At 43.9% G+C, this 43,973-nt stretch carries 39 protein-coding genes, 1 other RNA gene and 1 pseudogene (1 of these 41 only partly in view); 17 read left to right on the top strand and 24 right to left on the bottom strand.

Annotated features, from left to right (window positions below; genetic code table 11):
* Positions 1 to 149: 149 nt before the first annotated feature.
* Positions 150 to 683, bottom strand: coding sequence for a DUF3332 domain-containing protein (locus tag NX845_RS18820; protein ID WP_102482338.1), 534 nt, complete (start codon positions 681 to 683; stop codon positions 150 to 152).
* Positions 684 to 947: 264 nt separating this feature from the next.
* The gene (gene purL / locus NX845_RS18815) at positions 948 to 4,889 is read right to left on the bottom strand and encodes a phosphoribosylformylglycinamidine synthase (protein WP_102449391.1); all 3,942 of its coding nucleotides are present in this window, start codon (positions 4,887 to 4,889) and stop codon (positions 948 to 950) included.
* Positions 4,890 to 5,218: 329 nt separating this feature from the next.
* Between purL and mltF the strand changes: the two genes are divergently transcribed.
* Complete coding sequence (gene mltF, locus NX845_RS18810; RefSeq protein ID WP_102445250.1) at positions 5,219 to 6,787, top strand: membrane-bound lytic murein transglycosylase MltF; 1,569 nt, start codon at positions 5,219 to 5,221, stop codon at positions 6,785 to 6,787.
* A 318-nt stretch (positions 6,788 to 7,105) separates the two neighbouring features.
* Positions 7,106 to 7,240 carry a hypothetical protein gene (locus NX845_RS18805; protein WP_004735176.1) on the top strand — a complete coding sequence of 45 codons (135 nt, stop codon included), beginning with the start codon at positions 7,106 to 7,108 and terminating at the stop codon, positions 7,238 to 7,240.
* A 58-nt stretch (positions 7,241 to 7,298) separates the two neighbouring features.
* Here NX845_RS18805 and tadA read toward each other — a convergent pair whose 3' ends face one another.
* The 7 genes from tadA to NX845_RS18770 all read right to left on the bottom strand — a co-directional run bounded on the left by tadA (position 7,299) and on the right by NX845_RS18770 (position 14,128).
* Positions 7,299 to 7,955 (bottom strand): tRNA adenosine(34) deaminase TadA, encoded by a 657-nt coding sequence (gene tadA, locus NX845_RS18800; protein WP_102445249.1) that lies wholly within the window; start codon positions 7,953 to 7,955, stop codon positions 7,299 to 7,301.
* Between the two features lie 81 nt (positions 7,956 to 8,036).
* The gene (locus NX845_RS18795; RefSeq protein ID WP_260257069.1) at positions 8,037 to 9,326 is read right to left on the bottom strand and encodes a hemolysin family protein; all 1,290 of its coding nucleotides are present in this window, start codon (positions 9,324 to 9,326) and stop codon (positions 8,037 to 8,039) included.
* Positions 9,327 to 9,555: 229 nt separating this feature from the next.
* Positions 9,556 to 11,118: an AbgT family transporter gene (locus tag NX845_RS18790; RefSeq protein ID WP_054542738.1), complete on the bottom strand. Its 1,563-nt coding sequence runs from the start codon at positions 11,116 to 11,118 to the stop codon at positions 9,556 to 9,558.
* Positions 11,119 to 11,415: 297 nt separating this feature from the next.
* The gene (locus NX845_RS18785) at positions 11,416 to 11,826 is read right to left on the bottom strand and encodes a prepilin-type N-terminal cleavage/methylation domain-containing protein (protein WP_017087723.1); all 411 of its coding nucleotides are present in this window, start codon (positions 11,824 to 11,826) and stop codon (positions 11,416 to 11,418) included.
* Entirely contained in the window at positions 11,816 to 13,051 is a 1,236-nt protein-coding gene (locus tag NX845_RS18780; RefSeq protein WP_017087724.1) for a hypothetical protein, read from the bottom strand. The genes NX845_RS18785 and NX845_RS18780 overlap by 11 nt, the downstream gene beginning before the upstream one ends.
* Entirely contained in the window at positions 13,048 to 13,650 is a 603-nt protein-coding gene (locus tag NX845_RS18775; RefSeq protein WP_017087725.1) for a PilW family protein, read from the bottom strand. Before NX845_RS18775 ends, NX845_RS18780 begins: the two co-directional genes overlap by 4 nt.
* On the bottom strand, positions 13,628 to 14,128 hold the full coding sequence (locus NX845_RS18770; protein WP_017087726.1) for a GspH/FimT family pseudopilin: 501 nt from the start codon (positions 14,126 to 14,128) through the stop codon (positions 13,628 to 13,630). The genes NX845_RS18775 and NX845_RS18770 overlap by 23 nt, the downstream gene beginning before the upstream one ends.
* 102 nt (positions 14,129 to 14,230) lie before the next feature.
* Between NX845_RS18770 and NX845_RS18765 the strand changes: the two genes are divergently transcribed.
* A complete protein-coding gene (locus tag NX845_RS18765) occupies positions 14,231 to 14,662 on the top strand; it encodes a type IV pilin protein (RefSeq protein WP_311319418.1) in 432 nt (143 codons plus the stop codon).
* A 136-nt stretch (positions 14,663 to 14,798) separates the two neighbouring features.
* On the opposite strand, the gene dnaJ is transcribed toward NX845_RS18765, so the two are convergent.
* From dnaJ to grpE, 5 genes are all read right to left on the bottom strand, one after another.
* Positions 14,799 to 15,947, bottom strand: coding sequence for a molecular chaperone DnaJ (dnaJ, locus tag NX845_RS18760; RefSeq protein WP_017079898.1), 1,149 nt, complete (start codon positions 15,945 to 15,947; stop codon positions 14,799 to 14,801).
* 305 nt (positions 15,948 to 16,252) lie between these two features.
* A complete protein-coding gene (gene dnaK / locus NX845_RS18755; RefSeq protein WP_004735165.1) occupies positions 16,253 to 18,166 on the bottom strand; it encodes a molecular chaperone DnaK in 1,914 nt (637 codons plus the stop codon).
* 390 nt (positions 18,167 to 18,556) lie between these two features.
* Positions 18,557 to 19,594: a polysaccharide lyase family 7 protein gene (locus NX845_RS18750; RefSeq protein WP_017091481.1), complete on the bottom strand. Its 1,038-nt coding sequence runs from the start codon at positions 19,592 to 19,594 to the stop codon at positions 18,557 to 18,559.
* Positions 19,595 to 19,849: 255 nt separating this feature from the next.
* The gene (locus NX845_RS18745; RefSeq protein WP_004735163.1) at positions 19,850 to 21,124 is read right to left on the bottom strand and encodes a dicarboxylate/amino acid:cation symporter; all 1,275 of its coding nucleotides are present in this window, start codon (positions 21,122 to 21,124) and stop codon (positions 19,850 to 19,852) included.
* 392 nt (positions 21,125 to 21,516) lie between these two features.
* Complete coding sequence (grpE, locus tag NX845_RS18740) at positions 21,517 to 22,098, bottom strand: nucleotide exchange factor GrpE (RefSeq protein WP_017059864.1); 582 nt, start codon at positions 22,096 to 22,098, stop codon at positions 21,517 to 21,519.
* Between the two features lie 143 nt (positions 22,099 to 22,241).
* On the opposite strand from grpE, the gene nadK reads away from it, so the two are divergent.
* From nadK to bamE, 3 genes are all read left to right on the top strand, one after another.
* Positions 22,242 to 23,126, top strand: coding sequence for an NAD(+) kinase (gene nadK / locus NX845_RS18735; protein WP_004735161.1), 885 nt, complete (start codon positions 22,242 to 22,244; stop codon positions 23,124 to 23,126).
* Positions 23,127 to 23,420: 294 nt separating this feature from the next.
* Positions 23,421 to 25,085, top strand: coding sequence for a DNA repair protein RecN (recN, locus tag NX845_RS18730; protein WP_065682545.1), 1,665 nt, complete (start codon positions 23,421 to 23,423; stop codon positions 25,083 to 25,085).
* 167 nt (positions 25,086 to 25,252) lie between these two features.
* Complete coding sequence (gene bamE, locus NX845_RS18725; protein WP_004735159.1) at positions 25,253 to 25,612, top strand: outer membrane protein assembly factor BamE; 360 nt, start codon at positions 25,253 to 25,255, stop codon at positions 25,610 to 25,612.
* A gap of 216 nt (positions 25,613 to 25,828) precedes the next feature.
* Here the strand turns inward: bamE and NX845_RS18720 are convergent, their stop codons facing one another.
* On the bottom strand, positions 25,829 to 26,146 hold the full coding sequence (locus NX845_RS18720) for an RnfH family protein (protein WP_065682677.1): 318 nt from the start codon (positions 26,144 to 26,146) through the stop codon (positions 25,829 to 25,831).
* A gap of 3 nt (positions 26,147 to 26,149) precedes the next feature.
* Positions 26,150 to 26,578, bottom strand: coding sequence for an SRPBCC family protein (locus NX845_RS18715; protein WP_004735157.1), 429 nt, complete (start codon positions 26,576 to 26,578; stop codon positions 26,150 to 26,152).
* 119 nt (positions 26,579 to 26,697) lie between these two features.
* Between NX845_RS18715 and smpB the strand changes: the two genes are divergently transcribed.
* Together smpB and ssrA are read left to right on the top strand one after the other, a co-directional pair.
* Positions 26,698 to 27,183: an SsrA-binding protein SmpB gene (gene smpB, locus NX845_RS18710; RefSeq protein ID WP_004735156.1), complete on the top strand. Its 486-nt coding sequence runs from the start codon at positions 26,698 to 26,700 to the stop codon at positions 27,181 to 27,183.
* A 66-nt stretch (positions 27,184 to 27,249) separates the two neighbouring features.
* Positions 27,250 to 27,616: a transfer-messenger RNA gene (gene ssrA, locus NX845_RS18705) on the top strand.
* Positions 27,617 to 27,703: 87 nt separating this feature from the next.
* Here ssrA and NX845_RS18700 read toward each other — a convergent pair.
* Complete coding sequence (locus tag NX845_RS18700) at positions 27,704 to 27,967, bottom strand: M48 family metallopeptidase (RefSeq protein ID WP_229649987.1); 264 nt, start codon at positions 27,965 to 27,967, stop codon at positions 27,704 to 27,706.
* 40 nt (positions 27,968 to 28,007) lie between these two features.
* Positions 28,008 to 28,196 carry a YgjP-like metallopeptidase domain-containing protein gene (locus tag NX845_RS18695; protein WP_244343926.1) on the bottom strand — a complete coding sequence of 63 codons (189 nt, stop codon included), beginning with the start codon at positions 28,194 to 28,196 and terminating at the stop codon, positions 28,008 to 28,010.
* Positions 28,197 to 28,492: 296 nt separating this feature from the next.
* Here NX845_RS18695 and NX845_RS18690 point away from each other — a divergent pair, with 296 nt between their 5' ends.
* The 5 genes from NX845_RS18690 to NX845_RS18670 all read left to right on the top strand — a co-directional run bounded on the left by NX845_RS18690 (position 28,493) and on the right by NX845_RS18670 (position 30,618).
* Positions 28,493 to 28,966 (top strand): hypothetical protein, encoded by a 474-nt coding sequence (locus tag NX845_RS18690; RefSeq protein ID WP_102501608.1) that lies wholly within the window; start codon positions 28,493 to 28,495, stop codon positions 28,964 to 28,966.
* Positions 28,956 to 29,288 carry a hypothetical protein gene (locus NX845_RS18685; protein ID WP_054542203.1) on the top strand — a complete coding sequence of 111 codons (333 nt, stop codon included), beginning with the start codon at positions 28,956 to 28,958 and terminating at the stop codon, positions 29,286 to 29,288. The genes NX845_RS18690 and NX845_RS18685 overlap by 11 nt, the downstream gene beginning before the upstream one ends.
* Complete coding sequence (locus NX845_RS18680) at positions 29,278 to 29,979, top strand: hypothetical protein (protein WP_065682675.1); 702 nt, start codon at positions 29,278 to 29,280, stop codon at positions 29,977 to 29,979. The genes NX845_RS18685 and NX845_RS18680 overlap by 11 nt, the downstream gene beginning before the upstream one ends.
* 356 nt (positions 29,980 to 30,335) lie before the next feature.
* Positions 30,336 to 30,479, top strand: coding sequence for a hypothetical protein (locus tag NX845_RS18675; protein WP_165689831.1), 144 nt, complete (start codon positions 30,336 to 30,338; stop codon positions 30,477 to 30,479).
* 1 nt (position 30,480) lies between these two features.
* A complete protein-coding gene (locus NX845_RS18670; RefSeq protein WP_165689832.1) occupies positions 30,481 to 30,618 on the top strand; it encodes a hypothetical protein in 138 nt (45 codons plus the stop codon).
* A gap of 155 nt (positions 30,619 to 30,773) precedes the next feature.
* Here NX845_RS18670 and NX845_RS18665 read toward each other — a convergent pair whose 3' ends face one another.
* The 4 genes from NX845_RS18665 to NX845_RS18650 form a co-directional block, all read right to left on the bottom strand.
* Positions 30,774 to 32,654, bottom strand: a complete 1,881-nt coding sequence (locus NX845_RS18665; protein WP_065682673.1) for a RimK/LysX family protein — start codon at positions 32,652 to 32,654, stop codon at positions 30,774 to 30,776.
* Between the two features lie 305 nt (positions 32,655 to 32,959).
* Positions 32,960 to 33,769, bottom strand: a complete 810-nt coding sequence (locus NX845_RS18660; protein ID WP_017079893.1) for a M15 family metallopeptidase — start codon at positions 33,767 to 33,769, stop codon at positions 32,960 to 32,962.
* A gap of 82 nt (positions 33,770 to 33,851) precedes the next feature.
* Positions 33,852 to 34,580 (bottom strand): DUF429 domain-containing protein, encoded by a 729-nt coding sequence (locus NX845_RS18655; RefSeq protein ID WP_065682671.1) that lies wholly within the window; start codon positions 34,578 to 34,580, stop codon positions 33,852 to 33,854.
* A 58-nt stretch (positions 34,581 to 34,638) separates the two neighbouring features.
* On the bottom strand, positions 34,639 to 36,351 hold the full coding sequence (locus NX845_RS18650; RefSeq protein ID WP_151408800.1) for a bifunctional 2-polyprenyl-6-hydroxyphenol methylase/3-demethylubiquinol 3-O-methyltransferase UbiG: 1,713 nt from the start codon (positions 36,349 to 36,351) through the stop codon (positions 34,639 to 34,641).
* A gap of 269 nt (positions 36,352 to 36,620) precedes the next feature.
* On the opposite strand from NX845_RS18650, the gene NX845_RS18645 reads away from it, so the two are divergent.
* The 4 genes from NX845_RS18645 (at position 36,621) to NX845_RS18630 (ending at position 42,076) form a co-directional block, all read left to right on the top strand.
* Positions 36,621 to 37,559 (top strand): hypothetical protein, encoded by a 939-nt coding sequence (locus NX845_RS18645; RefSeq protein WP_260257067.1) that lies wholly within the window; start codon positions 36,621 to 36,623, stop codon positions 37,557 to 37,559.
* A 197-nt stretch (positions 37,560 to 37,756) separates the two neighbouring features.
* The gene (locus NX845_RS18640; protein WP_260257066.1) at positions 37,757 to 38,524 is read left to right on the top strand and encodes a 1-acylglycerol-3-phosphate O-acyltransferase; all 768 of its coding nucleotides are present in this window, start codon (positions 37,757 to 37,759) and stop codon (positions 38,522 to 38,524) included.
* A gap of 177 nt (positions 38,525 to 38,701) precedes the next feature.
* The gene (locus NX845_RS18635; RefSeq protein WP_065682667.1) at positions 38,702 to 40,072 is read left to right on the top strand and encodes an MBL fold metallo-hydrolase; all 1,371 of its coding nucleotides are present in this window, start codon (positions 38,702 to 38,704) and stop codon (positions 40,070 to 40,072) included.
* A gap of 456 nt (positions 40,073 to 40,528) precedes the next feature.
* Positions 40,529 to 42,076, top strand: coding sequence for a sodium:alanine symporter family protein (locus NX845_RS18630; protein WP_017084421.1), 1,548 nt, complete (start codon positions 40,529 to 40,531; stop codon positions 42,074 to 42,076).
* 145 nt (positions 42,077 to 42,221) lie between these two features.
* Here the strand turns inward: NX845_RS18630 and NX845_RS18625 are convergent, their stop codons facing one another.
* Both NX845_RS18625 and NX845_RS18620 read right to left on the bottom strand, forming a co-directional pair.
* Complete coding sequence (locus tag NX845_RS18625; RefSeq protein WP_017106470.1) at positions 42,222 to 42,815, bottom strand: acetate uptake transporter; 594 nt, start codon at positions 42,813 to 42,815, stop codon at positions 42,222 to 42,224.
* A gap of 640 nt (positions 42,816 to 43,455) precedes the next feature.
* Positions 43,456 to 43,973 (bottom strand): annotated as a pseudogene (locus NX845_RS18620) (Na+/H+ antiporter NhaC family protein); it runs 1,032 nt beyond the window's last position.

Raw genomic sequence — 43,973 nt, 5'->3', positions numbered from 1 at the left:
GACGTGCCATCTAAGTATTGCTTAGCAATGATACATTTTAGCTCTCGGCTATATTTGGACATAAAAAGACCCCCAATAATTGGTGTCCAACTATTGGGGGTCAGTTCAAAACTTTCGGCTTTTCTTTTATCTATATCAAACTGAAAGCGTTACGCTTTCTCGGCTGCTAACTGCTCAAGAGCTTGAATCGAAGTCTCTGAAACCAATGTTCCATCCATGTAGTAACTGACCTTGTCACCATCACGAACCCCCGTCAGAACAGCCTTCTCGCCATCGTTATAGGTGATGTCCATTTGAATGGTGTTCTCATCGATCTGTTGCATCTCACCCCATTCAATATGGCGATTATTGAACCCAAGTGGTGCATCTTTCAGTGAATCGTCAAGGCTATCGTTCACATCAATCATAGTATCGACTTTACTATCGAAGATATGAGGCGCGCCAGTCAGTGGGTTTTTCCCTGCCCAGAATTCGATCGAGTTAAATACGATGTAATCGGCTGCGAATGTTAAAGCGTAAACTGGAGCAAGCAAGAAGTTGACCCCTGCACGAGCGTAACGGTTATCTACAACCTCGACGTTGAACTTCATTAATTTCCCAGTAACGGCGTTACTACCGACACACCCAGCTAACGACATGACAATCGCTGCCACTGCAACTGCTTTTGTAATTGTTGTTTTCATAGGTCCCTCTTATGCCACGATGATTGATTCAGTTTTTGAACGGCCAAATTGAATTGTTCTTGTATGAATACAAGAAATGATGGCCTAACAAATTGATTCCATAACATTTAGCGTAGTGGAGATTTTTAGAACAGCAAACTGCAAACCTAATTTGTTTCGCTCTGGTTCCTGAAGAGTTGCCAATAAAAAAGCGCAGACCTTTCGATCTGCGCTTTTCGTTTTTGCTTAACCTAGCCTAGATTAATGCGGCCTGTAAGAAAGTGATTAACCCACATTCTTACGTGCGTTTTGGAACATGCGCATCCAAGCGCCGTTCTCGCCCCAACCTTCTGGAGACCAAGAGTTTGCAACCGTGCGGAATACACGCTCTGGGTGCGGCATCATGATAGTCACGCGGCCATCGGTCGTTGTTAGACCTGTGATAGCGTTTGGCGAACCGTTCGGGTTATTCGGGTATTGCTGCGTTTGGTTACCGTTGTTATCAACGTAACGTAGAGCAACCGTACCTGAGTGTTCAATCGCGTTTAGGTGGTCGTTATCACGTACTTCTACGCGGCCTTCACCGTGAGAAACAGCGATTGGCATACGAGAACCTTCCATGCCGTTGAAGAATACAGAATCAGACTTCTGAACCTCAACTAGGCTGAAACGAGCTTCAAAACGCTCAGATTCGTTGCGAACGAAACGTGGCCAGTATTCTGCACCTGGGATAAGTTCACGTAGGTTCGACAACATCTGACAACCGTTACACACACCTAGAGAGAAAGTATCTTCGCGCTTGAAGAAGTTTTCAAATTGGTCGCGAGTAGAATCGTTAAACAGAACCGATTTAGCCCAACCTTCACCAGCGCCCAATACATCACCGTAAGAGAAGCCACCACAAGCCACAAGGCCGTTGTACTCTTCTAGAACCGCTTGACCCGTTAGGATATCGCTCATGTGAATATCTGTAGCTTCGAAGCCTGCACGGTCAAATGCAGCTGCCATTTCAACGTGAGAGTTAACACCTTGCTCACGTAGAATTGCCATCTTAGGTTTAGCACCTAGGTTAATATAAGGCGCTGCAATATCTTCGTTTACATCAAAGCTTAGGCTAACGTTTAGACCAGGGTCTGAGTTGTCTTTCTTCGCTTCATGTTCTTGATCTGCACAGATTGGGTTATCACGTAGACCTTGCATCTTGTGCGTCGTCTCAGCCCAGATAGTACGTAGTTCAGTACGGTTACGCTGGATTACAACGTCTGCGCCTGACTTAATCACGACTTCATCTGATGCTTCCCCTTCACCAACAACGCTACCAATTACGTGTGAACACGCTTCTAGGCCATTGGCTGCAAGAGTAGAAAGAACTGCGTCTAGGTCGTCGTTACGAACTTGGATTACCGCACCTAGCTCTTCGTTGAAGAGTGCTGCTAGCGTATCTTCGCTATTCTCTGATGCAGATAAAAGCGCTGCAATATCAGCATTAACACCACAGTGACCTGCGAACGCCATTTCAGCTAGCGTTACGAATAGACCACCATCGCCTTTATCGTGGTAAGCGACAACTTGGTCGTTCGCTACAAGTGCTTGAACGCCTTCGTAGAAACCTTTTAGTTGCGCTGCGTTGTCTACGTCTGCTGGCTTATCACCAAGCTGCTTGTAAACTTGTGCAAGTGCTGTAGCACCCATACGGTTTTTGCCGTTACCTAGGTCGATAAGAACCAGTGAAGTGTTGCCTAGTCCTTCAAGGTTATCAGGGGTGCGCAATTGAGGAGTGATTGTCTTGCGAACATCTTCAACACGTGCAAACGCAGTGATAACAAGAGACAGCGGAGACGTTACTTCTTTCTGCTCGCCATTCTCTTCCCACTTAGTCTTCATCGACATTGAGTCTTTGCCCACTGGGATAGTTAGACCCAGAGCTGGACACAGCTCTTCACCTACGGCTTTAACCGCTTCGTAAAGGCCTGCATCTTCACCAGGGTGACCCGCTGGAGACATCCAGTTAGCTGACAATTTAATGTGTTTGATATCGCCGATGTTGGTCGCTGCGATATTAGTAATTGCTTCACCAACCGCTAAGCGAGCCGACGCGCCGAAGTCTAGAAGTGCAACTGGCGTGCGCTCACCAAGAGACATTGCCTCACCGTGGTAAGAGTCGTAACTTGCAGCTGTTACTGCGCAGTTAGCAACAGGAACCTGCCATGGGCCAACCATTTGGTCACGAGCCACAAGGCCTGTTACCGAGCGGTCACCGATAGTGATAAGGAATGTTTTTTCTGCCACTGTTGGTAGGCGAAGAATACGGTCAACCGCTTCGTTTAGTTCGATACCAGAACGGTCAATCGCAGGATTGTTTGCTTTTAGCGTCTTCGCGTCACGGTGCATCTTAGGCGTTTTACCTAATAGGATGTCCATCGGCATGTCGATTGGCGTATTGTCGAAGTGTGAATCTTCTAATTTAAGATCACGTTCTTCTGTTGCTTTACCAACAATCGCGAATGGAGCGCGTTCACGCTTACAAATCGCTTCAAATGTCGCTAAGTCTTTATCAGCAACCGCCATTACGTAACGCTCTTGAGATTCGTTACACCAGATCTCAAGTGGGCTCATGCCCGGCTCATCGTTTGGCACGTCACGTAAGTTAAAGATACCGCCACGCTCGCCGTCGTCGACTAACTCAGGAAGTGCATTCGAGATACCGCCCGCGCCCACATCGTGGATAAATGCGATTGGGTTCGCATCACCAAGCTGCCAACAACGGTCGATAACTTCCTGACAACGACGTTCCATTTCTGGGTTTTCACGTTGTACAGAAGCAAAATCTAAGTCTTCAGAAGAAGAACCAGAATCCATTGAAGATGCAGCACCGCCACCAAGGCCGATATTCATTGCTGGACCGCCAAGAACGATTAGGCTTGCACCTACTGGGATCTCTTTCTTCTGAACATGATCATCACGAATGTTACCTAGACCACCAGCCAGCATGATTGGTTTGTGGTAACCACGTACTTCTTCACCTGCGTGAGAGTTTACTTTCTCTTCGTAAGTACGGAAGTAACCCAATAGGTTTGGACGACCAAATTCGTTGTTGAATGCTGCGCCACCAAGAGGACCTTCAAGCATGATATCCAAAGCAGTAACGATACGGCTTGGCTTACCAAAGTCTGTTTCCCAAGGTTGAACGAAGTTCGGAATTTTCAGGTTAGATACAGAGAAAGCAACCAGACCCGCTTTTGGCTTACCGCCAATACCTGTCGCGCCTTCATCGCGGATTTCACCGCCTGAACCTGTCGATGCGCCCGGCCATGGAGAGATTGCCGTTGGGTGGTTGTGCGTTTCAACTTTCATCAAGATGTGTGTTTTTTCTTGGTGGTAGTTGTACTGGCGAGTTTCTGGATCTGGGAAGAAACGACCCACTTCAGAACCTGTCATTACCGCTGCGTTATCTTTATAAGCAGACAGAACGTGCTCTGGTGTCGTTTCAAAGGTGTTCTTAATCATCTTGAACAATGATTTTTCTTGCTTAACGCCATCGATAGTCCAATCAGCGTTAAAGATCTTGTGACGACAGTGCTCTGAGTTCGCTTGTGCAAACATCATTAGCTCGATGTCAGTCGGGTTACGACCTAGCTTCTCAGTGAAGCTTTCAAGAAGGTAATCAATTTCGTCTTCTGCAAGTGCTAGACCTAGGGTAACGTTTGCTTTTTCAAGCGCTTTACGTCCACCAGTTAGTAGGTCAACTTCCGCATAAGGAGCAGGCTCAGCAACAGTGAACAGTGCCGCCGCTGATTCGAAGTCAGTGAAAACCACTTCCATCATACGGTCGTGCAGAATGGCCTTCAGCTCAACAAGTTGAAGCTCAGAAAGTTCAGAAGAGGTTTCAATGTAGAAAGCAGTACCGCGCTCTAGACGTGACACTTTAGCCAGTCCGCAGTTGTGTGCGATATCTGTTGATTTTGAAGACCAAGGCGAGATAGTGCCCGGGCGTGGCGTTGCAAGCAGCAGTAAACCTTCAGGTTCATGCTCTTCAATCGTTGGACCGTAAGTCAGTAGCTTTTCTAGCTTCTCAACTTCAGACTCATCTAGGTCTGCCGTTAGATCAGCAAAGTGGGCAAACTCAGCGTAAATACCTGTTACAGGTAAGCTTAATTCACGACAAAGCTCTAAAAGCTTGTTAACACGAAACTCAGATAGAGCTGGGGAGCCACGCAAAATTCTCATGTGCTTACGTCTCTTATGCAGTTGATTAAGGTAGTATTGGAATAAATTCAGTGGGTTATAGGAACAACCTAACTGTTTTCTTCGAAGCTATTCCCGAAGGTTGCCAAACCTATGCCGATTCCACCTCTTCAATGCGAGCGCATTATAAAGCATTTCTTTTTGTGACGTAACACCAAAAGCAACCGTTTGCGTTATTTTTTTTATCTTTCTGTGTAAATGGTACTTTTGCTGCATTTATCACCACTTTTACAACTGTTTAAATAAACCTGCTTTGCCAGCCTTGCGGGGTTTGGTATAAAGGGGCTTCCACTTTTCGAGATTTCATTTTGATGCCTAAATTTACGCTCATCTTTTCGTCTAAGTTCCTTCTGCTCGCTATTGCCCTTTTTGGGTTGGCTGGATGCCAGATTGAATCTGAACCTAAAAGTGTCCTTGAGCAGATACGAGAGCGTGGCGTTCTTCGTGTCGGCACCCTGAATAACCAACTCTCTTATTACATCGGTCCAGATGGTCCTGCTGGCTTGGACTACGAGTTAGCTCGCGAGTTTGCAGAAGAGCTTGGTGTAAAGCTTGAGGTTAAACCTGCTTACCGTCTATCCGGCCTATTTCCTGCGTTAAAGAAAGGCGAGATCGATCTTATCGCAACGGGGTTAACACAAAACAGCAACCTGACACGTGCCTATCGCGCTGCGCCCGCTTATTATTATGTAAGCCAGCAAGTCGTGTACAAAAAAGGCCAGTGGCGCCCAAGAAACCTTGAGCAACTGATCAAGTTCGAGAATGAGCGTCAGGCTGATTTCGTAAAAGCACAAACTGAATCAGAAGAGATAGCGACTACTGACACATTGACGCCATCTTTGGTTGTAGTGAAAGACTCACACTTTGAGCCAACATTAAAACAGCTGCAAAACACACACGATGACTTTATCTACGATGCGATCGGCAATGCTGATATCAACGACTTGCTAAAAGAAGTCTCTACAGGGGAACGCTTGTTTACTGTGGCGGATTCGATTGAGCTGTCACTCGCACAGCGTTTGTACCCAGACGTCGCTTTGGCTTTTGAACTTACAGAAGACCAACCGATCTCTTGGTATTTACAGAAGTCTGAAGATGAAAGCCTTTATGCGCTGCTGATTGAGTTTTTCGGTAACCTAAAGCAGTCTGGTGAGCTCGCTTCACTGGAAGAGAAATATATTGGCCATATCGGCACCTTCGATTATGTCGATACTCGTGCCTTTATCCGCGCATTGGATAGCAAGCTGCCAAAATGGTCTCCACTGTTTCAGAAATATTCGCAAGAATTTGATTGGCGCTTGATTGCTGCTTTGGCATACCAAGAGTCACACTGGAATCCTGTCGCACGCTCTCCAACCGGTGTTCGAGGCATGATGATGTTAACGCTACCAACTGCGAAGAGCGTTGGTGTGACCAATCGTCTTGACCCGAAACAGTCGGTACAAGGTGGTGTTGAATACTTACGTCGTATCGTGAATCGAGTTCCCGACTCTATTACTCAACATGAAAAGATCTGGTTTGCCCTCGCATCATATAACGTAGGTTACGGTCACATGATGGATGCACGTCGCTTAACCAAAGCACAAGGCGGTGATCCTGACGCTTGGGGTGATGTGAAAGACAGGCTTCCTCTGCTAAGACAGAAGAAGTACTACAGCAAAACTCGTTACGGTTATGCGCGTGGTGATGAAGCAAGGAATTACGTTGAGAACATTCGCCGTTATTACCAAAGCATTATTGGCCATGTGAATAAGCGTAATAAAGAGGAAGAAGCGAGCCTTGAAGGGTTGGTGGTTATCCCACCTTTAGAGACCTCGGGCGCTGAATCGACAATCAGTGCGGCTGAATCCGCTGTCGATGAAGCTGAGTCTTCCAAATAAATAAAAAAGAGCAATGCTATATAGCGTTGCTCTTTTTTTTATACATGAGCCACTGGTTCGTATTGGCTAGTTCGCATTGAGAAACTAAACCAGCAAAGTGACCGTTAAATTTGAGGTGTCATATTGCAGTAACAATCGAACTTTATAACGTCACACCATAAGCGACATCATGCTCGGTTGGATTCAGATACTAACCATTGCAAGAGTGGTTCAGAAAGCTAACGCTAAGTTCGCGACAGAGCTCATAAACAAATAACCACTATAATTAAAACTGAAGTCATAATTACAAAGCCAGACGACAAATAGGAAATCGTTGAAATGATGAAGAGTAAACTGAAATCGAAGCGCCTTGATAAGACCGTTGCTGCAAACCGTCGTAAGCGTATGCTTTCAAATAATAAGAAAAAGATCATTTGGCGCAACCGTGCTTTCATGCAGATACTTTCTGAGTAAATATACCGAGTAAGTTTTCTGCGGCACTCTTGCGATAGAGAGTGCCGAAAGCTTGCTGTTATTTTTTGTTACAGACCTTGTTTTTGTTACTGACCTTGTTCTTGTTACTGACCTTATTCTTATTACTTGCCTTGTCAGATTCTAAACACTGCTCTTCCAACAGACGGTCTTGCTTTCGTTTTTCTTTTATCTCTTTTCTACGACGCTTGAAAAACGCTTGCAGTTGCTCACGGCACTCTTGCTCTAACAAACCATTTTCCACGTCTGCATAGTGGTATGAGGCTTGGCTTTCAAAGAGATTTAACACCGTACCTGCTGCACCCGCTTTTAAGTCAGGGGCACCAAACACAATGCGCTTTACTCGGCTGTGTAACAAGGCACCTGCACACATTGGGCAAGGCTCAAGCGTGACGTATAAAGTGGTATCGAGTAAGCGATAGTTTTCTAAAGCTTGTCCAGCTTTACGCAAGGTTTCGATTTCTGCGTGTGCCGTGGCATCGTGGCTTCCAATCGAACGGTTCCATCCTTCAGAAATAATCTCCCCCTCTTTTACCAACACGGCACCAACGGGAACCTCTCCCTCTTTCTCTGCTTGCTTAGCAACCTCGATGGCGCGTCGCATGAAGATTTCATCTTGAGGGGTGAATTGATGGTCTGACAAAGGGAACTCCAGAAAACAAAGGATAAGAACAAAAAAAGGTATGCGGAGAAGCATACCTAATCTTAGTGATTATGAACAATAAAGAGATATTGAACAACAAGCGCAGGCTTGTTCGTTAAATATCTAGCGACTTATCTAACTAACAGCATCGCCTAGCTCATTGACTATTTCTGTCGCTTTCACACTCACAATACGGTTGTTCTCGACCGAGATAATTTCAAACTGCCATTGCTGACACTGAACGACTTCTCCCGTATCGGGTAAACGCCCGATTAACCAAGTCACAAGGCCATTCAATGTTTGGAAGCCTTCGCTTTCCCCTTCTAACTCTGACAGCTCTAAGCGGTTCTTGAGCTCACTGATAGGGATTAATCCATCCACCAGCAACCCGTCTTCCACTTGCTCTGTCCAGAGGTCATTGGGGTTATTGGATAACTCACCTGCAATCGCTTCGAGAATATCGTAATGAGTCACAAGGCCTTGCACATCGCCATACTCGTCAACAATGAATGCCATCTCGGTACCCGACTCTTTAAAGTAGCCAAGTAGCCGCAGTGCCTTCATCGATTCTGGAACATAGATCGGCGACTTAGACAGCCCCATGATCACTTGAATACTTAAATTGCCCGCCTGATTCAGCAAGGCTTTGGACGACACCGTACCGACCACTTTATTGAGATGATCTTGGCATAATGGAAATACACTGTGCTTTGAAGAGCGCAGTTTCTTAAATATCTGCTCTACAGGTTGCTCAATATCTAGAAAGTCGACGTCTCGGCGTGGCGTCATCAAAGAGCTCACAAGGCGATCATCAAGCTGTAAGATATTGCGAATCATCTCTTGCTCGCCACGCTCTATCACTCCAGATTCTGAGCCCTCTTTCACCAATGCATGGATATCGTCTTCAGTGACACTATCTTCTTCACCGCCGCGCCCCATTAACTTGAGAATACCTTCGGTTGATGCAGACAACGCAAACACAAACGGCGTCGCGATTTTAGATAACCAGAAGATTGGCAGCGCGACTAACACAGCAATGTTTTCAGCTTGGGATTGAGCAAAACGCTTTGGCACTAGCTCACCCACAACGATGGCGAAATAAGTAATACCCACCACCACAACCGCAGTAGACAAGATATTTGCTTGTGTTGGGTCTAATCCCCACAGTTCAAGTTGAACGGCCAGTGGAGCCGATAGCGTCGCCTCACCCACAATACCGCTGAGTAGGCCGATTACCGTGATACCGATTTGGATTGTTGAGAGGAAGCGGGTTGGGTTTTCTTTGAGCTCAAGAGCAATCTGAGCGGAGCGATGTTTTTCGGCTAAGCGTTTCAGCCGACTATTTTTTGCTGCTACCAATGCAATTTCTGACATGGCAAACAGACCATTTAAAACAATTAACCCTACTAAAAGCAGAATCTTCATGTGGTTTGGATTTCCTAATTTTACCGGCCAACAATTAGCCGTGATCCGGAGTATAAGCTGAGTGCCTTTATTTTGAATATAAAAAGTTTTGGATATAAAAAGTCTTGGCTATAAAAATCTTGGATAAAAAAACGGAAAAAGATGGCGAAAAAAAGCCCGCACATTTCGGTGCGGGCTTCGATGATTTTATCTTACTGACTTTTGCTTTTATTACTTAGCTTTACTTATCTTACATTGTGTAAGTGTAAGGAGCTTGGATACCTAGTGGGATACCAAGAGCCCAGTAACCTAGCAAGAAGATAGACCAACCGATTAGCATCGCAATCGAGAACGGCATCATTAGAGAAGCTAGAGTACCGATACCTGTCGACTTAACGTAGCGCTGACAGTAAACAACAACCAGTGGGAAGAACACCATTAGTGGAGAGATGATGTTAGACACTGAGTCACCTACACGGTAAGCCGCTTGAGATAGTTCAGGAGAGATACCCACAACCATTAGCATTGGAACTAGGATTGGACCGATAAGAGCCCACTTAGCTGAAGCCGAACCTACAAGCAGGTTAACTGAAGCCGTTAGTAAAATCATACCAACAACCGTTGCTTCACCAGGAAGGTCCATCGCTTTCAGGCCTTCAGCACCGTAAAGCGCCAGCATAGTACCGATGTTTGATTGAGCAAATGCAGATAAGAACTGAGCACAGAAGAACGACATTACAATGTATGCGCCCATCGTTGCCATTGTCTCAGACATCGCTTTGATAACATCGTTACTATTCTTGAATGTACCCGCTACACGGCCGTAGACGATACCCGGAATAATAAACAGAATGAAGATCAGAGGAACGATAGACTTCATTACTGGTGCTGAGAACGCCGTTAGCTCACCTTCAGGCGAACGAAGTGCTGAGTTTTCAGGAACCAAAGCTGCGATAAGCAGACCAATACCTGCAACCATTGCCCAACCAGCGAATTTGAATGCTTTAGATTCAATCGCTGTGAACGTACCTAGATCAGGTGCTTGTTCAGCATCTTCATCTACTGGAGTTTTTGCAAGACGAGGTTCAATGATCTTCTCTGTCACGTACCAACCGATACCAACAATGAGAACTGAAGACAAACCAGTAAAGAAAATGTTCGCTAGAGGGTTAACCACGTATGCAGGGTCAAGAACGTTTGCCGCTGTTTGAGTGAAGCCTGCTAGTAGCGGGTCAATACCTGAAGGAATGAAGTTCGCTGAGAAACCACCTGATACACCAGCAAACGCTGCTGCAATACCCGCTAGAGGGTGACGACCCGCTGCGTGGAAGATGATACCGCCAAGAGGGATTACTAGAACGTAACCTGCATCTGCTGCTGTGTGAGACACGATAGCAACAAGGATTAGCATAGGCGTTAATAGCTTAGCTGGCGTAAAGTTCAGCATCTTCTTAAGGCCAGTCGTAATGAAGCCTGAAGAGTCAGCAACGCCAACACCTAGCATAGCAACAAGTACGATGCCTAGCGGTGCGAAGCCTGTGAACGTGGTAACCATATTCGCTAGGAAGCTAGCAAGCGCTTCACCAGTTAATAGGTTGTTTACTTCTAGAGCAGCACCCGTTTGAGGGTTGATTAGGTCGAATGAAAGATTCGATAAAAGTGCAGATGCTACCCATACGATAACTAGAGCCCAGAAGAACAGAATTGCAGGGTCTGGAATTTTGTTGCCGGCGCGTTCAATGAAGTTTAGAAAGCGGTCCATCCCACTGATCTTCTCAGTCGATGGTGCTTTTTTTACAGCTTGGTTACTCATTGTAACTCCATATGTGATGTTGTTTGTTTAGGCCTAATAAAAGTTTTGACCATGGCCTATTGGTACAGCACATATTCTATTAAAGTCGCTGTTAAAAAGCACAAGGTTCCACATCATTTTCCATAAATGGAGACATATTTTGCAAAAATACTGTACAACAGCAACAATATAAAAACACAAAAAACACCATTCCATATACAGAGTTTTAACTGGCACGTAAACAATGTCCGAGGAGTGAAAACTATCAGTAAAGGGGATGCCTAGGCCTTGGCATGCAGTAAACGTTTGCTTAATAGATCAATCAAACTCACTGTATTTGGAAATCATAGTATGTAATTCGATAACTCGATTACTACCAAACCGGTCTTCCCATGAGCTTGTTATCTGAACGGTCTTCAGCGCTCCAGATAAACTGTTCGTCACTGTCCAATTAAGTTGATATTTAACATGCGAATGATCCATACCATCAACAATATCCGTAGCAAAATCCGCAGGCGTTATACTCGATAAAGCGGCAGATGCACCACGAGTTCTAAACCATTCCAGCTTATTTTCAGCCAAATGCAGAGCTTCTACACTATGAATAGCAAAGTCAGATTTTTGCTCAACATACGTTTGTAATTTAATTAGCCCTAGAGAACCAACACCGATCAACAAAAACGAAATAAGCACTTCAATTAGGCTAAAACCTTTCTGTTTACAAATCATTCCATGAACCTTTTTGCCATTGAATTTGCGTAAATTCTTTTCTTGAATTATCGACCACATCTTTATTAAATCTAAAATCCAGTGAATCAAAGAACACAGCGGCTTGGTTCGGTGCATCAAAGTACTGTCCGCCAGATACCGTAAATGCACCGTGTTGATAGTAAGAGGTGATAGTTCGGTAGCTTTCTTCAATAACACTCGGGACATGATTCAGATGATTATTGGCATCATAAGACACCCAATCGGCAGGGGTAGGTGAATAATCAACATTAAGGTGAAATAGTACACCTTTAAGATGATTTGAAGTCGCCCCTGTAGAAGGTTTTCCCATAACAGACATCAGCCCATCATGAATTAAAATTGTAACTCCATTAGTTGAGGCTGTAGCATCAACTAAATCATTGTATTGCGCTTTAGTGATTTCACAGCCTCCTTCAACCCATAAATGATGATTGCCTGCATTAATCAGTGTTGCCAGAACTTGCCCACAATTAGCTAGTATTTTGGGTGTCCCACTCCCATTAATCACCGAAAATGTCCCTTCATCTCTTATATCGTTATGCTTTTCAACTGGAACACCGAAAAAAGACTCAAAAGGTTGTACGCTTGAATCTAAGACAAAATCATTGCCATCCCCATTGGACAAATGATCATTACCTGTAACATTAGAGCAATCAGCTCCTGATGGATTTTGAAAACCGGCATATGGAGGTACACCATGTACCACCCCTTTATTATCCATAGATGAATAGTGATAGCGGCTACGATATCGAAGCGCAACACACTCCCAACCATCACTACTTAAAACACCAGGATCTGGTGTTGAAAATGTGGTACTTGAATGAAAATAAACATCGGCACTCGACTGTATAGCACCAGAACTTAGTGAACCTCCAAATACGATATTTTTCTTCAAATGAGAATGCCCACTCGCAGACGATATTTGATAACCTGTTAGAATTGCATTGAAAACAGGGGTGACTTGATTCTTCATTGAGCACACTGTAATTGTAGGAGGAAGATTCCCTTCATTTTTAAACTGAGTGAAACCACACTCTAGACCACCTTCAGCCTCCCATTGCTGCTTGCGCGCTTCGACCTCATTTTGAGATCTTTTTATTTGATAAAAAACTGAACGATAACTACCAAAAGTCAACATTAACGCCGTAACTAGTAATACACTTGTTGTAAGTAAAACAACCGCACCTTGTTGATTTTTATTCATCGCCAATTCCTATTTTTTACAATCACACTTGATGAATAATTAACGGACGTATCTCCTACTAATTCAGCAGAAATCGTAATAGTTGCCATGCCTGAACTAACACCTTGAGCTTCAATACTTGATTGATTGACATTGAAATCAATCACTCGTATTTGATTCGGCTCAAAAATTGAAGAACATCCACTAGTAGCCGCTGATACCGTTTTTACGATACTGGAGGGACTATCACAAACTTTGACTAAGCCGGAATCAAATACAAAAGCAACATTTCGAATCTCTGATTGATGAGCATATGCAAATGCGACAATTTTGGAATCTGGCGAGATATATAAGGTATTTGTGGCTCCTGATAATTTTAGAGACACACCTGTCCCTCCATCGTAGCCTGCTCGCTGGATATCCTCTTTAAAGTATTGAAGAGTGCCTGAAACTTGTTGTAATAATAGTAATTCTTTACTTCTCTCGGATGCGATGTTTTGTCCCGATATAAATACCGACCCCACACTTCCAATAACTACAATTCCCAAAATAGAAGAGATCATTAATTCGACTAATGTTGCACCGAATTGCTGCCTCTTAAGTGCAGGTCTGATAACCATAAAAGTCTCCTCCCACACCACAGATTCTCATTCTTCCAGAAGTACTATATGTTATAAGCTTTAAAGGCTTAGAGTTCATATCAAATAAGAGATTCCCATCTTTGGCTTTACCGTTTACTCCACTAAATTTAATTTGTTCAGAACTGTAGTTAACGGTGAAATCTATGTTTCGAAATGAAACTCCTTCCATTGTAAGGATTGCCGTACCGGTATTCGGAACATCGAATTCAGTCAATTCAATTTTCCAATCACCGGTGTCATTTGAGTTACCATTCATTAGAAAATGAGCCCAAAGATCGGTATTTCTCATAACTGCCTCAGATTTCGCCTGCATCATAAAACCATTCAGCTCGGTAGCTAGCCGTTGCATTTTCACTGTTTCCGAGACCGAACTAAAGCTTGGAGCTGCAACAGCCAATAATATAGAGAGCACTGATATGGTTATGAGTAGCTCTAAGAAGGTAAACCCGCGAGTCATTTCCCAATTTCCTATGTAATACCGCTCGTAACCGTATTTAATCTTGCGCCGATGCTACCACCGGAGAAAAATAGGCAGAGATATTAAAGGAAACTACTCGCGATGATTCGAAGAAATATATGCAACAACAACAACTTAGGCATTAGAGGGATGACATTGATCGAATTATTGATCGCTGTCGCCATCGTGGGGATACTCGGCGCCATTGCCTATCCAAGTTATACAAACCATGTAATCAAAGCGCATCGAGTCACAGCGATAGCTGATATGACAAAGATACAATTGGAAATAGAGACGCTGTACACGGGGAACTATGCATCCGCAGCGGAGAATATTATTTCCGGAGGGACATGTTTGTTTTGCGATACCGACACCAGCCGATACACGTTAGCGATTTCGGCGAGTAGTACAACCTATGCCATTCAAGCGGAACCACTTTCACAGCAAGTGAATGATGGATGTTTAAATTCAATTACCGATATATTGGAATTACACCACTCGGGTGTTTCAGAGCCAGAAGCGTGTTGGAAGTAACAAGAGCAACCACCAAAGGGCTCGATAATCTATCTGAGAAATCTAGACTCTTTATTCTCTGAGCTTCTTTCTTTGATCTACAGATACAAAAAAGCCTGCACACTGGCAGGCTTTAAAAGTTTCAAATCACTATCAATTACTTAGTTAGGTCATCGAAGAAGTTTTTCACGCCGCTGAAGAAACCTTCAGACTTTGGCTTGTGCTTGCTTGCCGCTTCACCACAACATGTTTCTTCGAATTCACGCAGTAGTTCTTTTTGACGAGAGCTTAGCTTAACCGGTGTTTCAACCACTAGTTTAACGATTAGGTCACCCACACCGCCGCCACGAACGCCTTTCACGCCTTTGCCACGCATACGGAACATACGGCCCGTTTGTGTTTCTTCTGGCACTTTAAGGTTTACACGACCATCTAGTGTTGGAACTTCAACTTCACCGCCTAAAGCAGCCATAGAGAAGCTTACTGGCACTTCACAGTAAAGGTTGTTGCCGTCACGCTCAAAGATGTTGTGCTCTTTTACGTGTACTTGTACGTACAAGTCGCCAGCTGGAGCGCCATGCTCCCCTGCTTCGCCTTCGCCAGATAGACGAATGCGATCACCAGTATCAACACCTGCTGGGATCTTAACGTTAAGCGTTTTCGTTTTCTGTTTACGACCTTGGCCATGACATGAGTTACATGGGTCTTTGATGATCTTGCCTTTACCGTTACAAGTAGGACAAGTCTGTTGAACCGCAAAGAAACCTTGGCGCATTTGTACCTGGCCGTGGCCATGACAAGTACCACACGTTTGTGCAGAAGAACCCGCTTTCGCGCCGCTACCGTCACAAATATCACACTCTACAAGAGTTGGTACTTCGATTTCTTTAGATACACCACGAACGGCTTCTTCTAGAGAAAGCTCCATGTTGTAACGCAAATCAGAACCACGTTGTGCGCGCGCTTGACCACCACCGCGACGACCGCCGCCAAAGATATCGCCAAACACATCACCGAAGATATCGCCGAAGTCACCTTGGCCACCGCCGCCGTAACCGCCGCCGCCACCCATGCCACCTTGTTCAAAAGCTGCGTGGCCGTATTGGTCGTAAGCTGCTTTCTTTTGAGAATCGGTTAAGATCTCGTACGCTACTTTTACTTCTTTAAATTTGTCTGCTGCGCTGTCATCACCCTGATTACGGTCCGGGTGGAATTTCATCGCTAAGCGTTTGTACGCTTTTTTAATATCGCGCTCTGATGCATCGCGGCTTACGCCTAATACTTCGTAAAAATCACGTTTTGACATGTTCTAGGTCACCAAATAATTGCTACTACCGAATGATCACTTCAGTAGTCTATGTATCAATCTAGATAAAAGTTCTGTCGGCTGAAACGCCGAATAAAGCTATTATCTAGATCGACAAGTCTAAATACAAATTTACGGGCGTGAGAGTTACCTCTGACGCCCGTATCTTTAGAAATCGAAAAACGACTTTTTCTAAGCTAAAACACGTTAGTTCAAGGAGAAGGCACGGACTTTCTTAGCCAATAAAGAGGCAAGTGTAAGTGAGTACCTTCGACGCAGAAATCACGTGTTATAGCGACGAAAAATTATTTTTTGTCTTCTTTAACTTCTTCAAACTCTGCATCAACAACGTCGTCATCTTGCTTAGGTTGTTCACCAGCGTCAGCACCAGCTTGTTCAGCTTGAGCTTTCTGTTGAGCAATTTCCATTAGCTTTTGAGCTGCTTGCATAAGTTCTTGAACTTTAGCGTCGATAGCTTCTTTGTCGTCACCAGACTTAACTGATTCTAGAGCTTCGATAGCTGCTTCGATTTTAGCTTTCTCGTCTGCAGGTAGAGCTTCACCAGCTTCTTCTACTTGCTTCTTAGTGCCGTGAATCATTTGGTCAGCTTGGTTACGTGCAGTTACTAGCTCTTCGAACTTCTTGTCAGCTTCTTTGTTAGCTTCTGCTTCTTGAACCATTGCTTCGATCTCTTCCTCAGACAAACCGCCTGATGCTTGGATAGTGATCTTCTGCTCTTTACCTGTCGCTTTATCTTTAGCAGATACGTTCAGGATACCATCAGCATCTAGGTCGAATGTTACTTCAACTTGTGGCATGCCACGTGGTGCTGGTTGGATACCTTCTAGGTTGAACTGACCAAGAGACTTGTTGTAAGTCGCTTGCTTACGCTCACCTTGAAGAACGTGGATAGTTACTGCGCTTTGGTTGTCTTCAGCTGTAGAGAACACTTGATCCGCTTTAGTAGGGATAGTTGTGTTTTTCTCGATAAGCTTAGTCATTACGCCACCCATCGTTTCGATACCGAAAGATAGAGGAGTAACGTCTAGAAGAAGAACGTCTTTAACTTCACCAGCTAGTACACCACCTTGAACAGCAGCACCCATTGCAACAGCTTCGTCAGGGTTCACGTCTTTACGTGGCTCTTTACCGAAGAACTCAGTTACTTTAGCTTGAACCATAGGCATACGAGTCTGACCACCAACTAGGATAACGTCAGTGATTTCGCCTACAGATAGATCAGCATCTGCTAGAGCAACTTTTAATGGCTCAAGAGAACGTTGAACTAGGTCTTCAACTAGAGACTCAAGCTTCGCACGAGTCACTTTGATGTTCATGTGCTTAGGACCAGTCGCATCAGCAGTAACGTAAGGTAGGTTTACGTCAGTTTGAGTAGTAGAAGAAAGCTCGATTTTCGCTTTTTCTGCTGCTTCTTTAACACGCTGCATTGCTAGTGGATCAGATTTAAGGTTGATACCTTGCTCTTTCTTGAACTCATCTACTAGGTAGTTGATCATGCGGTTATCGAAATCTTCACCACCAAGGTGAGTGTCACCGTTAGTTGAAAGAACTTCGAAAGTTTTCTCGCCTTCTACTTCATCGATTTCGATGATAGAGATATCGAATGTACCACCACCAAGGTCGTATACAGCGATAGTGCGATCACCACCTTGCTTGTCTAGGCCGTAAGCCAGAGCAGCAGCAGTAGGTTCGTTGATGATACGTTTAACATCTAGACCAGCGATACGGCCAGCATCTTTCGTTGCTTGACGTTGAGCATCGTTGAAGTAAGCAGGAACAGTTACAACTGCGCCAGTTACTTCTTCGCCTAGGAAGTCTTCAGCTGTTTTCTTCATTTTCTTAAGAACTTCAGCAGATACTTGAGGAGCAGCCATTTTTTGGCCTTGCGCTTCAACCCATGCATCACCGTTATCAGCTTTAACAATGTTAAAAGGCATGATTTCGATATCGCGTTGAACTTCTTCATCTTCAAAACGACGACCGATTAGACGCTTAATCGCGTATAGCGTGTTTTGAGGGTTAGTAACTGCTTGACGTTTCGCAGGTTGACCAACTAGCGTCTCGCCTTCAGTGTATGCGATTACCGATGCTGTTGTGCGTTCGCCTTCAGCATTTTCTAATACGCGTGGTTTGTCACCGTCAAGAACAGCAACACAAGAGTTAGTAGTACCTAAATCAATACCAATGATTCGACCCATCAGGCTTTCTCCGAATAAATTCTATTTAGTTTTTTGCTATACCCACTATGTGGGGGGTAGTAATCAGGGATTCAACCCTAATACACAAAATTTAAATGCAAATGTATTTTGCTTTCGTATGCACCATAGATAAGGGCTGCAAACTAATTTTCAAGGGAAATAGGTAAAAAAAATCTGTTTTTCCCCCTATCTTTCTACTTAAAGGTAAAAAGTGGCTTACCCCTTACTGCTTAAGGCTCGAAAGTTGACATATTCACGCGTTCATCTTCATAAATAAAATGTCTCCCTATTCTATCTCGCATAAAAAAAGACCTTCATATGGAAGGTCTTTTTTCAACTAACAGCGAGTCGAACCGTTATTGATTCGGCACTATTTTTGATTCAGCAATATTATTGATTAAGAACTAACTGGTAGAAGCTTGCTTGGGTGTAGTCACCCGCTTCCATACCACGCCACTCACAGGCAGAACTCGACTTCTTAGTATTACACTGGTTATACGCACCCGCTTTGAAGTACATCCAGTCTTGACCGTAACCAAGATCGATATCGTGTCCCTGATATTTACCCTTTGCCAAGTCAACATCATAGGTCTTCACAACAGGTTCGGCTGAGTTTGGATTTTTAGTAAAGGTTAAGTGCATGATGTTATCTTTGATATTCACATCATATGAGAACACTTCACCTAGCTTGATACCATCAGTAGGATCCGAGCTGCCTTTTTTCAGATTGTATTGGCCAAATACATCATGGCGAATGTCTTTACGAAGCTTCTTACCATTTTCATCCTTCGCATTTTTCATCTCTGTCGGCGGATTTAATTCATAGTTCCACGTTAACGAACCATGCTCATGCTCTGGCAATTTGCGGTAAACAATTTTCAGAGGTTCATTATCCGACCCATGGATTTGACCAATAACCACAGAGAATGCACCGGTTTTCTTATAGTTACCGCTGGTGCTCACCTGATCAACAGAAAGTGTTGCCGTCATCTGCCCACCGATAGAGCCAAACTCTTCCGCGTTCTTATGGCTTGAAATCGCGAAGTTGTTGCTCGGCGCAGAGTAGCTATCCGCTAGCATCGCTCTTAGCTCACTACGCGTGTTTTTACTGTTTGGCGTCGTTGGAGCTGTATTCGGAGCCACAAACACCATCGCACCAGACTCGGCATCCGTGTAGAACCATTTAGGGTGAACGTAAGGCGTGTCTACATTCGACAGTTCCTTTTTACCAATCTCCAACGTTTTACCTTTTCTAGACCCTTCAGTCGTCAGCTCCGGTAAGTTAATTTTCCATTTAGATAAATCGAAGTTTTGTGCTGGTGCTTTTGCAGGGTCAAGATTGAACTGTTGACCAATATCGTGATTAGAAGCAAGAGCGGGAGCGGCTAAAAGGCTGGCAGTCAGTAGACTAAGGTAAGACAGCTTCATTATTGGGTTTCCTTTATGTCGTCATAATGTAGGTTGCCAGAACAATAAAATAATATTGTATTATTATATGTGATCTATATTAAAGATTGAAAACTGATGGCCAATTCGGCACGAGTAAAAAGAAAAAATGAGACTTAACACCAATCAAAGATATTTTTAGCCAAGTTATCAGATAGCCCAAAGCACTTATCATCAGAAACAAAAAGCCCCGCTCTCATTGAGCGGGGCTTCTAATTATCAAATCTTAATTAAGAATTATGCTTCTGCTTTCTTTAGCTCAGCTTCTTCGTTAGCTTCAACGCCGATTTCGTTTTCAGATTTCGCTACGATAGTGTTAACCGCAGTATCACCAACAACGTTAGAAGAAGTACAGAACATGTCACAGATACGGTCAACAGCAGCAACAATCGCTAGACCTTCTGGTGGCAAACCTAGTTGGTGCAATAGAACACCGACCATAACCACACCACCACCAGGAACACCACCAGCACCGATAGACAGTAGCAAGATAGTTAGACCTAGAGTAAAGATATCAGCAGTGTTGATTGGCTGACCGAATGCGTTTGCTACGAACATAGTTGCTAGTGCGATGTAGATAGATACACCAGACATGTTCATTGTTGCACCTAGTGGTACACCGAAACCTGCCACTGACTTAGATACGTTCAGTTTGTCCGTCAGAGTACGCATTGTTACTGGAATCGTCGCGTTCGAACTTGCAGTCGATAGTGAGAAAAGGATTTGCTCACGAGTTGCACGTAGGAACTGCTTTGGAGAAATACCAGTGAATGAACCAACCATCATTGGGTAGAAGAAGAAGATCCAGAACACAAGCATTGCCACAACAAGCGCGACATAGCCAGCAACTGACATTAGCGTGTTTGCATCAAGTGTTGCACCTAATTGAATCATCAGAGCAAATACACCGTATGGCGCAAGGCTCATTACTAGGCCGATAAGCTTCATCATGATTTCGTTAGCCATCTTGAATGTCTTGATAGCTGGGCCACCACGAGAATCAAGAGCTTGGATAGCAAGACCAGTCAGAATAGCCATGAAGATGATTTGCAGCATGTCGCCACTTGCAAATGCTTCTACAGGGTTGCTAGGAACGATATTAACAACAAGAGAGAAGATATCTGGCGTTTCAGTTGTTGTAAGCGCAATTGTCTCAGAAACTGTACCCGCTAGATTCGCACCAGCACCCGGTTGGAAAATAAGACCAATCGTTAGAGCAGCTGAAATCGCGATGATGGTGTTAATAATGTAAAGACCAAAGGTTTTACCACCAAGACGACCGAATGAACGAATATCTTTTAGCTCAACGATACCGCAAACAATAGATACGTATACAAGAGGTACTACAAGCAACTTGATAAGTGATACGAACATACCACCAGCACCTTCAGCAGCGCCGAGTAGGTACGTATCAAAAATAGCAATGCCGCTGAATAGGTACTGAATAGCAGTACCAATAATAAGGCCGGCAAACAAGCCTACAAAAATCTTACTTGAGAGCGATTTATCCATCGTTCTTCTCCAGTTTGTTGTGTTTAAAAATTGTACTTTTATAGTTATATATGCGACCCAAATCGCTATATTGCAGTGGATTTTACATACAAAGGTAACAATTAAAAGCATTTATTTACAAAAACATTACAAGTGTGACATCAAAACATTTCTTCATTAACAACCAGTTTCATAATATAAAACTCTAAATCACTGTTCTGGATAAAATAAAAAGAACGACATTCTTAATGCGATTTTGGTGACTATTCACGTGGACTCTCAAGTTACAGGCATAAAAAAAGAGAGGCATATGCCTCTCTTTTCATTTCACGTTAACCAGTGAATTGTTTTGTCGCCGCTATTGTCTTACTTCACAACTGTAATAATCGACTGCTTAGCAAGCGGCTACTCAATTACTTAGCAACCATTACCATTGCAGGGCGAATAACACGGCCGTTAAGCTCGTAGCCTTTCTGCATAACAAACATCACAGTGTTTGACTCGTGGTCTGGGCTTTCTTGAATCGACATTGCTTGGTGGAATTCAGGGTTGAATGCTTCACCTTCAGGGTTGATCTCTGTAAGACCAAATTTAGCCACTGTATCTACGAACGTTTTGTGAGTTAGCTCAACACCTTCAAGAATCGGCTTAACCGCTTCGTTCTCAGCATCTGCAGCTTGTACTGCACGCTCTAGGTTATCGATAACAGGTAGTAGGCCTTCAGCGAATTTGTTTAGCGCGTATTTACGTGCTTTATCCACTTCTTGCTCAGTACGACGACGCATATTCTCAACTTCAGCCTTTGCGCGAAGAACAGAATCTTGCTGCTCTTTCACTTTAGACTCACTAGAAAGCAGTGCGGCTTCTAGTTGAGCAATTTTTGATTCCTGCTCATCAGCCGCGTCTTCATTCAGTTCAGCTTCTTCAACTTTCTCAGCTTCAGCAATGATCTGATCTAGCTCTTCTTCGGTTACTTTGTTTTCTTCGTTGCTCATGATATCTCCAGAATTCGTTTTCAATGCCAGTGACAGGCGTGTTTGCGCCTCAAATTGATATAAAACACTCGCATAGACGTTCAACTTGCCTTTATTATGGGGATGAAGAATTTTGATTCAAGCCTAATTCGTTTGGAAACGTTATGAAAAAGCCATTTGAAGTCATCGCAATTATTGGTAAACCTCGAGATCAGCAAGCAATTCAGACTCATAGAGAGCTCTATCAGTGGTTAAGTACTGAGGGTTATCAAGTGTTTGTTGATGATAGGCTCTCCAGCATTTTGGACGATATCCCACAAGAACATTTTTCTAGCCTGATTGAATTGGGTAAACGTGCCGATCTCGCAATTGTTGTGGGTGGTGATGGAAATATGCTCGGTGCCGCTAGAATCTTGTCACGTTTCGACATTTCAGTGATAGGTGTTAACCGAGGTAATCTTGGTTTCCTAACCGATCTCAACCCTGAAAACTTCCAGAGCGCGCTGACTGATGTGCTTAAGGGAGAGTTCATGGAAGAAGAGCGCTTCTTACTTGAAACTGAAATTCATCGTCACGGCCAGATAAAAAGCCACAATGCAGCCCTTAATGAGGCTGTACTACACCCCGGCCAAGTCGCGCACATGATCGAGTTCGAAGTGTATATCGATGACAGCTTCGCCTTCTCACAGCGCTCTGATGGCTTGATCGTCTCAACACCGACAGGTTCTACCGCTTATTCGCTTTCTGGCGGCGGCCCTATCCTGTCATCAAGCCTAAATGCTATCTCACTAGTGCCAATGTTCCCGCACACCCTTTCAAGCCGCCCACTGGTGGTGGATGGCAAGCGTCGAATCAAGCTTATCGTATCGCCTGATAACCGCGGTACACAGGAAGTCAGCTGCGATGGCCAAATCTCGCTACCGGTTTCTCCTGGCGACGAGATCCATATTTACCAAAGCCCGAATGTGCTAAAGCTGATCCACCCTAAAGACTACAACTACTACCATGTTCTACGTAACAAACTAGGCTGGTCGAGTAAGCTGTTCTAAAAGAATAAACGCTCCAGTGGTAACCGAAAACTTGAAAGGCTGACGACATTCGTCAGCCTTTTTTATTGCCGATTAAAAGCCCACCGCCTCTACCTTTACGCCAATCCACCACATCGTCATTCCCAAGAGGGAGGAACGACTGAGTTGGGAATCTATAGCGGTTTCAGTGATCTACAGACAACCTCAATTCTGAGATCGGTCACAAAAAATTTTCACCTGTCGACTTTACTGTATAAAGAAACAGTATATACTGAGCTTATATACAGTATTGTTCAGTTATACAGGTAAATAAAAATGCTGGCTCATCTAAGTGTTAATAATTTCGCTATTGTTAAGTCTTTACAGCTAGAACTCTCTAAAGGCATGACAACAATCACCGGAGAAACTGGTGCGGGTAAATCTATCGCTATCGATGCTTTAGGCTTATGTCTTGGGGGAAGATCCGATGCAGGAATGGTTCGACAAGGTGAAGAAAAAACCGAAGTCAGTGCCGCTTTTTTACTTGAGAACAATCTGCACGCTACTCGCTGGTTAGAAGACAACGAATTGCTTGATGGCAGTGAGTGCATCCTGCGCAGAACCATCTCAAAAGAAGGTCGTTCTCGTGCATTCATCAACGGTAGTCCTGTCCCTCTTTCGCAATTGAAATCACTTGGACAACTGCTGATCAACATCCATGGTCAACACGCGCATCACCAGTTGATGAAAAGCGATTACCAAATGGCGATGCTTGATCAATACGCAGGCCACTTGAACCTGTTGAAATCGACACGTAACGCTTACCAAGCCTGGCGACAAGCCGATAACCACTTAAAAGAGTTACGTGAAAATAGCCAGCAAAACCAAGCTCAAAAACAACTTCTTGAATACCAAATCAAAGAGTTAAATGAGCTGTCTATTGGGGAGGAAGAATATGAAGACCTCGAACAAGAGCATAAGCGCCTCTCCAATAGCGGAGAATTGGCCACAACCTGTCAGCAAGCTATCGAGCTTATTTATGAAGGCGAAGAAGTTAATGCGCTTGGTATTCTGCAATCGGCCAATAACTCCCTGATTCAGTTAGCTGAGCTTGATGAAAGATTGGCTGAATTGCCGAGCTTACTGTCTGAAGCCATTATTCAGATTGAAGAGACCAATAACGAATTAAGAACCTACCTAGACAGCATTGATGTCGATCCGGGTCGTATGGCTTACGTTGAAGAGCGTTTCTCTAAAGTGATGTCGATGTCTCGTAAGCACCACGTGTTACCAGAAGAGCTTTATAAGCACCATCAAGACTTATTACAACAAGTTGAAGCGCTTGATTGCTCGGATGAAAAACTCGAAGACTTAGCAAACGAGGTAGAAAACCAATACCAATCGTTCGTTGCCAAGTCAGAGAAGCTTCATAAATCTCGAACTCGTTATGCAAAAGAGCTCAACAAACTGATCACGCAAAGCATGCACGAACTGAGCATGGAAAAAGCGCAGTTTGCCATTGAAGTGAACAACACAAACACACACCCTTCTCCATTGGGTATGGATAACGTGACCTTCATTGTTTCGACCAACCCAGGCCAACCAATGCAGCCAATTGCTAAAGTGGCCTCTGGTGGTGAGTTATCACGAATCTCACTGGCGATTCAGGTGATCACAGCGCAAAAAGTGGATACACCAAGCCTGATTTTCGATGAAGTCGATGTGGGTATCAGTGGACCAACGGCTGCGGTTGTCGGAAAAATGCTACGTAAGCTGGGCGAATCTACGCAGGTAATGTGTGTGACTCACTTACCTCAAGTTGCCGGTTGCGGTCACCAACAGCTGTTTGTTGCGAAGAACACAAAATCAGGTAAAACCGAGACTCAAATGCACACGCTTGATGAACAACAACGCGTTTCAGAGCTTGCTCGACTGCTTGGTGGCAGCCAAATTACCGAATCGACACTGGCCAATGCAAAAGAGTTATTAATCGCAGCTTAGGTTACATATTCGGCAACTTTCTGATAATTTACCGAAAATTCTTGGCAATTTTGCAACTTAATTCAAAATTGCCAGTCATAACAAGCTCAAAGCGCAAGGAGCTTTTTACTTCTTGCTGGAGCTTGTTTATTATCAGGCAGTATTTTAGCGAAGAAAGATCTCAAACTATGCGAATTAAAAAGTGGTTAGTTGCAGTTCCACTTGCACTAACAATGTTGACCGGTTGCTCTCTACTAGAGAAGTTGGTTTATCGAATTGACATCAATCAGGGTAACTATGTTGAACAAGAAGCTGTCGATCAGCTCAAGTTTGGCATGACAAAAACACAAGTTCGTTACGTTATGGGCTCACCAATGCTTATCGAAAACGGCTACCCAGATACGTGGTATTACATTTATCACCACCAAAAAGGCCATGAAGACCCTATTCAGAAAAACCTAGTCGTTAACTTTGATGCCACAGGCACTCTAGTAACGATCAACGGTGATTTTGAAGCCAGTGATGAGTTCTTCGAAAGCCTTCGCTAGCTTTCAACCAACAAAGCTTTCCAGTCAACAAAGCTCTTAGCCGATAAAGCTATCAGTCGACAAAGCTATCGGTCGACAAAGCAAGAATCGCAAAAGCCTGCTAACACGAGCAGGCTTTTTAATATCTGCTAACAAATTAGCTGCGTTGTCTAACTAACAGGCACAAAAAAGCTCGCCAATATAGCGAGCTCTCTTCTTAGTCGAATTTGTTTAGCATTACGATTTAGCCGCTGCTGCTTTCGCTTTCGCTTGCTCAGCACGCTTACGACGAATCTCTTTTGGATCGGCTAACAGTGCACGGTAGATTTCGATACGATCTTTATCACGAACCGTCGCATCTAGCTTAACGTTACGGCTGAATACGCCAACCTTGTTTTTCGCTAAGTCGATTTCTGGATACAGTTCCAAAACACCAGACTGCGCAATAATCTCTTCCACAGTCGCGTTTTTGTTCACCACCAAGGTAAACACACGCTGCTCGTGCGGAAGCGCAAACACAACCTCTACGTGGATCATATCCGATTCAATAGTCATGGCTTAATAAACCTGTTTCGCGCGTTGAGTAAAAGCACTGACCATATTGCTCGTCAGCTCATTGAAAACCTTACCAAATGCCATTTCAATCATTCGGCTAGAGAATTCAAACTCCAACTTAAGCTCAACCTTACACGCTTGCTCATCGAGCGGAGTAAAATACCAACCACCCTGCAGTTTTTTGAATGGGCCATCCACCAGCTCCATCAAGATCTCAGCACCATCTGCTAAGCGGTTCGATGTGGTAAATGTTTTGCTGATACCAGCTTTAGAGACATCAACCGAAGCCACCATAGTTGAATCTGAAGATTCGATCACACGTGAACCAGAACACCCTGGCAAAAACTCGTGATAACGAGCAACATCATTGACCAAGCTGAACATCTGGTCGGCACTAAACGACACTAATGCTGAACGAGTAACCTTTGGCATATAGACTCCTGTTAAAGACAGCGTTACATTAACACAAACTGCAATTTTAATTGTATTGGGCCAGAGCGCAAATAAAAAGGATTCCCCAACTAGGGTGCAATCCGTATAATGAGGCCATTATGGCAAAGAATAAATCAAAATCAAAAGCCGGTAGTAATACCATTGCGCTTAATAAGAAAGCTCGCCACGAATATTTCATCGATGATGAGATAGAAGCGGGGCTTGAGCTACAAGGCTGGGAAGTAAAATCCCTACGTGAAGGCAAAACCAATATCGCAGAAAGCTACGTCTACATCCGAGACGGCGAAGCATTCATCAGTGGTATGACGATCACTCCGCTCACTCAGGCGAGTACTCATATCGTGGCGAACCCAACACGTATCCGTAAACTACTTATGTCGAGAAAAGAGCTCGATAACCTTATCGGTCGTATTAACCGTGAAGGCATGACACTTGTCGCAACCGCGCTTTACTGGTCTCGCTCTTGGGCGAAGATTAAAGTTGGCGTAGCGAAAGGTAAAAAGCTGCACGATAAACGTACTGATATGAAAGAAAAAGATTGGGCGAGAGATAAAGCACGAATTATGAAGAGTAATTTGCGTTAATTTTAAGCACTTAAACGCACAGTGCTAGACAGGCAATGCTTTTCTGGTACTATGCAAATAACACTTGGGGCTGATTTAGGATTCGACAGGAATTTTGAAGTCTGAGGTGCATGCCGTGGGGCGGTTGGCCACGTTAAAAGCCGCAAAAAAATAGTCGCAAACGACGAAAACTACGCACTAGCAGCTTAATAACCTGCTCAGAGCTCTCTTACCCTAGCTTCCGCTCGTAAGACGGGGACCAATAAGAGATCAAACCCAAACTAGCTAGCGCGGATTCTCCCACCTGAGAGGAAAAGCGCGAATAACAATTCAGGTTAGCCTTTAACTAGCGTGTCGGTTCGCAGGTTGCTGGTGAAATTAAAGATCGACTAAGCATGTAGTACCAATGATGAATGATTTTTGGACGCGGGTTCAACTCCCGCCAGCTCCACCAAACGTTTGGAAAGGGCCAACTCGAAAGAGTTGGCCCTTTTTTTATGTCTCATTTGAGGATGTCTTTTTACATTAGTGAACGTACGCACTATATGATTAGATTTTGTGCATTTCCTCTAAGCCACTCTTTATGCTCTTTATAGTCGGGCATGACTCGTTCAACTTCTTTCCAGAACTGTGGCGAATGGTCATGGTGGATTAGATGACAAAGCTCATGCACCACTACGTAATCAACAACCCTGTTGGGAGCCATGACAATCACCCAGTTAAATTCTAAATCACCGTAAGGGGTACAACTGCCCCATCTACTCTTAAACTCTTTAGTACGAACAACTCCCGTTTCAACGCCCACCAACGATTCGTAACGCCTTACCTTCTCTCGAATCTTCTTATCAGCATGGCTGCTTATACCAATTCGTTAAAGCTCGGCGAATATAGTGCGTTTGTGTGGATGGGTCGGGAACGGTGACCGTAAAACGTCCATTAAGTAGTTTTGTAGGCTTTAAGTCGCCTTTTAGCACTTTTAAGCGATAATTCCGCCCTAAGTATGGCAATGACTCACCTGACACATACTCTCGCATTGTCGTAGGGCTGGTGGGGCAATGAAAGAGTGCAAACACAACAAATCATCGATGCAATCCATGATTTGCATAACATTTCATATTAATATCTATTTTTTATGCAATTAAACACCCGTGATGTATGTAAAATATCTATTACGTAAACAAATCATGAGCAGAGCACTATCAACAACGATACCCCGAAGCCCAAATTGGCTACGCCCTCTTTAAAACACTATTTACAGCAGGCTGATTGGACATTAAGTCGCTTGCTAGGATTTATTTTAAAAGCGTTAATTTACATTTTCCTCGTCAGTATGAGTATTGCAGTCATCAGTTTTGAATTACTCAATATTTTTGAATATCAAGATGGGTTCTCTGATGTATCAACCATCGAGATTATCTTTTTTATCTCATTTCTTGTGTTGCTAAAACGCTATTGGGTATATACAAAACAAACCTCACTTCGCTGGTGGCATATCATTAGCACCCCGTTTTTATGGCACGGAAAATTCATTACGGCTGCGTTACTTTGTGCCAGTACGATTGTTTTTATTGACCTATTCGAAGGTACCGAGCACTTTAAAAACCTGTTATTGCTAGAGCAAAGTTACGACCAAATCTTTTCTTTCAGCATTGTATTACTGTGCTTGTATATTGCAGTTCCAAGCCAGGATCTGATTCTAAACCCAGGCTCAGACACCCCATTAGAAACCCCATTAGAAACCCCAAATAACGACAACGATACTAAACAAGCACAAACGGACGCTGAGGTAACAAATGCTCAATAAAAAACACGCCATGCTTGCTATTGCACTAGCGATCTTACCAATGGTTTCCAATGCTAAAAAACTCTCTCTGGTCGATAGCTGTGTTGAACTTATCAATATTTATGACTCCAAAAGTTCGAAACGATTGTTAGCGGCACAAACCACATCGCTATCAGAAAGTTTACGTGCAGGATACTGCTTGGGAGTGATTGACCAATATGAAAAGTCCGAATATGGCTGCCGTTCAGATTGGTATGAGCGAGCACAGTTTATTGCACGCGAGTCATTAAAAGATAAGCCGTTGCCAGAGCGAAAACTATTGGAGCTATCGTGTGAAATCTAACGATAGCTACACCTCAACCGATAGCTACATCTCAACGCCTGATGCAATTAAGAAGCTATTCAACATAAAGCTAGCCGAACATAAATCATTCAAAGATTTGGTGTACCCACTAGTAAGAAGCAAAGGTTTCTTTGAGGTAAAAAAAGAGCCTATGGCGCTGGGCTCAACAAAGAACAACTTGCTCATTGCAAGTAATAGCCTAACCAAACTCCATAATGCCGTCTTGCTACAAGGGTTCTTTGCTGATAGTAAACGAGTCAAAGAGATCTTTTCTCATTCAAAAAAACGCATAGAAGCAGCGGACTTTTTAGAAACAGTCGTCATGGGTAGACAATCTATTCTCGCAGTTGGCATTCAAACGACTGCGCTGTCAGAACTGATCGTAAAATTAAAATCAGAACACATCGACCTGAGTAAAGAAAAATTACCAAACCCTTTTCAAGAGTTACCGCAACTTTCTCTCAATGGTGTAACCAGTGTAATGCAGGCTCTATTGGCTCAAAGCGCCCTGCTGACACAAGGTGAATCAATGATCATGCACTTTTTCAATCAGGATATAGAAAAAGCCTACCTTGCAGCATGCTCTCTAGGAAATACAACTCCTGCGCTGGCTCAATACCAAACCCTTATCAAGCAGAAATACCTCGAAGCCGTCGAGTTCGATGACCTATTAAATAATTTATTAAATTAGTTGTTGCGAGTGCAGTGCACTCAATCATTCTTGCTATCAGTTCATCAGGGAGAGCAAGAATGACTTCAACTAAACAGCTTATTGATACATTCCAATCTCAACTCCCTCCATGCTATGCAGAGCGAGCTTTCAGTATTGAAGCCCAACTCCGAGCTGGAGCTTTATACCCAAATTTAGGGGGTAAGAAGATCCGCTCTTGTCCGACCTATATTAGGTTTAAGTTGGGTAGAGGGTTCCGGTTTGTTTGGCGTGTTGCTCCTGATGGGCTTTATCCCAAAGCAATCACAACTAGGCAAGGATTTGAGCGAATCATTAAACAAATCCGCAAGGCTAGTTATTAAACAAGGAAATTGACAATGGCTAAGAAAATCACACCAGCAGACAATGCAGCAAACATCCCTAATGCCAACAAGGGAACAAGCGGCACTAACCGTCAGTATGATCAGAACAAAGGCAACCGCGGTAAACAACTAAACCCTAATCAACAAGGGAAGAAATAATATGCCAAACTCAAGTGATATGTCTCAAGACGAGCTCGATGTATGGTCAGATATCAACAACCCAAACAACGATGCTGATATGGATGATTGGTCTGATGCACATAACCCAAATAATGATGATTATTTAGGTGATGACTAAGTAATAAGCGGCTCTCTAAGGAGCCGCTTTTTTTAACTTGTTCACAAGGCATTGATGGTTAGCCGTTTAGGCTCTCAATAAAAAACCACACATCCCGTTGCTGAAATGTGTGGCTGTTTAAACTGTTCTAGAACGAACTTAAAGAAGTTTAGGTGTTAATCCATATCACCCAACAAGTAATCTTCATCGCTACTCACTACCGCGCCGTGCTTCAAGAAGTTCTTACCTAGGATCATGCTGTATTCAAAGCGAGAGCGATCTTGAAGGTTTACCCTCACCTCTTTCTCTAAGTCTCCGAGCTTAACCTTCATTTCTACTACAGGGCGAATGTTCACCTTCTCGCCTTTCTTGGCTTTAATGCGCATTACATCAATCACTGGCTTGGTGAAATCTTTCTTATCGCCTTGGTTGTTTTGATAGGTAAAACTCACCATGTCTTGGCCATCTTTCTTAAATCGTTTGATGTTGACTGCATTCATTGAGCTCACATCCGCGCCCGTGTCGAGCTTGGCCGGGAACTTCATGCCGTTCACTTCAACCACTTCAATGTGCCCAACTTTAAACAAAGGCTCAGCTTTCAAAAGATAGTCAGAGCGAGTGTTCACATACACACCGTCTTTTGCCATCTTCTTGCCTAAAATAAAGTACGCTTCTTTCTCATTCGTATTGAGTACATCGATGGCAAATTCTTGCGTACGAACGTTTCCAGAGACCGCAAACTCACCACTCACAACCGGACGAGTATCATCACCGACTTTAAGCTTCTTAATAATTGGCTTGGTCACCTTCTGCTTCTCACCGTTTACATCCGTAAGGTAAAATTCAACGGAGGCATCTTTGCCTTTACCTGTCATTTCAAAACTGTCGACCTTCAACAAAGGCGTGTTGACAGTGAATGAGGCAACGGCCTTTAGAGGGAAGTCATCAAGGGTGATGTCCTCTTCTGGAGAAATAACCAAAGGTTCACTCTTTTTAGCAACATCACTAAAGCTCTCTGAACCTTCAGAAAGAATATTTTCTGCATTGGTATCAATCATGAAGAGTTCACTGGCGGTACTGGTACCAAATCTCAACTGCGACTCACTACTCGAGCGCTCACGTAGGTACACCAGAACGTCTTTAGTTGTGTTTTCATCGAGTTGAACCGGCACATACACCAAAGGCCTTTTCTTACCACTCACGCTTAACATGCGAACTAATGGCAGTGTCATCTCTTTCTGCTTGCCATCGTTGTCGAACATATCAAACGTCACTTCACTGTTCTTCTTATCTACATCGATGTCTTTTGCATGAAGGATGCTGTAGCGATTTTTTAATGAGAAGGTCGCGTTCATCGCCATTCCAGAGATAGACACCACCTCTTTTCGGCCAACAACGGTCGCGTTTTCCTGCTCTTGCAAGTAGTCATAGCCCGCAAACACTAAAGCGTTGTCAGCAAGGAAGGTTTTGCCGATCAATACTGGCGCAGAGAAGTGGCTTCTGTCGGTCAGGTTAACATCGGTTTTTAGCTCTTGGTCTGCAATGGTGAGCGACATTTTTACGGTAGGACGAAGTAAAGGTGTGCTGCTGGTGCGGCTTCGTATCATGCTGACACGCTCTAAAGGCGCTTCGATTAATACCATATCTCCCGTACGTGGGTTTTGAACCTTAAAAGACACCACAGCTTCATATTTCGCAAAGGTACTGCCATCCCAATCATCGTAATCAACATCGGAATTATTCAACAAGTCTTCGGTTAACGCCGCCATCAACTCTTTGTCTTTAAGATTCTTGTAATCGGCATTCGTGCTCTTCACATGAATGTCTTCCGCATGCATAGAAGTGGTTTCTGCACCGGTATCAATTTTACCAATGAAAGGAACGTCTTTAAGCCCTTGAACGCTAGAGAGGTACACATTCTCTGTACGGCCTAATACCGCCTTACCATCGAGTTCGTAAGTCGGGTTTTGAGTGGTAGGTGAAGTATCAGTAGCCAAAGTATATTGTGAAAAAAGTAGAGTGCTTAAAAGAGTTAGAGCCAAAGGTATCTTTTTCATTAGTTGGTCCGTTGTGATCAGTTCACTAATAATACTGGCGATTCGGTAAAGAGTTCCCCCACCAGTAATGGTTCTCACAAAACGTTAACGCTATGAGTTTTTCAATGACAAACCGATGACTTTGCGCTGCATTCGCTTATCGATTATTGACTAATGGATACCCAATAACCTTTTCAATGCTCGGTGTTCTATTGGAGAAATGAATACAAAAAAGGCCAACGACGAGCGCTGACCTTAGCTATTCAAAACACACCTGAAGCGAGTTTAACTTGCTAAAACACAAACGGTTCTAGATAAACATAGCACTAAAAAGTCCCGACTGTTTTCTTTGCACAGATAGCCCGAGCTTTTTCTGCGTCCTCACCTTTATTTTTGAGATAGCACTGTCGATAAGATTCGACGTAACGCTCAAATAACACCTTGGCTTCAGGTTTTGGTTTAAAGAGCAGTTGATTGACGAACTTTCTTGAGCCGACCTCAAAATGTTGAGTATCGATGGGGCTATTCCAATCCCCTCCCCAGATCATAAATCCGTGATGGGCAAACAGCGCCACTACATCTTCTGCCATGCCGCTGCGTTCTATTTCATCACGCGCACGAAAGCGAGTACGGTTCACATAACTTGTCGCAGATTGTGAAGGCTTTACCGTTATTTTTCCGTTGCTATCGAACTCTAAGAAAGGGTTTTGAACTGGGTTGATGTCGATTGCCACACCATAGGCATGCTTCGACCAACCTCCTCCGCCTGTAATAGGACGAGCGTTAAACGCACTGCTGTTGTTCGCGTCCATTGAGGCGTTATCGTCACCTCTGAATTCACGCATTAAGCGAGCAGAATGAAGAGGGAAATTGCGCTGTTTAAGCTCTGAAAAGATTTGTTCAACAGCAGGCGCAATAACATCAAGCACGATCATATTGCCCTGTTGCATTTCCCCTTTGAAATTAATGAAATCGAAATCCACCTTAGATAGTCGCTCACAACCAACAGGCGCGCCACTACTCAAGACATTGTTCTTTTTCATCGTGTCGCATTGCCATTGAGATATAGGGGCAACTTGGGCATAAGTCGCAGCACTGAGCACAATGGCCAGCCAGCCGACAATAAAACGTTTCATATCAAAGACTCAAAAATAGTAAGAGTGAAAAGTAGCAGAAGTTGGAAAATAGCATATTAAGCCAAGTTGAGCGCACGCTTTGTTAGCGCGCTTTACTCCAATAGACAATCTCTCGAACTCGTCCGTTCTGGTCGACATCCGCTTCTCCACCAACATCAGAAAGTTCAGGTAAGGTCGATAATTGCGGAGCGTAATAGGCGATCAACATCAGTACAAAAGCATCGTAAATATCATCTATCGCGACGTCTTTACGCTTGGTATTTGAAATGGCCAACGACAAGCCGTCACACCATTGAGAGGCGAGTTGCTGAATAATAGAAAGCCGTTCCTCTTTACCTTCTTGCGTTCGTTTTGAAAAGGTCAGCGGTTCGCCTTTCAAAGCTGCAAACACCACCTCAGGATGTGATTCCCTGATAGAAAGATTAGGATGAATTTCAATGAGCTCATCAAGCTCACGGATCTTGGGCACAATTCCCCAAGTCTGTTTAGAAAACTTCTTATCAAGCTGCTCCACATTAGCATCACACGCTGCGATGTAATCGGTTTGGTAAACCGCCTCACGACACGGAACAGGAAAAACGGAAGAGCCACGCTTGTTGGTTAGAAAGCGCCTTGCTGCTTTATCGCATAACCTATCTGGAGTGAGCGAGTCACTAAAGCCAATCGGCATATCGATTAACATCGTCGAACCTGCAAATTCATCAACCAACTCATCGAGGGTGTTTACCACTTTAAACGTAGGTATCTCATTGCCAGAGACAATCCAAGCGATCCAACCCGCCTTGCAGCCATCAATTCCGATGTATTTCATTATGTTCTCGATGATTATTTTGTTGAGGGTTATTTGGGATAACTAGCCCACTTAATGATCAGTGCCACTCACTAATCAGCAGTCTGCTTTTTACACCACGTACCTGCAAGCCCATTGCATCGAACACCTCTTCAAAGTCTCGACACTTCGCAGGGATGTTAGGTAACGAAAGAGCGGCTTCTGAAAAGAATTGTTGTTCAAAATGAGCCGAATCGTTCCAAGCGAGTTGCCACCACTCTAGAATCCGCGACTTAGACGAGCGTAGCTTTTCAGCCGTAGGAACTTTGTCACTTTTACTTAAGTTCTCTTTGCTTGTAGTAGGAAAGAGGTTCCACTTATCGTTGTTTGGCCAGTAAGCGAAAGGCAAACAGTGATCAACGTGATACTCATTTTTTAATGATTTTCCACTCCATACGCTAACAATGTCGGCACGATCATATCTAAGTTGCTCGACACGTTTACGCACATCGCGAGTATCATGGTTTTGATCGATCCATACCAAGCAGTCGTGATAAGTCTGTAGTGAGATACTTCGCTGTCGGTTCAACTCGAAACGCTGCATCTCCATGACCCATTGATTCACCACCAGTGGTTCAATCCAAGAGTGGTAGATTCTAAAGCACTCCCATAAGCTTTCATCGAGAGTGAAATAACCAAAGCTTTCTAAGAACTCACTATCAATGACCAGTGATTCTCGGCTCTTCCGTCGTTTGTGAGGTGGGTATATATCGAATAGTCGGTTGTCTTTCGAGCCTTGATAAATGAAAGTCACAGGTCCTGATTTAATGGTGCTGATCGTTTGTGAAAATAGCTTTTGTAGAGCCTTAGCTTCATCGCCGAGAAACATAGCGCCTATCGCTAGATCATCAGCACTTAAGTGTTTGAGTTTATTCCACCCATCCTCTTTTACAAACCCAAGTCCTTTCATTGTGTTGCTATTTTGCTGAATCCCGACGCCTTCTATGTCGATATCAATCAAACGCTTAAACTGCCTTACCCAATACAGAGCGACCAAGCCCACTGGTAGAGAAATTTTCCCATCAGTTCGATCAATCACAGCGCCTGAATGAGCATCCGCAATTCGCAGTAACGTTCTCAACAAAGCCAACTTGTATGTGGCCGACTTGTTGTCATTCACAATAATGTGGCGCACCTTGTTCAAATCACCGGAGCCATCGTCTGGCAATGTCATCACCACGGTTTGCCACCACACTTCACTGCGGTTCAATGTATCTTGGCTATCATCAACATGACGAACCAACAAGGCGCTGTTTTTTGATAAACGCTCGAGCTCTTCAATCGAGACTTCATAACCTTGTCGACTGTCTTGAAACTCCCCATGACGCAGAGTGATCACCAACTTGCCATTTGGAGCCAGCAAGTTAGACAACTTTCTAAATGCACGCTCTCGATGAGACGAGGCTAAGTGCATCCATACTGCGCTCACCAATATCAAGTCAAAACGCATTCCGAGGTTTTCAGTGCGGCCAAGCGAGGGAAGTGAATCATCAATCCAGGTAACACTTGGGCTTGTATATTTAGAGCCTTGTTCGCGTAATAAAGCACTTGGTTCTATCGCAATAACATCAGCTCCGGCTTTGTGCATCCATAGCGCATCACGACCACTTCCTGCACCAACATCTAGTACTTTATCGCCCTCTAAAGGCCAATAAGCTTGCCAGCTTTTATGCACCGTCTCGAACGTCACTGAGTTGTACTGTTCACAAAGTGTGTGAGCATTTTTATCGTAAAAAGGAATCGATGAGGACATATGCGCTATTGGGGTAAGGAGTCTATCTCAATAGTAATGGGGAGCTAAGGCGATTGCTAGCAGCTCATGTAAGTTCAGCCACACCAATCAATATTTATCGTTAGTGACTGTTTTATATCAATATCCACCTAATGAGCTCATCAGGCGAGTCACATCACGAATCAGTTTCGTCAGCAAAACAAAAATAAACAAGGTGCAAGCTGACGCGCGAACAGGGATAATTGTTTTGATAATTAAACCAACCTCAAACCCCCAGCCGATAAAGACTAATGACCACATATTCGTATATAGACATCCCATTTAACCTGCGCCACACCTGTTGGTTTTGTGGTGAACCTTCCAATGATGTTGTTGAATTCCCTAAGATTGCTCAGGCTATTGCCAAGATAGACTATTCACCGATTGCACTGCCTGCTTGCAAGGAGTGCGCGAGTGTTAGGTATGCAAAGGATCTAACCTCAATTTGGGCTGTGCGCGATCAGATAAAACACGCACTCATCGATAAGTACGCAAAGCACCTAGGCATAGGTGAGAACTGGACGGAACAAGAGCTTATTGATTCTGACTTTTCAGGTTCGACACTTGGCGGGTTTGGGCGCAGTGCTTGGAAGATGTATCAAATCGCCAAACAGCGAATCGACTATAAAGGTTGGCCTTTATCGGTTGATGACATTGTAATCGAGGTCTACGACGAAACCAGTGGCTTTGAATTCGACGGTACTCGTTATGCTTCAATCAATTCGTGTATCGATTATTTCACTAAGGCTGCGGGCGTAGACAAAGAGCTGCTATCGCAACTTGTCGACATCGTTTCAACAGACCGTTTTAGCTACGCGCTTCGAATCGCCAAGCTGAACAAGAATGTCTCTAATACCAAACGCTCAGAGATCGTCGAAGAGGTGTTACAGCAAGAGTCTGAGCAAGAAGAGATACAGCTTGAACAAGCCAATTCACTGTTCAACCCAAATGTCGAAGAGGTGAGTATTTCAGGCTCAATAGCGCCTGTATTTGCCATTCAATGGGCAATGATGAATAACGTTAAAGATTTAGCTCACCTTTGTGCGCTCGAGGATGATTATTTTGACTATTTCGAGCATCTTGGTGGCCCTGCGGCTTTCATGTCTTATAACGGCCTACAACTCTATTTAGAGTCGCGTCAAGATCCTGAATGGATAGAAAAGTCGGATCCAAATAAACAGTATTGGTGAACATGCCTACCTACTGGTGAACACGTGTAAGCTCGATGATCGTGTCAAACACCCATTGTTAGTCCTTGTTTTATATAAAGATCTAAAAACAGAACCCTATAACAGTTAATTGTTGCAATTCGGTTAAATAGAGTAAAAACTTCAAGCATCTAAAACTATTTAATCACTGCCATCTTGCGGTGAGTAAGGAGTGAATTGTGCTTGCTGTTCTTCGTATTATTTTGGCTACGGTGTTTATTATTTTCACCACCCTCTGTGCTTTTGTTTACTGCTTGTTTAGCCCCAAGAACCCCAAGCATGTGTACGTTTTCTGTCGTTGGTTCAACCAGCTACAAAAGATCGTCGGTGTAAAACTGATGCAGCGCGGCCTAGACAATGCGCCGACATCAGAAAAAAGCGTCTACATCTCTAACCACCAAAGCATATTAGACTTTGTGACCGACCCAGGAATGCTAAGACCTCGCACTGTTTCATTGGGCAAGCGCGATTTGTTGTATGTCCCTTTCTTTGGTCTGCTGTATTGGATCACCGGTAACATCATGATTAACCGCGAAGATAAATCCAAAGCACGCGATACCATCAAGCAAGTGGCAGAAGCCATTCATCAGCGAGATCTGTCTGTTTGGGTTTACCCTGAAGGAACGCGCAGTAAAGGGCGTGGACTACTGCCATTCAAAACGGGCGCTTTTCGAATGGCGATTGAAGCTGGCGTGCCTATCACCCCGATGTGTACCAGCACCACACACAATAAGATTGACCTCAACCGAGTTAATAATGGCGTTGTGATCACCGAGATGCTTGAACCTATCGATGTGACTGGCTACAAGATCAGCGACGCTAGAGAACTGGCCAATCGCTGTCACGCAATCATGGCTGAAAAAATAGCAGAGCTTGATGCCGAAGTGGCTCGTATAGAGGCTCAACAAAATCCAGAGCTGGATTCAGACCGTTCTTCTACGCGCTAACAAGGTAGTCACAGAAGGAACAAGAGCTAACTCGCAACGAATACACTGAGTCATCGCTCAATTACTTTAAAAGACACTCAACGATCGCAACTCTCATTGTTCTTGTTTTACATGCCGGCGCTTATCCGCAAAATAAAAACAGGCGTTAATGGCTTTAAAGAGCAATGGGAGTAAACGATGGAAGTGATTCACCATGGCGGAAAACATACTGTCACCGGATCTTGTCACGAACTAAGAGATTCAGGCCAAGCGGTGCTCATCGACTGTGGCCTTTTTCAAGGTTCAGATCTTCAAGGCAAAAAGATTCAAGGTTCGGACACCCGCCCTCTTGAGATTGAATTTGAAACTTCCCACCTCAACGCTCTGCTGCTGACCCATACCCACATTGATCATATTGGCCGATTACCTTGGTTACTCGCCAGTGGATTTAACCAGCCAATTTATTGCACGCAAGCCACCGCCGAACTCGCTCCTTTAATGATTGAGGATGGGTTAAAACTACAAGGGCTCAGCAATAAACAATCGAAGCTGATACTCAAAAAGATTCATTCGTTGATAGCTCCCAAGCCCTACGGGGAATGGTTTCCCATCACGTCCACACAGCAAAACAACGGAAAGGGTCATCACAGGCTAAATACTCTGTATGCCCGTTTTCAACCTGCAGGGCATATCTTAGGTTCGGCCTATATAGAGATTAAGTTACCAAGCCAAGAGGTCGTAGTCTTCTCTGGCGACCTGGGCCCAACTAACACACCACTGCTGCCCGATCCTCTGCCACCACAACAAGCCGATTACCTATTTATCGAATCAACTTACGGCACCAGTACACATGATGATATTGCTACGCGATCTGAGCGTCTCAAGGCAATTATTGATCGTTCACTACTTGATGGTGGCGTTATTTTAATTCCGGCTTTTAGCATCGGCAGAACACAAGAACTGCTGTTTGATATCGAAAATCTGATCTTTGAGCATCAACTCAGCAGCGATATTCCTATTATTCTCGACTCACCTATGGCTCAGAAAGTGACGCGTTCATACCGACGCTTTAAAGAGTTGTGGGGGCAAGAAGCAAAGCAACGTCTTGAACTGAAACGTCACCCACTCGCTTTTGAACAATGCATTACTGTTGATGGGCATAGAATGCACAAGAAAATCGTTAATCGCCTTAAGTCGACAGGTGAACCCGCAATTGTGGTTGCAGCTTCTGGGATGTGTCAGGGCGGCAGGATCATGAACTACTTATCGGCTTTGCTTCCAGATAAACGCACCGATGTCATTTTAGCGGGCTATCAAGCACACGGAACGCTCGGGCGTGAGTTGCAACAAGGTAAAACACAGGTTTTTATTGATAACAAAGACGTTGAGGTTAATGCTCAAATTCATGGCATGTCTGGCTACTCAGCTCATGCCGATAAAGAAGATCTCTACCGATTCATAGAAGGCATCGCGACTCCACCGAAAGAGGTGCATTTGATTCACGGTGAGCCAAATACTCAGTCTGAATTCGCTCAAGAACTAAAGGAGCGAGGGTTTGTGGTTGTTTGAAACACGCATCAAACTAGCCACTTTCACTCAGTAAACATGAAGTCCTCAACTATCGAACCTTCAAAAAACACAGTTTCTTATACCTGCGAGATCACTCGATGCAGGTGATATATTCCAATCAAATCCATCTCACCACTCATATATCAGCCGTTCATGCTAAGCGATTTTAACCGCTGTTTTTCTCGATTTTGTCTCTTCTGCATGGCTCAAATTTCCATTTTTGTATTAATCACTATTTATTCACTCTGCAAAACGCCAACAAATACACACAATTGCATATAAAGTTAAATGGAACGATTATCGAATTAGAACTAAGCGTTAACAAACCCCCTCTGTAACTTGCTTTATGTCACAGTAATCCTAATGCGCAGTTAAATAATTTAACACTTGGGTTACAAGTGAAGTATTGTGTTGTTCGAAAAACAATCATAAGTAAAACTAACAGGGAAAATACTCATGCAGTCATTCGTTGATTTTTTGAATGGAATAATCTGGAGCCCAGTACTTATCTACCTATGTTTAGGTGCAGGTTTGTTCTACTCCATCATGACTCGATTTGTTCAAATCCGTCACTTCTTTGAAATGTGGCGCTTGCTACTATCAGGTAAAAGCTCTGCAAAAGGCATCTCGTCTTTCCAAGCTCTTGCCGTTTCGCTATCTGGCCGTGTAGGTACAGGTAACATTGCTGGTGTTGCTGCCGCTATCGGTTTCGGTGGCCCGGGTGCAGTATTCTGGATGTGGGTTGTAGCCTTCTTTGGCGCCGCGACTGCTTACGCAGAATCTACGCTAGCGCAAATCTACAAAGAAGAAGACGAAGGCCAGTTCCGTGGCGGTCCGGCTTACTACATTGAAAAAGCAATGGGCCAGAAGTGGTACGCATGGATCTTCGCTATCTCGACTATTTTTGCATGTGGTATTTTGCTTCCAGGTGTTCAGTCAAACAGTATTGGTAATGCTGTAGAAGCTGCATTTGGCTCAGGCGACATGATTGAAACAGCTATCGGTACATTCAGTTTCGCTAAAATTTTCACTGGTACTGTTGTTGCTATCATCCTTGCTTTCATCATCTTTGGTGGTGTTAAACGTATTGCGAACTTCACACAAATTGTTGTTCCATTCATGGCATTGGCTTACATCATTATCGCGTTCGTTATCATCTTGCTAAACATCGGCCAAGTGCCAGCTGTTTTCGGAATGATTCTTGGTGATGCATTCACACCTATGGCGGGCTTTGGTGCTGCAATTGGCTGGGGTGTTAAGCGTGGTGTTTACTCAAACGAAGCGGGTCAAGGTACAGGTCCTCACGCGGCAGCAGCGGCAAATGTCGATCACCCAGCTCAGCAAGGTTTGGTACAAGCGTTCTCTATCTACATCGATACTCTTCTAGTATGTTCTGCTACAGCGTTCATGATCATCATCACTGGTGCTTACAACGTTCACGGCGGCGCTGAAGGTGTGTTCCTTGTTCAGAACCTAGCAGCAAACATTGGTGCGAATGGTCCTGTATTTACACAGCTTGCTATTGAAAGTGCACTACCAGGCATTGGTAAGCCATTCATCGCATTTGCTCTGTTCTTCTTCGCATTTACAACGATTCTTGCTTACTACTACATCGCAGAAACGAATATTGCTTACCTACGTCGTACCATCAAGATCCCTGGCATGATGTTCGTACTTAAGCTTGTTCTTATCACTGCGGTTTTCTATGGCACAGTCAAAACAGCTAACCTTGCATGGGCAATGGGTGATGTTGGTGTTGGCTTGATGGCATGGTTAAACATCGTTGGTATTCTGATCATCTTCTTCATGTCTAAGCCTGCGCTTAAAGCGCTAGCAGACTACGAAGAACAGCAGAAACAAGGCGTAACTGAGTACACATTCAACCCTGTAAAACTAGGCATTAAAGGTGCTACTTACTGGGAAGAGAAGTACAAGCGTAAAACAGGCAAGTCTCCTGAAGCAGAAGCTGCAGACACTAAACCTGTAGAGCAACCTTCAGCTTAAGCTTTCCTTAGCAAATAGATCGCTTTAACAAATAGCGCTATTAATAACGCATAAAAAAGGGGTTAGCCATTTCAGCTAACCCCTTTTGTTTTATTCATAACCAATAAACGGCTTATAACAAACTAACTGTTCCCAAGTTAGAGCATTAAGCAGCGATTTCTTGTGTTGCCATTTGAGGTGCTTTCTTCTCACCAACAGGCAGTACTGTGCGGCCGTATTCGTTGTTGATTACTTGTGCCATTGCAAAGTAGATAGCTGAAGCGCCACAGAAGATACCTTCAAAACCAGCGATAGTGCCGATCAAAGAGCTGCCCGTGAAATTATGAGCTGCAAGTAGGAAGAACAAGATAGTTAGTGAACCGAATACTACCTGCTTCGCTACTGGGTAGCATAGAGAACCGATGAACATGAAGCCTGTGAAGATGCCCCATAATAGTAGATACCAACCCATGAATGCTGCAGGGCTTGCTGGTAGACCCATGTAAGGCATTACAATCAAACCAACCAAAGACAACCAGAACAGACCGTAAGAAGTAAATGCAGTTGTACCGAACGTGTCACCACGTTTGAAACACATTGTGCCCACGATAACTTGGCTCAAACCACCGTAAAAAATACCCATCGCAAGGATCATTGAATCCATTGGGAAGAAACCTGCGTTGTGGATATTAAGAAGAATAGTGGTCATACCGAAACCCATTAAGCCTAGTGGCGCTGGGTTAGCTAGTTTGGTCGACATTGCGAATTTACCTTATTAAAGTGGTTGATTAAAAAAAATCGATAAAATTTGTAAGAAAATTTTAATCTATAAACCGCCATAAAGGATAATCCAGTTATCGAAAACTAAGATTGTGTAAATGATCCTATGGAAAATTAGTTTCATAACGACGCTAATTAATTCATAGAAACTATAAGTAAGCAGATTCCCTATCACGCTATAAAAAAGATGCGAGTAACGAGATACGAAAAGAGTCTTTAGATTTGAGTAAGCGCCCCCTTAATAGCAAACGTAGGCAACAGAGGACGAGCTCTTCGTTACTCGTATCCCGTATCTACTCACTCAGTCGTCATTCCAGAATCGAGGGACGAAATGTCTGGAATCTCCTTAAGCAAAAACACCGATGATAAACGCAAGAGATTCCCTATCGCGTTCGTTCCTCACTGTAGGGAATGACGAGGTTTGGCCTAGAGATGCGGGTAACGAGATACGAAGAGCGTATTGAGATTGAGTAAGCGTGAAACTAAATAGCAAACACGAGTAATAATAGGGCGAGCTTTTCGTTACCCGTTTACTCGCATCCCGTATCTATTCATTGAATCGTCATTTCAGAATCGAGGAACGAGATATCAGGAATCTCGCCCTCTCCTGTAATCTTAAATTACGCTTGTTGTGGTTTAGATTCAGACACTGGAGATTGAACTTCTGAAGAAGCGTTTTTACTCGCATCTCGTTTAGCTAACAGAGTCACAAGGATAAGCTGAGCAACAAGAGCGCCTAACACAACCAATGCACTTCCTGTAAAGCCTGCCACTACAAAACTAATCAGAGCAATCGAACCGTTCATCAACGCATAAGGAAGCTGTGTCTTAAAGTGTTCAAACTGGTCACACCCTGCCCCGGTTGAAGAAAGAATCGTTGTTTCAGAGATCGGTGAGCAATGGTCACCAAACAAACCACCAGACAACACAGCGCCAATTGCGACGAGTAGCGGTGCATCAATCGCAATCGCGGTTGGAATAACCAATGGCATCATTATCGCGAAGGTTCCCCACGACGATCCCGTTGCGAATGAAATAATCGCCGACAACAAAAAAGCGACCGCTGGTACTAACCAGTATGGAAACCACTTTGCGCTTGTTCAGCAATATAAGCCGCTGCACCCAACTCTTTACCAAC

Source organism: Vibrio sp. NC2, assembly GCF_025195005.1.
Classification (GTDB): domain Bacteria; phylum Pseudomonadota; class Gammaproteobacteria; order Enterobacterales; family Vibrionaceae; genus Vibrio; species Vibrio splendidus.
The sequence above is the reverse complement of the archived record's forward strand: the minus strand, read 5'-3'. Positions and strand labels throughout refer to the sequence as shown.

Coding starts and splice junctions, on each gene's coding strand:
- NX845_RS18765 (WP_311319418.1), top strand. CDS start 14,231: ATGATTCGAAGAAATATATGCAACAACAACAACTTAGGCATTAGAGGG.
- mltF (WP_102445250.1), top strand. CDS start 5,219: ATGCCTAAATTTACGCTCATCTTTTCGTCTAAGTTCCTTCTGCTCGCT.
- NX845_RS18795 (WP_260257069.1), bottom strand. CDS start 9,326: ATGAAGATTCTGCTTTTAGTAGGGTTAATTGTTTTAAATGGTCTGTTT.
- grpE (WP_017059864.1), bottom strand. CDS start 22,098: ATGAGCAACGAAGAAAACAAAGTAACCGAAGAAGAGCTAGATCAGATC.
- NX845_RS18780 (WP_017087724.1), bottom strand. CDS start 13,051: ATGAATAAAAATCAACAAGGTGCGGTTGTTTTACTTACAACAAGTGTA.
- NX845_RS18720 (WP_065682677.1), bottom strand. CDS start 26,146: ATGACTATTGAATCGGATATGATCCACGTAGAGGTTGTGTTTGCGCTT.
- NX845_RS18690 (WP_102501608.1), top strand. CDS start 28,493: ATGAGTATTGCAGTCATCAGTTTTGAATTACTCAATATTTTTGAATAT.
- NX845_RS18805 (WP_004735176.1), top strand. CDS start 7,106: ATGATGAAGAGTAAACTGAAATCGAAGCGCCTTGATAAGACCGTTGCT.
- NX845_RS18785 (WP_017087723.1), bottom strand. CDS start 11,826: ATGATTTGTAAACAGAAAGGTTTTAGCCTAATTGAAGTGCTTATTTCG.
- dnaK (WP_004735165.1), bottom strand. CDS start 18,166: ATGGGTCGAATCATTGGTATTGATTTAGGTACTACTAACTCTTGTGTT.
- smpB (WP_004735156.1), top strand. CDS start 26,698: ATGGCAAAGAATAAATCAAAATCAAAAGCCGGTAGTAATACCATTGCG.
- recN (WP_065682545.1), top strand. CDS start 23,421: ATGCTGGCTCATCTAAGTGTTAATAATTTCGCTATTGTTAAGTCTTTA.
- NX845_RS18645 (WP_260257067.1), top strand. CDS start 36,621: ATGACCACATATTCGTATATAGACATCCCATTTAACCTGCGCCACACC.
- NX845_RS18650 (WP_151408800.1), bottom strand. CDS start 36,351: ATGTCCTCATCGATTCCTTTTTACGATAAAAATGCTCACACACTTTGT.
- NX845_RS18770 (WP_017087726.1), bottom strand. CDS start 14,128: ATGACTCGCGGGTTTACCTTCTTAGAGCTACTCATAACCATATCAGTG.
- purL (WP_102449391.1), bottom strand. CDS start 4,889: ATGAGAATTTTGCGTGGCTCCCCAGCTCTATCTGAGTTTCGTGTTAAC.
- NX845_RS18630 (WP_017084421.1), top strand. CDS start 40,529: ATGCAGTCATTCGTTGATTTTTTGAATGGAATAATCTGGAGCCCAGTA.
- tadA (WP_102445249.1), bottom strand. CDS start 7,955: ATGCTTCTCCGCATACCTTTTTTTGTTCTTATCCTTTGTTTTCTGGAG.
- bamE (WP_004735159.1), top strand. CDS start 25,253: ATGCGAATTAAAAAGTGGTTAGTTGCAGTTCCACTTGCACTAACAATG.
- NX845_RS18820 (WP_102482338.1), bottom strand. CDS start 683: ATGAAAACAACAATTACAAAAGCAGTTGCAGTGGCAGCGATTGTCATG.
- NX845_RS18660 (WP_017079893.1), bottom strand. CDS start 33,769: ATGAAACGTTTTATTGTCGGCTGGCTGGCCATTGTGCTCAGTGCTGCG.
- dnaJ (WP_017079898.1), bottom strand. CDS start 15,947: ATGTCAAAACGTGATTTTTACGAAGTATTAGGCGTAAGCCGCGATGCA.
- nadK (WP_004735161.1), top strand. CDS start 22,242: ATGAAAAAGCCATTTGAAGTCATCGCAATTATTGGTAAACCTCGAGAT.
- NX845_RS18670 (WP_165689832.1), top strand. CDS start 30,481: ATGCCAAACTCAAGTGATATGTCTCAAGACGAGCTCGATGTATGGTCA.
- NX845_RS18655 (WP_065682671.1), bottom strand. CDS start 34,580: ATGAAATACATCGGAATTGATGGCTGCAAGGCGGGTTGGATCGCTTGG.
- NX845_RS18775 (WP_017087725.1), bottom strand. CDS start 13,650: ATGGTTATCAGACCTGCACTTAAGAGGCAGCAATTCGGTGCAACATTA.
- NX845_RS18635 (WP_065682667.1), top strand. CDS start 38,702: ATGGAAGTGATTCACCATGGCGGAAAACATACTGTCACCGGATCTTGT.
- NX845_RS18625 (WP_017106470.1), bottom strand. CDS start 42,815: ATGTCGACCAAACTAGCTAACCCAGCGCCACTAGGCTTAATGGGTTTC.
- NX845_RS18695 (WP_244343926.1), bottom strand. CDS start 28,196: ATGCGAGAGTATGTGTCAGGTGAGTCATTGCCATACTTAGGGCGGAAT.
- NX845_RS18675 (WP_165689831.1), top strand. CDS start 30,336: ATGGCTAAGAAAATCACACCAGCAGACAATGCAGCAAACATCCCTAAT.
- NX845_RS18790 (WP_054542738.1), bottom strand. CDS start 11,118: ATGAGTAACCAAGCTGTAAAAAAAGCACCATCGACTGAGAAGATCAGT.
- NX845_RS18745 (WP_004735163.1), bottom strand. CDS start 21,124: ATGGATAAATCGCTCTCAAGTAAGATTTTTGTAGGCTTGTTTGCCGGC.
- NX845_RS18665 (WP_065682673.1), bottom strand. CDS start 32,654: ATGAAAAAGATACCTTTGGCTCTAACTCTTTTAAGCACTCTACTTTTT.
- NX845_RS18685 (WP_054542203.1), top strand. CDS start 28,956: ATGCTCAATAAAAAACACGCCATGCTTGCTATTGCACTAGCGATCTTA.
- NX845_RS18715 (WP_004735157.1), bottom strand. CDS start 26,578: ATGCCAAAGGTTACTCGTTCAGCATTAGTGTCGTTTAGTGCCGACCAG.
- NX845_RS18750 (WP_017091481.1), bottom strand. CDS start 19,594: ATGAAGCTGTCTTACCTTAGTCTACTGACTGCCAGCCTTTTAGCCGCT.